This is a genomic window from Actinacidiphila paucisporea, assembly GCF_900142575.1.
In the GTDB taxonomy this organism is placed as follows: domain Bacteria; phylum Actinomycetota; class Actinomycetes; order Streptomycetales; family Streptomycetaceae; genus Actinacidiphila; species Actinacidiphila paucisporea.
Genome location: NZ_FRBI01000023.1, coordinates 1 through 54,990 on the forward strand (window position 1 = coordinate 1; position 54,990 = coordinate 54,990).

Sequence of the window (54,990 nt, forward strand, 5' to 3'; positions counted from 1 at the left end):
CTCCGTCAGCACCGTCTTGGCCCGCACACCGTTGCGGGAGTTGCCGCTGCCCGCACCGGCCGGGTCGTGTTTTTCGTAGCCGAGGCGGTCGGTAATCTCGCCCTCCAGGGCGGACTCCAGCACCCGCTTGGTCAGCTGCTGCAACAGCCCGCCCTCACCGGTCAACTGCAGCCCACCTGCACGGGCCCGGTCCACCAACTGGCCGATCAACTGCTCGTCCAGCACATCCGCCGGCAACTCGACCGGGCGTATATCCTCAGCCGCCTCGACAGAGGCGATCACGTCGCTCATCAGGTGCTTCCTTGATCAGGAGATACACCGGTCACCGTACAGACCCCTCTCGACAGCCAACACTTGGATCTTGGTTCGGTTGCTTCGTGGGTTGAGGGCACTTTCAGGCGGCTTACAGGCTCCCGAAAGGAAGCCGAGGCAGGACGGGGCGAACGTGAAGGGGGAGCGCAAGGGGAGCGCGGACGCCTCTGGACACCCCAGCATGAGACAACATGGTTGAGCCTTGCGCATGCCTTCTGATCAGGCAAAACGAGATTCGGCGGTACTGCCGGATATGGCTTGTCATGATCGCTCGCGTACTTGTAAAGCGTAGGTCGTCGGTTCGAACCCGACAGGGGGCTCTTTTTCTTGCCTGGCCAGGCACTCCTTGCCGGTGCCGGGTGGCGGGGCCGGGGCGCCCGGCACACATTCAGCACACATCGCGGAACAGGCACTGCTCGGCGGAGACCGACGTCAAGTGACTGGCGTCGACGACCACGCCGTCGATCCGACGTGCCGGAGGCAGAATCCCTAGACTGTGGATGTGCCGATGTTTTCAGGAGCGGGCGTGGAGGAGCGAGGCGCGCGATGACTGTCACTGAGGATCGGCCGCAGATGCAGGCGGAGGAGTTCGAACGCATCGCTGCCGCCGCCGAGCGCGAGGGCGTCCGGTTGGAGTTCGTCCATGGGAAACTGGGAGTCAAAGCGGTGCCGGACGGGGATCATGACGAGATCGTCCGCTGGGTCATGGAGCACTGCATGCAGCAGCGCCCGGACCTCTGGCTCTACCCGGAACGCGGCCTCAAGGTGGAGACCTATCGCAGTGGTCACGCGAAGCCGGACGGGGCCTTGGCGCCCAAGGGCAGCTTTGCCGGTCACGGGGAATGGGCGACCGCCGACCGGGTGGTGATGGTGGTCGAGGTGACGTCGTACGACACCGACACAGACAAGCGGGACCGCGAGGACAAGCCGCGCGCCTATGCGGAGACCGGCATCCCGGTGTATCTGCTGATCGACCGGGACGCGTGCGAAACGCTGGTGTACAGCGAGCCCGACGACGGCACGTACAGCATGATCACCCGACGCCCCTTCGGAAAGACGATCTCGTTGCCCGCTCCTGTGGGTATCACCCTGGAGACCGAGCCGCTGAAGGACTGGGTGCGCTGACGCACTGATCGGCCGACGGGGCGGGAGCCCGGTGTGAAACGGGCGGGCTGGGAACGCCGCCCTCGCACTGTGTGAGGGCGGCGTCCCTTTCAGGCGGCTGCGCTTTGCGGTCCAGCGCTCGGCCCCTTCTTCCCGCCCGGGGCTGGTGGCCTCGTGGCAGCCGAAGCCTGCGCTTTGGCGAGCAGCATGGTCCGACGTTCGTCCATCTTGTCGGAGACCTCGTCGAGGCGGTCGGGGAAGAGGTGTCCGTAGACGTCGAGGGTGAGGGTCGCGGACTTGTGGCCGAGCATCGTCTGGATGACGTTCACGTCGGCGCCGCTGGCGATGGCGAGTGAGGCGTGCAGAGGATACTGCCGCCATGCCGTCCCCCGAGCTGGCGCCCGAGGTCATCACCTTCTACACCCACGTCTTCAACGAAGGGAGCCGGCTGACCTCCTCCGCTGATGGGCGGCTGGAACTACTCCGTACGCAGGAGCTGTTGCGTCGCTTCCTGCCGAAGGCGCCCGCTCGCGTCCTCGACGTCGGCGGCGGTACGGGCGTGCACGCGGGCTGGTTGGTCGAGGACGGCTACGAGGTGGATCTCGTCGATCCCGTCGCCCGCCATGTCGAGCAGGCACGCCACGTGTGCGCGGCCTCCATCGGGGACGCCCGCAGCCTCGACGCGGAGGATTCGTCGTACGACGTCGTGACGCTGCTCGGCCCGCTCTACCACCTGCCCGAGCGCGACGACCGCCTGCAGGCCCTCCGCGAGGCGGTCCGCGTCGCCCGCCCCGGCGGGCTCGTCGCGGCGGCGGCCATCAACCGTTACGCCTCGGTCTTCGAACACACCGCACTGGCCCACCTGCACACCGAGCGTCTGCGGGAGTCGATCGCGGAGATCCTGGCCACCGCCACTTACGACGGCCGACGCGGCTTCACCGTCTCCTACTTCCACCGCGCGGAGGAACTGGCTGCCGAACTGCGCACCGTGGGACTGCGCGACGTCCACGTCTTCGGCGTCGAAGGCCCCACCTGGTCGCTCCTCAAAGCCGTCGAACAGAATACCGGCGCCCCACCCGCCGACGCCCTCTTCCAATCCGCCCTGACCGCCGCCCGCCTTGCCGAGCCCTACCCCGAACTACTCGCGGCCAACTCCCACTTCCTGGCTGTCGGCCATGTAGGTGGCTGACCAGACCGGCGCCCCGGCGTTACCCGAGGGCCATAACAGCCCCCACGCGGGCGCCCGCATGCCCGATCGTTGACCACGCGTCGGGTCAGGACTCCACCTACGGTGCGAACCCGTTCGGCACAGCGCCCGCCCTTGCTCTGATCTGGAACTCCGTCACCTACGCGGCAGCGCTGTTTCTGTCGCCGCTGGCCGGCATACGAACGGTGTGGTCGCCGAAGTCGGCCACGAGGTCGAGCCGTCCGCCGAGTGCTTCGACGTACCGCGCGATGACGTCGAGCGAGGCGACCTCGCCGTGTTCGATCTGGGAGACGCGGGCGATACTCACGCCCATCCGGGCGGCCACGTCCTTCTGTGCCATGGAGCACTGCTTGCGCGTCTCGGCGAGTTGGTGGCCGCGGGCCTCGGCCAGTAGACGACGGGCGCCGGTCCCCACCTCGGCGGGATCGACGCCAGCCGCGTAAAGCTCCTGTTCGAGGGTCTCCCAGTCCTGCGGGGTCTTTCCAGGCATCGTCACTCCTCGGTGTCACGGATGTAGTCGAGGTAGAGCTGCTCTGCGACCGGGATGTTGTCGCGGTACCAGCGTTCCCAGTTTCCTGCCTTGTCGCCGCCCAACAGGAGGAGGGCCGAACGCGTTGGGTCGAACGCGAAGATGATCCGGAGTTCGGAGCGCCCGCTCGATCCCGGCCGCAGTTCCTTGAGGTGGTGCAAGCCCCCTCCCTTCAGCCGGTCGACCAGAGGGCGCTCCAGTGTCGGTCCGGCCTCGCGTAAGGCCGCGACCGCCTGGGCCACCAGCGAAGCGGATTCCAGATCCTCCTTGATCAGAGTCCGGAACCAGACGGCGTAGTCATCGGTGACTTTGACGGCCCAGGGCAAAGCAGCTCCTCAATGATGACTGCTCTCAGTTTAAGTCATGCCTTGAATTGATGCCACGCGGCGACGTCCCTGGATGACGGGCCGTGCTGCCAGCCCTGGCCCTCCGGCGGCACGGATTCGGCACGCATCGCCCTGGAAAACGATGCGAACTGGCGGCAACCAGTGAATGGAGCTCAGCGGCCAGATCGCTGCATCCCCGCAGGTCAGCCGCCCGCCCCGAGGGATCTCGTCGGTTCGAACCCGACAGGGGGCTCTCAGTTTGTGCAGGTCAGCCGCACTCTCCCTGCCGTGAGGTGCCGGGCACGGGGCGCCCGGCACACATTCAGCTTCAGCACGTATCACGTGCGTTCGCGGCGCGACGGCTGGTCGCCGACCATGTCAGGTCGCTGCGCTGTCGCTGCCTGCGCCGGCAGAGAGCAGCAGCGTGTCCAGTGCGGCGCGGGTAAAAGCGCTGTCGTCAGGGGTCACCAGAGTGAAGAGATACAACCCTGCCCCCACGACCGTGATGTCGTAGGGCTCGTACCGGAAGCCGACGCGGCTGTATGGATCTTCCTGCGGGACCACCGGAAGCGACTGCCAGCCTGTCGGCTCGTAGTAGAGGGCCAGAGGGCCTTCGCCACGCTTGTCGAGAACGTAGCCGGACAGGTCCCAGTCCGCTTCCATGTGCTCGTCACGAGCGATGAGGACGCCGCCGCGATCAGCGGATGCCCCGACCTGGCCGGGAACCCAAGGAGAGAACATCCCATCGGTGTCCTCGTCACCGGAAGCACACCGGAGCATGGGCCAGCGGCTCAGCCACGACCCGAGAAAGCGCTCAACCACGGCGGGGGCTGACCCCTGCGCCAGGACGACGTGGTCCAACCCAGTGATCACGGTGATCTCAACCTCTCATTCCCATCGAGCGCCCCGGACCATGCCTGCGGCGAGAACGAGTCCCGGGCGCCGGAGGGAGTGCAGGTCATGAGGCATCGGGGTCGCATGCATATCCGGACCGAGTGAGTTAAGCATCGGACGCCGCCCGTCATGGTGCTGAGGGCGGCCGCGGACCTTTCGGTTCTGGCCGCCCTCAGGGTCACCGCCGCCATCTCCCGGGCGCGGCAACCGGCTTCCGGCTACGGGCGCTGCTTGGCCTTGTCGACGACGGCCCAACTGTCGAGGGAGGAGAGCTGGATGACCTCGGTCGCGTGCTTGCCGTTGCGCGAGGCGCTCTCGTCACGGAAGCCGAGGAACTGGTAGGTCTTCGGGTCGAAGATGAAGTAGTCCCCGTAGCCCCCGTCCGGAGACGTCGGGTCGTCATAGGTGATGGCCACGCCGGTACGGCCCTTGGCGTCTTTCTGGTTCGGCACCGACTTCACTCCGGGCACCATGCCGAGCGCCTCGTACGCTGCTGGGCGCAGCCCGTCGGGCATCACCGGGACCAGCTTGAGCAGTCCGGCGAGCTGGAAGTGGACCATCGACCACATCTGGTCGCTGATCCCGCTCAGCCGCTCGTCCATGTCGGGGGACCCCGCGCTGGGCGCCGTGCTGGGCTGTGCGCTGGGTCCTGCGCTGGGTCCTGTGCCGGGCGCGAGCGTAAGGATCAGCCTCTTGGGGTCGGTCGGAAGCTTCTTCAGCGTCGCCCAGTCCTGCGGCGGCCACGTGATCTCGCCCCCCTTCAGCGGCGGTGACCACCAGCCCTTGCCGACCTCCATGACCCAGGAGGGCTTCGAGTCGTCCACCGACCGCCAGTTCTCGTCGGTGAAGGTCTCGGTGGCGCCGGTCCCCGTGTCGGTCTGCCTGATGGTCTCCTTGGTGTAGATGAACTGGTCGTCCCGCGGCCTGGCCGCCTGCTCGTGATGCCGGGCGTAGGCGGCCGCACCCTTGAGCACGGTCTGCGCGCTCACGTTCTGCATGACCGGGGAAGTGGCCCCCGGCGGCGGCGCCGCCTGGCCCCCGCCGCTGCCGTTGTCCTGCTCGGCGACCAGCACGCCGCCGACGACCGCGGCAGCGACCGCGCCGGTCAGGGCGATGCGCAGGACGGGGCGGCGGTGGCGTACGGCCGGGGCGGGGCCGGTCTCCGCGTTCATCGCGGCGAACAGCCGTACCCTGACCCGTTCCCGGGTGGCGTCATCGAGCGGGGGAGCCCCCGCGTCGTACTCCCTCAGTTCTCGCAGGTCTTCGATGTCACGCATGGGCGTCTGCCTCTCGGAAAGCTGTCGGATCGGACCCGCCCAACGCTTCGCGCAACCTGCTGCGAGCCCGGTGCAGCCGGGATTTGACGGTGCCGACCGGCACTCCGAGGGCTCGGGCCGCTTCCTCGTAGTCGAGGTCGCCCCAGGCCACCAGCAGGACGACGTCCCGCTGCCGGGCGGACAGCTCGGCCAGCGCTGCCGCCAGCTCCCCGCGTACCCCCGTGGCGCCGACCCTGGCGACCGCGCGCTCCGCGACCGGCTCCTCGTGCTGTACCGGCTCCGGAACCTTCGCGAGCGCCTTGAAACGGCGTGCTTCGGCCCTGCGGTGCCGGCTCATGAGGTTGGTCGCGATGCCGAACAGCCACGGGCGGGCGTCGGCACGCGTGAGGTCGTAGCTGTGGCGCCGCTGGAAGGCGGTCGTGAACGTGTCCGCCACCAGATCCTCCGCCGTCTCGGGACCGATCCGCCTGGCCACGTAACGGTGCACGGCGTCGGCGTACCGGTCGAAGAGCGCGGCGAACTGCTCGGGCTCGTCCCGGGACCGCGCGATCACACGAGCGTCACTGTCCTCGCGATCCTCCTCGCGGGTGCGGACGCCCGGGGACTCGACGGCCATCGGGGCTCCTTTCGTTCGTTCGAACGCTGGGAAGACTTGGGCTTGTTCGGGTTGTTCACCTGTCTTTCGCCGATGGACGGTGTCGAGTTCCATTCCGGCCGGCGAGCCGGGCTCCCCGCCCAGCATGGGGCCGGCGGGTAGGTGGGGCGGGGGAGGGCAGTCGGGGAGGCAGGGAGTGGTTTGCTCCTCCGTGGGCCGGCGTGGCCTGCGTGGGCCGGCGTATTCGGTGGAAGAGGGGCAGTCGATGAGCGTGCAGAGGTGGGTCGCGGCAGGTGCCGTCGTTCTCGTGGTGGTGGCGGCAGTCGCCGTGACGGCGTGGTGGCGGCGGAGCCGGCGGGCGGAGTCCGCGGGGACCACTGCCCCGCGCCGGGGAGAAGTGTGGTGGGCCGACGTTCCCTACGAGGATGTCGTGGGGTCGAAGGACCGGCCGTGCCTGGTGGTGTCCGTGCGGAGCCGGACGGCGAGGGTCGTGAAGATCACCTCCCGCTTCCACGAGGAACTGCCCGGGATCGTCGCGCTGCCGGCGGGAACCGTCGACGACGCCGAGGGGCGGCGCAGCTACCTGGAGACCAGGGAGCTGCGCACCGTGCCGCTGTCGGCTTTCCGGCGCCGCGCGGGCAGCCTCGATCAGCGCGCGATGAAGAGCCTCGGCCTTCGCTGAGGGCTCCCCGCGCGACGGCAGGGCGCCTCAGCGAAGGCCGAGGCTGAGGAGAAGGCCTGAGGAGAAGGCTCAGGAGAAAGCTGCAGGAGAAAGCTCAGGAGAAGGTGTCGCACCGGGCGACGCTGCCGGAGCTGTAGCCGGTGGAGAACCACTTCTGGCGCTGGCTCGCGGAGCCGTGGGTCCAGGTCTCCGGGGTGACTTTGCCCTGGTAGCGCTGCTGGATGCGGTCGTCGCCGACGGCGGCGGCCGCGTCCAGGCCGAGGTTGATGTCGGCCTGGGTCAGGTCGGTGATCAGCGGCTTTCCGCTGCGGGGGTCGGGCGTGGTGGTGGCGTGGTGGGCCCAGACCCCGGCGTAGCAGTCCGCCTGGAGTTCCAGCTTCACCGAGCCGCTGTCGCGGCCCTCGCCGCTGCCCTGGGAGATCGTGCCGCTGAGGTCCTGGATGTGGTGCCCGTATTCGTGGGCGATGACGTAGGCCTCGGCGAAGGGGCCGCCCTTGGCGCCGAACTTGGCTGTCAGGTCGTTGAAGAAGCCGAGGTCGAGGTAGACCTTGTCATCGGCGGAGCAGTAGAAGGGGCCGACCTCGGAGGTGGCGTTCCCGCAGCCGGTGTTCACGCTGCCGGTGAAGAGGAAGGTCGGGGCCTGCTCGTACGGCTTGCCGGCGGCTGTCTCGGTCTGCTTCCAGAAGGCCTGGACGCTGTCGACGACGGCCACCACCCGGCACTCGTCCTTGCGGTTCGCGTCGGCCCCGGTCCGGCAGTTCGCCGCCAGGTCGCCGGCGGACGTGCCCGCTGCCGTGCCGGCGCCGGACGTGGCGGTGGTGCTGTTCGAGCTGAACACGCCCGGGTTCACGCCGAAGACCACCGAGGCGACCACCACCAGCAGGCCGACCAGTCCGCCGCCGACCGTCCTCCCGCCGCCGGGGATGCCGCCCAGCGCTCCACCGCGGTTGTCCTGTACCTCGGAGGTGTCCAGAGCAGCGTTGTCATCGAATTCCATTCGCTGACCTCCCCTTTGGTGCAGCGCGTCGGCCCGCCCCGCGTCGTGCCGCTCGCCTACCCCGCGAGCGGGTTCGCATCCGCCCTGCTGAGTGGGCGGGCCTCCTCGGGTCAGATCTCGAACGCGCTCTGGGTCGGATCGTGGTCCAGCTCCCCGACCTCGTACATGGGCGTCATCCAGTGGTAGAAGTTGTCGCCCCGCTCGCGCAGCAGCCGGTAGAGCCGTCGGATCAAGCGGATACGTACGGGCCGCATCTCGGGGTGGACATAGCGGTTGACCAGCTCGTGGGGGTCGGCGTCGAGGTCGTAGAGCTCGTTCACCGACTCCGGGTTGACGACGAGCTTGTAGCGGTCGTCGCGGATCATCCGCTGCGGGTACGGGAAGTGGTGGCCGTGGAATTCGGCGAGCAGTTCCTCGGGCCAGGGCGGGGAGTCGCCGTCGATCAGCGGCAGCAGGCTGCGGCTGTCGGTGGCCGGGGCGGTGTCGCAGCCGGCGAGTTCAAGGATGGTCGCCGTGCAGTCGGTGAGGGTGGCGAACTCCCGCCGCACCTGCGCAGGGCGGCCAGGTACCCGGACGATGCCGGGGATCCGGTAGATGTCCTCGTACATGGCCGGGCCCTTGTCGTGCAGCCGGTGGGCGCCGGTGAATTCGCCGTGGTCGGCGGTGAAGAACACCGACGTGTCCGCGCCGAGGCCGAGTTCGTCGAGCCGTTCGAGGATGCGGCCGATCTGCTCGTCGATCAGCGACACGTATCCCCAGTAGACGGCGATGAGTTTGCGGGTCGTCTCGATCGACTGGGTGTCGAAGGCCCAGTGGGCGCTGTAGTTGCGCTGCACCGGCGGCTTGCCCTCGAACGTCTCGGCGATCGAGGGCGGCAGTTCGACCAACTCGGGGTCGTAGCGGTCGTAGTACGCGTCGGGCAGCAGATACGGCAGGTGCGGGCCGAAGAAGTGCGTGGCGAGGAAGAACGGGCTGTCCCCGGCCGCGTACCGCTCCAGTTGCTCGATGGCCCGGTCGGCGAGGTAGTGCTCGAAGGTCGCCTCGACCGGCTGGTGCAGCCGGGCCGCCAGCAGATTCCCCGGGTTGCCGTTGGGGCTGACCCCGCGCACGAGGTCGCTGATGCGGTACGGCGGCAGGTCGCGTTCGGCCAGATAGGCCAGGTAGTCGGGATGGTCCACGGGGTTGTGCCAGCCGGCCAGGTCGGGGCCCTCGAAGCCGTACGAGGCGGCGTTGCGGTGGGTGCCGCCGTGCCACTTGCCGTACAGGCCCAGCCGGTAGCCGCGCTCGGCCAGCGCCTCGGGGAAGGTGAAGACGTCGTCCCGCAGGTCCTCCAGATAGCCGACGTTGCGCTCGTGGTTGGCCAGCAGCCGGTGGCGGAAGGGTGCCTGGCCGGTGAGCAGGCTGGCCCTGGCCGGGGTGCAGATCGCGGTGGGGGTGTAGAAGCGGTCGAAGCGGGTGCCGGTGGCGGCCAGCCGGTCCAGGTGGGGGGTCGCCACATGCGGGTTGCCGTAACAGCCCAGGGTGTCGACCCGGTGCTGGTCGGTCATCAGGAAGAGGAAGTTCACCGGGTGGTCGCCTTGCCCGCCGCCTGCGCGGCGGCCACGAACGCGGCGCCGTCGTAATACGTGCTCGGCGCCGGAGCCTTCGCCAACTGGCCGGTACCGACGAAGAATTCGGCCAGGCCGTTCAGCCAGCCGTCCACCGTCCCGTCCTTGGTCTTCGCCACCAGGTCGGCGGTGGTGAGGAGTTGGACGTTGGCGGCGTCGGACCCGGCCTGAGCGTCGGTGACCTGCAGCATCTTGGCGGCCAGGCTGATCGCCCGGTCCTTGTTCGCGGCCCGCCAGTCGTTGGCCTGCGCGAGCACCCCGACCACCTTGGCGGTGAGGGCCGGGTCGGTCTTCGGGCCGGAGACGAAGGCGGTGGGGAAGGAATGGTCGGGGAAGTCGGTGTCGGCCGCGAGCTCGACGAGCTTCGGCACCCGCTTCTTGATCGTCTCGACGAGCGGGTAGAAGAAGCCGGCCCCGTCGATCTGGCCGGAGGAGAAGGCGGCGACCAGCGTGGAGGGGTCCATCGGGACCTTCTTGATGTCCTTCTCGGTCATGCCGGCCTTCTTCAGCGCCAGGTTGAGGATCATCTCCCCCGATGTGCCCTCCGGCACCCCGACCTTGCGGCCTGCGAGCTGCTCGATGGAGGTGATGCCGGGCCGGGCGATCACCCGGTCGGCGTCGGTGAGGGTGTCGACGGCGATGACCTTGGCCTTGCCGCTGGCGGGCAGCCACATGGCGCCGGGACCGATGTAGCCGAAGTCCAGATCGCCGGCGCCCAGGGCCTGGATCTGGATCGGGCCGTTGGTGAAGACGCTGATGCTGGGGGAGAGGCCGGCCTTCTTCCACAGGTCCTGGTCGTCGGCGATCGCCAGCAGGCTGGAGCCGTTGAAGTCGGCGATGTAGCCGAAGCGGATCTTCCGGGTGCCGCCGGCGCCGCCTGCCTTGCCGGCGGCGCCCGAGCCGCCGGAGCCGCCCTTGCTGTCGCTGCCGTCCTTCGACGAGCAGCCGACCGCGGTGAGCGACAGGGTGGTTGCGGAGAGCGACGCGATGAGGGCGCGACGGGAGAGGGACATGGCGGGACTTCCTTTCGGGGCTGTGTGCGGGGACGCGCACACGGAAGGGCGGTGCGGGGGCGGGACGTCGGCGGCAGCGGTCGTGCAGCGGTCGGTGGCTGTGGTCGGGGCTGTGGTGGGTGTACGGGCCGGCAGCGCTCGGCAGCTGAGCGGCGGACGGCGGACGGGTGGGTCGACAGCTGGACGGGGGTACGGGGCCGGGGTCAGTCGGCGGGCGCCTCCACGGGGTTGTCCTGGTGGTGGACCGCGCTCCACACCTCGTTGCGCAGCGCGGCGAACTCCGGTGACAGGCGCGTGTGTTCGGTCCTCGGATACGGCAGGGGCACCTCGACGACCCGGTGCACCCGGCCGGGCCGCGCGGCCATCACGACCACCCGCCCGGCGAGGTACACCGCTTCCTCGACGTCGTGCGTGACGAAGACCACCGTGCGGGTCCGCCGGCTCCAGGTGTCCAGGAGCTGGTCCTGGAGCTGGACGCGGGTCAGCGAGTCGAGGGCGCCGAAGGGTTCGTCCATCAGCAGCACGTCGGGGTCGACGGCGTACGCCCTCGCGATCGCGCAGCGCTGCTTCATGCCGCCGGAGAGCGTCTTGGGCAGCGCGTCGGCGAAGTCGCCGAGCCCGACCAGCGCGATGGCCTCGTCGGCGCGACGTCTGCGCTCGGCGCCGCGGACACCGGCGACCCGCAGGCCGAACTCGACGTTGCGGCGCACGGTGAGCCACGGGAAGAGCGCGTACTGCTGGAAGATCACGCCGCGGTCGGGGCCGGGCCCGGTCACCGGCCGGCCGTCCACGACGACCTCGCCGGACGTCGGGGCGACGAGCCCCGCGGCCATGTTGAGCAGCGTGCTCTTGCCGCAGCCCGAAGGACCGACCACCGCGACGAACTCGCGCTCGCCGACGTGCAGCGAGACCCGGTCCACGGCCGTGAAGACACCGCCCTTGACGGGGAAGTGGCAACTCACGTCACGGAAGGAGATCTTGGCGGGCGCGCCGCTCGGTGACGCCTCGGGTCCGGTCGGGGCCGACGGCGAAGGGACGCTGCTCGGTGACCCCTCCGGCCCGGTGGGGGCCGACGGCTCGGACGCGGCGGGGGACGACGCCTCGGGGCTCGTACGGTGGGCGTTCATCGGCGCTCCTGCCAGCGGGTGAGCCGGTTCTCGGCCAGGAGCAGCAGCCGGTCCATGACCAGGCCGAGCACTCCGATGGCCACCAGCCCGACGAAGATGGTGTCGAGGTCGTAGTAGGTCTCGGCGTGCTGCATGCGGAAGCCGAGGCCCTCCTGTGCGGCGATCAGCTCCGCGGCGACCACCGTCGCCCACGCCGAGCCCAGCCCGATGCGCATGCCCACCAGGATGAACGGCGCCGCGGCCGGGATCACCACGCGCAGGAAGACGGCGAAGTCGCGGGCGCCCAGCACCCGGGCGGCGTTGATCAACGTGCGGTCCACGCCGACGACGCCCTGCAGGGTGGCCACCACCGTCGACAGGAAGGCGGCGAGGAAGATCACGAAGATCTTGGGCGTCTCGCCGATGCCCATGAGCACCACCGCCACCGGGATCAGGGCCAGCGGCGGGATCGTGCGGAAGAACTGCACGTACGGCTCGCAGAGCGCCCGCACCACCGGATACCAGCCCATCAGGAAGCCGACCACGACGGCGAGGACGCTGCCTAGGACGAAGCCGGCCAGCACCCTGCGCAGGCTGGCGAGCATGTCGCCCTCCAGAGTGCCGTCGCGCAGCATCTGCTCCGCTCGCCGGGCGACCGCGGCCGGGCCCGGCAGGCCGCCCACGCCGTGGGCCGCGAGCAGCGCCCACACGCCCACGCCGGCCGCCAGCGACACGGCGTTGAGCAGCGGCGCCGGGACCCGTCGCGCGGGGCGCGCGGGCCGTGCGGCCCGCGTGGCGGCGACCCCGGGCCGGTCGAGCGCGGCGGGGTCCGGCTTCGCGAGGGCGACCGCAGGGCCGCCGGACCCGGGTGCGTCCGCTGCGGCCGGCCCCCTCGGCGCGTCGCCGGGGATACGGCCGGCGTCGGCCACCGCCTTCCGCGGCTGCCCTGCCGTCATGACACGTCTCCGTCTTCTCTGTCTTCTCTGTTCGGGTAGCGGGACAGCAGCGGTGACCGGTGCAGGACCAGGGCGATGCCCCCCAGTGCCGCGCCGCCTTCGCCGAGCACGGCGGGCCGCAGGTCCAGCAACGGCCGTGCGACGGGCATCAGCCCCTCGGTCAGCGCCGCCCGCACCTGGTCGATCAACACTGCGCCCGCAGACGCCAGTTCGCCGCCGACCACGACCGTGCTCGGTCCGATCGCGTTGCACACCGCGGCCAGCGCGACGCCGACCCGGCGTCCGGCCGCGGCCACCGCAGTGACGGCCGCGGGTTCGCCCGCCCGCGCGGCGGCCGTGACCGCGGCGATGTCGTCGGCCGTGCCGCCCGCCGCGCGGTAGGCGTCCAGTACGGCGCCGGCCGAGGCGACGGTCTCCAGGCAGCCGGACCCGCCGCACTGGCAGCGCCGCCCCCCGGGCTCGACGCTGATGTGGCCGAACTCGCCGGACAGCCCCGACGCCCCGCGGTGCAGGGCGCCGTCGACCACCAGGCCGCCGCCGACGCCGTGCGAGAGCCGCACGTACAGCACGTCCCGGGCGTCGGTGGCCGCGCCCCACACCGACTCGGCGAGCGCGGCGAGGCGGGTGTTATTGTCGACCAGGACCGGAGCACCGAAGCGTTTCCGCAGCAGCTCGGCGATGGTGTCGCGCTCATCGCCCGCCCCGAGGGAGGCGCTTCCCCCGCCGGAGCCGGGGGCCGGCGCGGACGCGACCGGGCCGACCACGCCGACGCCGATCGCGCGCAGGGCCGCGAGCCGCAGCGAGTCGCCGGACAGCTCGTCGACCATCTCCTCCACCAGGGCGATCCGCCCGGCGAGGTCAAGGTCGGGGCCGTGCGCCCGGCTGGCGGTGCCGACCACCTCGTGCGCGACGTTCACCGCGGCGATGTGCACCGCCCGGCGCGCGAGGTCGATGCCGATGGCCTGCCCTGCCGCGGGGTTGAGCGCCAGCCGCTCCACCGGCCGGCCGCGCCGCCGCCGTCCGGCCTCCGGGACCGACGCCACGACGGTGCCGGTCGCCACCAGGACGCCCACGATGTCGTACAGGGTCGTCCTCGACAGCCCGCAGCGCGCGCCGAGTTCGGCCCGGCTGAGGGGTCCGTGGCGGCGCAGCAGGTCGAGTACCAGTTCCTCGTGGCCGCGCCTGAGGCGTGCGAGCGGGCCGTCGTGTTGCTGCATGCCGCCAAGGATGGAGAGCCGCGGATTTTTTCGTCAACGGTCCGGAAAAAAGACGCGGTGCCGGACTCCGGACCCCGGCTCCGGTCAAATGCGCAGCTCAGCCGCCTGGTTGGGCCCCAAACGGCGCCCCCGGCGCCGCTGCGGATTTATCGCCGGCTTCGTACTGCCGTAACAGGGATTCACGAAGGGCCGGCGTCGTAGGCGCAGCGGAAGCCCAGGTTGCCGGTCGTGGAGTCGGGGGTGTTCGAGGTGCGGGCGGCGACCCGGTAGCGGTTGCAGTACGACCGGTGGCACAGGTACGAGCCACCGCGCATGACCCGGGAGCTGCCCGTACGCGGCCCCGCCGGATTGCTGCGCCGCCCTGCCGGATGGTCCGTGGTCCACCAGTCCGCGCACCATTCCCAGACGTTCCCCGCCGTGTTGTACAGGCCGAAGCCGTTCGGTGCGAAGGCGTCCACGGGCGCGGTGCCCTCGTAGCCGTCCTCGGCGGTGTTGCGGGTCGGGAAGGCGCCCTGCCAGATGTTGCACCGGTGCTCGCCGTCCGGCGTCAGCTCGTCGCCCCACGGGTAACGCGCCTGCTCCAGGCCGCCGCGCGCCGCGAACTCCCACTCCGCCTCGGTCGGCAGCCGCCCCCCGTCCCACCGCGCGAAGGCGGCCGCGTCCGCCCACGACACGTGCACCACGGGGTGGCTCCCGATCCCCGCCAGGTCGCTGCCCGGCCCGAAAGGCGCCCGCCAGGACGCCCCCCGCACCCCGCACCACCACGGCGTCCCGTCCGGCCGCGGCGCACCCCGGCGGACGGCGGCGGGCAGGAACCGGGCGAAGACGTACGACCAGCCGTAGCGCTCGGCCTCGGTGACGTGTCCGGTGTCGGCGGCGAAGGCGGCGAACCGGTCGTTGCTGACGGCGTGGGCGTCGATCAGGAACGGCCGCAGCGTGACCGGCCGCACCGGTCCCTCGCCGTCGGCCGGGAAGCCCTCGGGATCGTCGGTGCCCATCAGGAAGGTGCCGCCGGGGAGGGCGACGGCGCCCGCGGCGGGGTCCTCGCGGGGCCGGCCGGGGCCGACCGCCGCCGGTGCGGCCACGGTGAGCGGCAGCAGCGCCACCTCGGGCGGGGCGGTGCGGGCCGGGCCGAACGGTTCCGCCGCGCGCCCGGGAGCGCAGCAGGAGGCCTGGCCGTGCGGCTCTGTCTCGCCCATCGGGATCGTTCCTTCCGTCGAGCCGTCGGATCGGACCGGTACGCGTACGGCGGGAGCGCACCGCGCCGCGCGCCGCCGCCGCCCCCCGCGCCCCGCGCCCGGGCGCCGCAGGGCAGCATTACACCTGGTCAGCGGCCCCGACAAGCGTGCCCGCCCCGGCCCCCGGCTCGGCCCCGGAGCGCGGCCTTCTCCGGGACGGCCGGACCCCGAACGCTGACGTCCCGTCAACACGGATGGCACGGCCCCCCATTGACGGCCTGCCTCCCTCGTGCGTACCTTCTGCTGCCGGGCGCTCCCTACCGGCGTTCGCACGCCGGCAGCCGTGCGGACGCGTACGATCCGCGCCCTTCGTGACGGCCGGTGCGCAGCGGACCGGCCCCGAGCACGTCCGCGGGCGCCCTTCGGCGGCGCCGCCCGCGATCTCGGCTTCCCGGCGCACCCGTACACCCTGCTCCGCGCTCCCGGCCGGGCACGTACCGGTCCGGCCACCCCATCACGGTGCCCGCGCCGACGCGCCACCGTCCGTACCGGCGCACAGGTCCCTACCACCCCCTGCCCAGAACCGCTCCCGCCGCGCTGCCCGGCTGCCGGCAGCGCCTCTCCCACTGTCAGGAGACACCTCGACATGACCCCCAGACGCCTCCGATCCGGCCCGTCCCTGCGGGCCGCCCGCCACCGGCTGGTGCTCGCCGCCGGCACCGTCCTCGCGCTGGTGCTGCTGTGCCTCGGCGCGCTGCCGGCCGGCTCGCAGGCCGCGGACTCGCGACCCTGCGACATCTACGCGGCGGCGGGAACGCCCTGCGTGGCGGCCCACAGCACCGTGCGGGCGCTGTTCGCCGGCTACAACGGCCCGCTCTACCAGGTGACCCGGGCCTCCGACGGCGCCACCCGCGACATCGGCCTGCTCGCGGCGGGCGGATACGCGGACGCCGCCGCCCAGGACTCCTTCTGCACGTCGACCGGTTGCACCATCACCCGGATCTACGACCAGTCCTCCCGCCACAACGACCTGACCGTGGAACCGGCCGGGACCGCGGGAGCCGCGGACCGCCCGGCGCAGGCCACGGCACTGCCGCTGGTGGCCGGCGGCCACAAGGTCTACGGCGTGCTGGTCACCCCCGGCATCGGCTACCGGCACACCGACGCCGCCGGCGTCGCGGTCGGCGGCCGGCCGGAGTCGATGTACATGGTCACCAGCGGCACGCATGTCAACGGCGGCTGCTGCTTCGACTACGGCAACGCCGAGCACACCGTCTCCGACACCGGCAACGGCCACATGGACGCCGTCTACATCGGCACCCGCTGCCACAACCCGCCCTGCACCGGTGCCGGCCCGTGGGTCGCGGCCGACCTGGAGAACGGCCTCTACCAGGGCAGCGGCAACAACCCCGCGAACCGCGGCAACGCCACCCCCTTCGTCACCGCCCTGCTGAAGAACAACGGCCAGACCGCCTTCGCCCTCAAGGGCGGCGACGCCCGCGCCGGCAACCTGAGCACCTGGTGGAACGGCGCCCTGCCCAGCGGCGGCTACACCCCCATGCAACTGGAGGGCTCCATCGTGATGGGCACCGGCGGGGACAACAGCAACGCCTCGGCGGGGTCGTTCTACGAGGGGGTGATGACGGCCGGCTACTCGACGGACGCCGCGGACGCCGCCGTCCAGGCCGACATCGTGGCCGCCGGCTACACCGGCGGCAGCGACGGCAGCTCCGGCCGCGTCATCGGCGCGCCCGGCGGCACCTGCGTCGACGTGGCAGGCGACGACGTCGGCGTCGACCACGCGGCCGTCCAGCTCTGGCAGTGCCAGCCCGCCGCCGTGGACCAGCACTGGACGCACTCCGCCGACAACTCCCTGCGCACCCTAGGCCGCTGCCTGGACATCATGGGCAACGCCACCGCCGCGGGCACGAAGGTCCAGCTCTGGGACTGCGACGGCGTCGGCGGCCAGAAATGGGTCCAGCAGCCCGACGGCTCCCTCCTCAACCCCCAGTCCGGCCGGTGCCTCGACGACCCCAGCGGCGCCACCGCGAACGGCACCCGCCTGCAGATCTGGGACTGCAACGGCTCCCCGGCCCAGCAGTTCACCCTGACCTGACCCCCGCGCCCCGAGCCCCCGCCCGGCCGCTCCACCCCGGCCGGGGGCCCGTGTCCCAGCAGGTAGTCGCGTAGGCGCGGGAGACGAGCGGCCGCCGGACCGGCGCACGCCCCGGGGTGACGGGTCCCCGTTAGTCTGGGGCGACCGGCCGGCTCGCTTCTGGGAGGCACGCAGCATGGAACCGCGGCACTTCGCACTCCTCGACGAGGCCCGCAGGAACCTGCCGGACGGCTTCAAGGCCGAGATCTCCGGCGACACCATCGTCATGATGGTCGGCCCGTCCGGCATCCACCAGCGCAATCTCCTGGTGGTCAGGCGCCAGTTCGACGCGCACAGCCCGAGCACCCTGGTGCCGAGCGAGAACACGGACCTCGTGTCCCCCGGTGTGGGCAAGAGCCGCAACCCCGACCTGACCTACCTGCCGGCCGGTGTCCTGGAGACCACGGACAACCAGGTCCCCGCCGAGGCCGCGGCCATCGCCGTCGAACTGGTCCCGCCGTCGAACCCCGAGAACGACTGGGTGGGCAAGGTCAGGGACTACCCCGTCATGGGCATCCCGCTGTACCTGGTGGTCGACGCGACGCTGAAGACCGCCACCCTCTTCAGCCGCCCCGACGGCGGGAAGTACCACCGCCGCGAGGACGCCGACTTCGGTGAAGGCCTGATCATCCCCGAGCCGTTCGGCTTCGACCTGGACACGTCCGCGCTGCTGCCCTACTCCTGAATCCTCCGACCGGCCGCGGGACGTACTGCGGCACCGGCGTGGACGGGGGGCGACACGCCGGGTGGTGTGCGCGGCCGCGGGGGCGGGCGGGGGAGGATCCGGGGATGGACACCGTTCGGAAAGTCGCCGTCGTCACCGGTGCCTCGCGGGGGATCGGCGCCGCCCTGGTCACGGCATACCGCGGGCTCGGCTACGCGGTCGTCGCGGCCGCCCGCTCCATCGCGGCGTCCGGCGATCCCGAGGTGCTCGCCGTGGCCGGCGACCTGGCGGAGCCCGGTGTCGGGGCGCGCGTCGTCGAAGCGGCCATGGAGCGGTTCGGGCGGATCGACACGCTGGTCAACAATGCCGGCGTCTTCGTCGCCAAGCCCTTCACCGACTACACCGACGAGGACTTCGACACGGTGGTCGGGGTCAACCTGCGCGGCTCCTTCGAGGTCACGCGCGGGGCGATCGCCGCGATGCTCTCCCGGGACGGGGGCGGCCATGTCGTGAACGTCTCCACCAGCCTGGTCGACCACGCCGAGGCCGAGTCCAACAGCGGGCTGGCGTCGCTGACCAAGGGCGGCCTGAACGCGGTCACCAAGGCGCTGGCCATCGAGTACGCCGCCCGCGGTATCCGGGTGAACACCGTCGCTCTCGGCATCATCAGGACCCCGATGCACCCCGACGACCCCGGCGGTGCCCTGGCCGCGCACCACCCGCTCAACCGGATGGGCGAGATCGAGGACGTCGTCCGGGCGATCCTCTACCTGGAGCAGGCCCCCTTCGTCACCGGCGAGATCGCACACGTCGACGGCGGCCAGAGCGCCGGGCACTGACCGGCCCGGCTCCGGGCACCCGGGGCGCGGCGACCGGGCCGCGCCCGTATTCCGAGTATCCGACCGACAGGAGAGCCCAGTGAGCACGACGACGGACGACGAAGCGATCCTGCGCGGTGTCCTGGACGCGTGGAAGGCGGCGGTCGACGCCCACGAACCGGAGCGGGTCGCCGCCGGTTTCACCGAGGACGCGATCTTCCAGGGGCTGCACCCCTACGGCGTCGGACGGCAGGGGATCGCCGCCTACTACGACTCGCAGCCGATGGGGATGACCGCGCGGTACCGGATCCTGGAGACGCGGCGGCTCGCCGACGACCTCGTCCTCGGCTACCAGAGCGTCGAATTCGCCTTCACCGACCGGCCCGCGCTGACCGTCAGCCTCAGCCTGCTGCTGAAGCGCCAGGAGGACGGCTGGAGAATCGCCCATTACCAGGTCTCCCTCCTGCCCTGACAGCCGCGCACATGCGCCCGGCAGATCGTGTCCCTAGGCTGGGAAGGGTGTGTTTTCTCGCATCACTCGGCGAATACGCGGAGGGCGATTCTGTTATGGCGAAAATTCTTTTCCTGGTCAGTGGAGCGACCTATCTCGTCCTGAAGGACGGTTCGAGATACGCCACCGGCTACTGGGCCGAGGAGTTCGCGGCCCCCTACAAGGCCTTCACCGAGGCCGGCCACCAGGTCGTGGTCGCCACACCCGGCGGGGTCACCCCGAACGTCGACATGATGAGCCTGCGCCCCGCGATGGCGGGCGGTGAGCAGGGGGCACTCGACCTGGAGGCCGTCATCCGCTCCGCGGAGGAGATGCGCCGGCCGCTCCAGCTCTCCGACGTGCGGGTCGAGGACTACGACGCGGTGTACCTGCCCGGCGGGCACGGGCCGATGCAGGACCTGTGCGTGGACGCCGACGCCGGCCGCATCCTGACCGCGCAACTCGCCTCGGGCAGGCCCCTGGTCATCGTCTGCCACGCTCCCGCCGCGATTCTGGCCACCAGGATCCGCGGCGAGTCGCCGTTCACGGGCTATCGCGTCACGTGCTTCACCAATGAGGAAGAAGAGGGCGTCGGGCTGGCCGACAAGGCCCAGTGGCTGCTCGAGGACGAGCTGAAGGACAAAATCGGCGTCGAATTCAGCCGCGGCGAGATATGGAAGCCGTACACGGTCGAGGACCGCAATCTGTTCACCGGGCAGAATCCGCATTCCGCCGCGGCGCTGGCTGAGCGGCTGCTGAAGGAACTGGCGTAGCGGCCGGCGCCGCCCCCGGCGGCCTTCAGGACGCGGTGGCGGGCGGCGGTGGCACGCGGGGCAGGAAGGTCCGCCGGGACAGGCCGAGCAGGGTCCGGGCCGCCAGTGCCGCCCACGCGCAGGTGGCGACGGCCAGCAGGGCGTAGGTGAGCGGCTGCCGGCCCCGGACGTGCTCGACTCCCAGCCAGAGCAGGCCGTTGGTGACGGCGGCGGCGTAGGAGAAGGCGAAGGCCCAGTGGCCGACCCCGAAGGGCACGCGGACGTACGTGGACGCCATGGAGAGCTGGACCAGGACCATCAAGGTGGCGTAGCCCGCCAGGAGTTCGGACCCGAGGCCGAGGCTGCCGCCGTTGATGGCGAACCAGGCGTTCCCCGCCACGACCGGGGGCGCGACCTCGATGGCGATCGTGGGGATGAGCGGCAGCGGGAGCATGGGCTGGGTGAACAGGCGGACCAGGATGATGGAGCCGAGGACCAGCCAGGACACCAGGCCGTAGCCGAACATCAGGCGGGCCGGCGTGTTCCAGCCGAGCGCGGCGCAGCCCGCGGCCGCGATGAGGCCGCCGGCGGCCGTCGGCAGGAAGTACGCCGGGTGCCACTGGGCCAGGCGGGAGTCGCTCCTGATCCACAGCCCGGTCAGCCAGCTCCCGAGGAGCACGGTGAGCACCAGCGCGACGGCGAAGACCGTCTCGCCGGCGCCCCGGGCGTGCCTGGCCAGGGCGATACCCAGCGGTATCGGCGTGATCAGCCCGAGTGCCGTGAAAGGTCCCATGACGGGATCGGGCAGCTCGGTGAGCAGCCGCCCCTGGGCGGTGATGTTGCGCAGATAGGCCGCCGCGATCAGCACCCAGAGGGCCCCGGCGGCGATCCACAGGACGTCCGCGGGCCACCGCGGGGCGTGCACGGTGTCGCCTGCCACGGCCCAGCACTGGGCGAGCCCCGCGGTGCCGAAGGCGACACCGAACAGATTCGCCGTCAAGCGGTAAGGGGACTCCCTGGCCGTCCGCATGCTGTCGGTGCCCACTTTCCCGGGATACGCGTCCCGCCGGACGAAGCCCGGCTGCCGGAATCGTAGGGCGGCCGGCCCCCTGCTCCCGCGACGGCGCACGGTGGGCCGGCCACGTGTCCGGGAAGGCACGGCGCTGCCCGGCTCTCATCGCCGCTGCCGGTGCCCCGAGGCGTGGACCAGCGAGTACCCGGCCACCGCCGCCCACGCGGCCACCAGCAGCCCGTAGAAACCCACGGCGGTCCACACGAACAGCAGCGAGCCGGTCCTGGCGGCCAGCGCGCTGGTGCCGGTGACGCAGGCGCCGAGCGGGAAGATGAACGACCACCAGGTGGGTGCGAAGGGCAGCCCCGCGCGGAACTCCCGTACGGTCAGCGCCGCGGCCAGCGCCAGCCACAGCAGGGCGAAGCCCCACAGCCCCACTCCGGGCAGCAGCGCGAGCACCGCCGCGCCCAGCGCGTAGGGGGGCGGCAGCACGCCCTTGGCGGCCGTCGCCAGCGCGCCCAGCGCCGTCACCGCCTGGCCCAGCGCGCCCAGGCCGATCCACACCGTCGGCACGACCGCTCCGGCAGGCGCGTCATGGTGCATCAGGCGGCTGTAGACCATGGCGAGTACGAGGAAGACGGCCACCAGGCCAAGGCCGAGCAGCGCGTAGCAGCCCAGCAGCAGGGCCAGCCGCGGCTGGCCGGCCGGTGCGTGCGGGACCAGCAGCGCGCCCGTCGCCGCCGAGACCAGCGGCGGCACCACCGGCATCAGCCAGCCGCCGGACGCCGCGTCGGGCGCGAAGCGGTGCCGGGTGACCATCAGGTACGGCACGGCGCACGCGGTGACCAGCCCGAAGCCGGTGCCGAGCGTCCACAGCGACCAGTCGGTGACCAGCGCCGCCCGCGTGCCCATCACCTTCCCGCCCAGCAGCAGCGCCCCGACGCCCACGGTCAGCAGCGCCATCGGCGGGGCGCCGAGGAAAGGGGCTGCCACCGGGTCCGCGGCGTGCAGCCGCAGCCTCCGCTGCCGGACGTAGCGGGCGGCAAGCACCGCGAGCAGCAGCACCGCGGCCAGCCAGACCACCGTGGCGGCGGTACGCAGCCCGTCGGAGCTCCGCGGCAGGTTGACCGCCGCGTTGGCGACGATGCCGGTGCCCATCACGGCCGCGAACCAGCCGGGCGCCAGTGCCGGGCGCCCCGCGGCCGCTGCCGCGGGCGCCCCCTGGCCGGCGGCCGCCGGGCCGGCCGGGACGGATCGATTGGTGCTGAGCTGGGGTGTCACGAGACGGAACGCTTCTTTCCTGGTTCGGGGAGCCGGGGGCGGTGGCCTTTCGACGGTAGGGCGGCGCTCCGCGACGGCCGTACGGTTGCGCACGCCACGAAGCCCTCACATCAGGACGCGCGGCCACGCGCGGTGCCCGTCGAGCGCGCCATCGCCGCGAGCCGCGCGACCTGCTCGCCCATGCCGCGCGTGCCGCTCAGCGGGGTGCGGGCGTAGGGCCACACGGCCTGGGCGAGGGCGACGTGGCGCGCGCCGCCGAGGACCACCACGGGGTCGAGTCGGTCGATGCCGCGCCGCGCCGCCTGCTCGCGGACGAGCCCGGCCGATACGGCGCCGGCCGCGCCGTGCGGTGTGTCGTACGGCTCGATCACGTCATCGAGGCCGAGCAGGCCGTAGCGGGCGGAGAGGATCAGCAGCCGCTCCGGGCGCAGCGCCTCCGCGGCCCTCCGGCAGGCACGGTGGTAGGAGCCGGTGTACATGTCCGCCGCCCGCGCGGCGACGTCCAGCTTGCGGGCGCCGCAGGGCACCACGACCAGCTCGGCCGCGAAGCAGTCCAGGTACTCGTTGGGGGGCATACGCGCTCTTTCCAGGGTCCGCGGTCCGGCCCGGTCCGAGGCCCGGCGCTGACCTGTACGTCCCGCACGGCGGCCTCGAACCGCTTCCGCCCCGCACAACGCCGCCACCGGCGGCGGACACGTCCCCGCCACCGGCCAGGAAACCCTCACATCCGGACGCGGTCCCCGACGTACCGGGGTGCGGACCCCGGGCCATCCGTGCGCGGGCACGGCCACGCCCCCGGCACCCCGGCGGCCTCCGCGCGTATCCGGGGCGCGCATCCCCGGGCCATCCGCACGCGCCCCCCCGCGTATCCGGACGCACGGGCCATCCGGGCGCTGCCCCCACCGCGCACCGGCACCCGGACCCCCGGACATCCGAGGCATCCGGGCGCGGGCACCGCCACCAGGACACCCGGCATCCGGACGCGGACTCTCGGCCCCCGGGCGCGAACCGCCGCGGTTCCGCACGCGGGGTCCCGGGCCTGTCCGGGCGCCCGCGTCTCCGGGCGCACCCCCGGCCCCCCGGCGGCCTCCGCCGCGGTACGGCGGGGGCCCGTCCGGCGCGGGCCCGTCCGGCGCGGGCCCGGGTGGTGCGGGGGCGGGCAGGAGCCCGATGTCCTCATCTGCGGCAGTCGTGGCGTTTTCGGCTCGCTGCCCGGCCGGCCAGGCCTCGTAGCCTCGGAGACGCCGACGCGGTCCCGCGTCACCGGCAGGGGGGAAGCCCCGGTGGCCGACCGGCGAGGGGCAGAGCGCCGGCGAAGGTTCCCGGAAACGGAAGAGGAAGAAGGCGGATTCCGCCGTGGCGTCATCAGCATCCCGTGCCCCCTCGGTCGCCCTTGGAGGCGACTTCGGCATCAACGAGTGGATCGTCGACGAGCGGCGGCAGGAGTACCTGCGCGACCCGGAGTCCGTCGACCCGGCCTGGCAGGAGTTCTTCCGCATCTCCCCGGCGAAGGGCGGGGAGCCCGCCGGGCCCGGTGACGGGGCCGCGCAGGAGCCCGGCCCCGAGGCGGCGGTCAAGGCGGTACGGGTCGCGGCGCTGATCCACTCCTACCGGGTCCGCGGGCACCTGGCCGCCGCCACCGACCCGGTCGGCGCCGAGCCGCCGGCCGGGCACCCGGAACTGGAGCTGTCGGGGCACGGCCTGGACGACGGGGACGCGGAGCGCAGCTTCCCCGTCGACGGCTTCGCGGGGCGCGCGTCCATGGTGCTGCGCGAGGTGGTGGGCACGCTCCGCGCGGCCTACTGCGGCACCACGGGGATCGAGTACATGCACATCCAGGACCCCCGTGAGCGGCTGTGGATCCAGCAGCGTGCCGAAGGTCCGCAGTCGCGCCCCGGCCGCGCCGAGCGCCTGCACATCCTGGAGCGGCTGGGCGCCGCCGAGTCGTTCGAGACGTTCCTGCACACCAAATACGTCGGGCACAAGCGGTACTCGCTGGAGGGCGGCGAGTCGGCGATCGTCCTGCTGGACGCGCTGCTGAGCCGCGCCGCCCGGCTGGGCGCCCCCGAGGCGGTCATCGGGATGGCCCACCGGGGCCGGCTGAACGTCCTCGCGAACATCGTCGGCAAGCCCTGCGCACAGATCTTCGGCGAGTTCGAGGACGCGGCCGACATCCGGTCGGCGCAGGGGTCGGGCGACGTGAAGTACCACCTCGGTGGGTCGGGCACCTTCCGCACGGACGACGGCCACGCCATCGCCGTCTCGGTGGTGGCCAACCCGTCGCACCTGGAGGTCTCGGGCCCGGTGGCGCAGGGCGTCGCGCGCGGGCGGCAGGAGCGGCTGCGGGGCGGCACGCGGGATTTCCCCGTGCTGCCCGTCGCGGTCCACGGCGACGCCGCCTTCGCGGGGCAGGGCGTGGTGGCCGAGACGCTGAACATGTCGCAGCTGCCGGGCTACCGCACCGGCGGCACGGTCCACGTGGTCGTCGACAACCAGCTGGGATTCACCACCGCGCCCGCCGGCGGCCGGTCGAGCACGTACGCCACCAACGTCGCGCGGACCGTGGAGGCGCCGGTTCTGCACGTCAACGGGGACGACCCCGAGGCGGTCGTCCGGGCGGCCGGATGGGCGCTGGACTACCGGGAGGCCTTCCACAAGGACGTCGTCGTCGATCTGGTCTGCTACCGGCGCCACGGGCACAGCGAGGTGGACGACCCGTCCATCACGCAGCCGGTCATGTACGACCGCATCGCGCGCCGGCCGTCCGTACGGACGCTGTACGCGCAGTCGCTGCTCGCCGCGGGCGACATCGACGAGCAGGAGGCCCTGCTGGCCCGGCAGCGCTACCGGGAGCAACTGGACCGCGCCTTCGCCGAGACCGCGGGGCCGCCCGCACCGGGCCCGGGGCCGCTTCCCGTACGCCCTGTCCCCGGTGCGCCCGGCGACGGGCCGGCCACGGCGGTGGCGGAGGACGTCCTGCGGCGCGTCCTGCGCACCCAGACCGACCTGCCGCCGGACTTCACCCCGCATCCGCGCGTCCTGCCGCAGTTGCGGCGCCGGGCGGACATGCTGGACGGCGGGAACGTCGACTGGGCCACCGCCGAGGCGCTCGCGGTCGGCACCCTCCTGCTGGAGGGCGTACCGGTACGGCTGTCCGGTCAGGACTCGCGGCGGGGGACCTTCGGCCAGCGGCACGCGGTCCTCACCGACCGCCGCACGGGCGGGTCGCACGTCCCGCTGAACTCGCTCGGCCCGCAGGCGGCGCCTTTCGCGCCGTACGACTCGCCGCTGTCGGAATTCGCGGTGCTGGCCTTCGAGTACGGCTACTCGCTGGCCCGGCCGGAGGCCCTGGTGATGTGGGAGGCACAGTTCGGGGACTTCGCCAACGGCGCGCAGACCGTCATCGACGAGTACGTCGCCTCGTCGGAGCAGAAGTGGGGGCAGCGCTCGGGCGTCGTCCTGCTGCTGCCGCACGGGCTGGAGGGGCAGGGCCCCGACCACTCCTCGGGGCGCGTCGAGCGTTTCCTGCAGCTGTGCGCGGACCGGAACATGACCGTCGCCGTGCCCTCGCTGCCGTCGAACTACTTCCACCTGCTCAGGCGACAGGCGCGGGAGACCGCCCCCAGGCCGCTGGTCGTCATGGCCCCCAAGTCCGTGCTGCGGCTGAAGGCCGCGACCTCCCGCCTGGAGGAATTCACCGGCGGCTCCTTCCGCCCGGTGATCCCCGACGCCACGGCCGACCCCTCCCGTGTCGCGCGCGTGCTGCTGTGCTCGGGCAAGATCGGCTACGACCTGGAGGCCTACCGGCGCGAGGCGGGGCAGGTGGGGACGGCCGTCGTCCGGCTGGAGCGCCTCTACCCCTTCCCGGCGGACGAGGTGCGGGCGGAGCTGTCCCGGTACCCCGCCGGGGTCGACGTGCGGTGGGTGCAGGAGGAGCCGGCCAACCAGGGCGCGTGGACCTTCGCCGGCCCCCGGCTGGACGGGCAGGTCCCCGGCGGCGTGTCGTGCGTGAGCCGGCCTGCCGCGTCGGCGCCGGCGGTGGGGTCGGCACACCGGCACTCGGCCGAGCAGGAGGACCTCGTACGGCGGGCGTTCTCCTGAGGTTCGAGGGGCCGGTCCGGGCGGCGCTCAGCTCAGCGCGTGGACCGCTCCGGTGGTGCGGAAGCCGGCCCGGTAGGCGCCGGGTGTGACGCCCAGGTGGCGGACGAAGGCGCGACGGAGCGACTCCGGCGAGCCGAAGCCGGTGCGGCGGGCGACCGCGGCGAGCGGGTCGTCGCCGCCCTCCAGCAGGGCGACCGCCGCCTCCAGCCGGACCTGCTCCACGTAGCGGGCCGGGGTCAGGCCGACCTCGTCGCAGAAGAGCCGGGTCACGTGGCGCGGGCTGATGCTGGCCCTGCGGGCCATGGCGGACAGCGTGTGGTCGGCGCCGGGGTCCGCCGCGACGGCGTCCAGCACCCGGCGCAGCGAGTCCCTGCGCGTGTGCGGGGGGCGGGTGCGGGCGCTGAACTGGGACTGCCCGCCCGGGCGTTGCATGAAGACGACCAGGTCCTTGGCCACGGACCTGGCGACCTCGCCCCCGTAGTCCTCTTCCACCAGGGCCAGCGACAGGTCGATACCCGCGCTGACCCCGGCCGAGGTCACCACCGTGCCGTCCTGGACGAAGATCGCGTCGGGCTCCACCTGGACGGCGGGATAGCGCAGGCCGAGCTCGCGGGTGTTGCGCCAGTGGGTGGTGGCGCGGCGGCCGTCCAGCAGGCCGGCGGCGGCCAGCAGGAAGGCCCCGGTGCAGACGGAGGCCGTACGGCGGGAGCGCGCGTGGAGCGTGCGTACGTGGTCCAGCAGCTCGTCGTCCTTGACCAACCGGTCCCACGCGGGGCCGCCGGGCACCACCAGGACGTCGATCGGCCCGTGCGCCTCGTCGGCGGCCGTGTCCACACCGAGCCGGGTGCCCGAGGCGGTGGTCACCTCGCCGCCGTCGGCGGAGACCAGGCTCAGCACGTAGTGGCCGCCGAATTCGTTCGCCGAGGTGAAGACCTCGATCGGGCCCGTCACGTCCAGCAGCCGGACGCCCGGGAAGACCAGGACGGTCACGTGGAGCGAGCCGGTTCTGCCCTGCCTGGTGGTCATCGGCTCCTCCGAACGTGGCGGTGCTGGCGTGGCCGAGGGTAACCCGGGTCAGTTGGTAAACCAAACCGACTATCCTGGGTGCCATGCCCGACACCAAGCCCCGCGCGTGCCCCATCGCGGGAACCCTCGACCTCGTCGGAGAGCGCTGGGCGCTCCTGGTGCTGCGCGAGGTGTTCATGGGGGTGCGGCGCTTCGCCGACATCCAGGCCAACACCGGCGCCCCGCGCGATGTCCTCACCAAGCGGCTCAGATCCCTGGAGGCCGGCGGCGTCCTGGAGCGCCACCGCTACCTGGAGCGCCCTCCCCGCTTCGAGTACCACCTGACAGCCGCCGGGCAGGCGCTGGAACCGGTGCTGATCGGCCTGCGGGAATGGGGCATGCGGTACCTGCCGGACCCGCCCCCGGCGCCCCGGTTCATCCACACCTGCGGCGCCGACGTCGTGACGCGGGTGGTGTGCGCCGAGTGCGGGCAGCCCCTCGAAGGGGGCGGGCTGGTGAGCGTGCTGGAGGAGGCCCACCCGGGGTGACCGCCGGGGCCGCGCGGGCTCAGACCAGGCCGAGCTGCCGCATCATGCCGAGTTCGTCGCTGCTGCCCCAGCGCTCGACGAGCTTGCCGTTCTCGAAGCGGCTGATCTGCATCCCGCGGAAGCGCACCGGCTTGCCGGTCGGCGCGTGCCCCGCCAGCTCGCCGCGGTGGGTGCCCGTGATCGTGTACGCGAAGGCCAGCTCGTCGTCGGTGGCCAGCAGGTGCTCGACCTCGACGCGCAGGTCGGGAAAGGCGCTCCGCAGCTCGCGGAACATGGCCTGGTATCCCTCCGGGCCAGGCCCCTGCCCGGGGGCGGCGTCGTGGTCGATCGAACCGGGAGCGACGACGTCCGCGAGTGCCGCGAGATTCCCGCTGTTGACGGCCTCGCCGAAGGCGGTCTGGGCGGCGATGTTCTCCTGCTGGGACATGGCACTCCTCGGTCCGTGAACGCGTACGCCCGGCCGGTCGCCCCCGCTGGAGCGGCCGCCCTTGGCACCGATCCTGGGCGCCCGGTCCCGGGGCGCCGTCCGACACGCCAGCGCCCACCCCCGTACGGGCCGCCCCCTCCGCCCATCCGCCCCAACGCCGGCGGTGCCCGGGGCCGAGGGGCGTGGCGTACGGGCGTCCGGTCCGGCAGCGGGCACAGTGGGGGATGGCGGGGACGGCGTGCCGGACCGGCTCGCCCGCCGGGTGGAAGGCGCGTCGGCCACGCCGCCGCCACCTGCCGCGAAACGGTTTCCGGTCGCTGTCGATCCGGCCGCGTCCCGTTCGACGCTCTTGCGTGGGGCGCTTCGCCGCACGAGGAAGCACCAGGATCTGGCGAGGAGAGCACATGGACCAGTTGCTGAGAGTCATGAACTTCTGCGTCTCGCGGGACGGGGTCGCCGCCGGTGAGGCCCAGAGCCTTGAGGAGCCGTTCGGCCTGCCCCACCCGGAGCGGCTGTTCGGCTGGGCCGGAGCCACGGCGAGCTGGCCCATGCGCGAGGACGGGGGAGGCAGCCGCGGCCTCGACGACTACTTCACGCGGGACTTCGCCCGCAATATCGGCGCCGAGATCATGGGCCGCAACAAGTTCGGGCCCCAGCGCGGGCCGTGGGAGGACCTCGACTGGACCGGGTGGTGGGGGGACGAGCCGCCGTTCCGAACCCCGGTGTTCGTCATGACCCACCACGGGCGTCCGTCGTTCTCGCTGTCCGACACCACCTTCCACTTCGTCGACGGCGACCCGGCCACCGTCCTGAAGCAGGCGCGGGAGGCGGCGCGGGGCCAGGACGTGAGGCTCGGCGGCGGGGTCACCACCATCCGGGAGTTCCTCGACGCCGACCTCGTCGACACCCTGCACGTGGCGGTCGCGCCGCTGGAGCTCGGCTCCGGGCTCCGGCTCTGGGAGTCGCCCGACGAGCTGCTCGACCGCTTCCATCGGGAGGTCGTGACCGGCGCGAGCGGCATCGCGCACCACCTCTTCTGGCGGAAGTGACCCTTCCGACCTGGTGACGGCGGTCCCCGCGGCTCCCGCCGCGGGGGCCGGGCGCCCGGGAGGGGGCGGGCGGGTCACCGGACTATTGTCAGGGCCTGGTCAAGAATCTAGAGTAGGGGCGCAGCACCCGGCACCTCCGCATCGTCCGGCACACCCCTCACTCCTGGACGTGACATGACGCGACGCCGCCGTACGCTCATCGCCGCCTGCCTGCTGGCCGTCCCCGCCGCGAGCGCCCTGCTGCCCTCCGCGGAGGCGGTCGTGCCGCCCGAGCACGCCGTCGTGGTCTGCCAGAGCGCCAGCTTCTACGCCAACTACGACAGCGCGAACGGCCCGTCCGGGCTGCTGCGCACGCTGGCCTACGGCAACAAGATCGGCCACACCCCCGGTTCGCACCCCGTCTACAACGGCTGGGCCGCCAGCTTCGACTTCGGGCCCAACGACTGGGGCTACCTGCGGATCGAGTGCATCGGCGGCTACGACTCCTGGTGAGAGCAGGCTCCCCCCCCGCTCGCCCTCCGACCCCCCTCAGCCCTTACGAACAGCGGGAGTTCACCGTGCTGCGAACCGTATCGATGGGCGCCGGCGCCGCCGTGCTGGCCGCCGCCGCCCTGCTGACCGCCGCCGATCCGGCGGGCGCCGCCAACGGCACGGTCGGTGTCCGGGAGACCGTCTGCGCGCAGGACCTCTACGTCAGGACCGCACCCGTCGGCGCCTGGATGGGCACGCTCTACCAGGGCCAGACCTTCCTGGTCGAGCAGGTCGACGGCTCCTGGGTGTACGGCTTCGCGTACGGCGACATCAACCGGCACGGGTGGGTCCAGAACGGCTGGTTCTGCTGACGCGGCGCTCAGCGCCGCTCGTCCAGGCAGCAGGCGACGAAGTCCCGCACGACGGGGTCGGCGTCGTCGTCGGGCGCCCAGGCGACGCCGACCCGGCTCGGGCTCACGCCGCTGACCGGGCGGTAGGTGATGCCCGGCCGGGCATAGAAACGGCCGGCGGACGCGGGCGCCAGGGCGACGCCGTAACCGTTGGCGACCGCGCTCAGCCAGTCGTCCGGATGGTCGGCGACGGTGCCGATCCGCACGGGCCGGCCGCCGCGCTCGTCCGCGGCCAGCCAGTAGTCCCGCCACGCGCCCGTCCCGGCCTCTGCGGCCACGAACGGCTCGTCCCACAGCTCGCTGAAAGCGATCACCTCGCGCGCCGCCAGCCGGTGCGTCGAGGGCAGGACGACCCATCGCGGCTCGGTGAACAGCACCTCGACGCGCAGCGCGTCCTGGCCGGGGAAGGGCAGCCGCAGCAGGGCGGCGTCCACCTCCCCGCCGGCCAGGCCCGCGCTCGGGTTCGACCACGCCGCCTGCCGCATGTCGACGCGCCAGCCCGGCCGGCGCCGGGTGAACGCGGCGACGACGCGCGGAGTGGACTCGCCGGCGGCGTTGGCCAGGAAGCCGACCCGCAGCACCCGGGCCGCTCGGGCGGCGGCGCCCCTGGTCTCGCGCAGCACCCGGTCCCAGTCGGCCAGCAGGCCCGGCACCCGTTCGGCCAGCGCCCGGCCCGGCTCCGTCAGCGCCATGCCCGCCCGCGACCGGGTGAACAGCGGTGTGCCGAGCAGCGCCTCCAGCTGCCTGACCTGCTTCGTCAGTGCGGGCTGCGACACGAACAGCCGCTCGGCTGCCCGCGTCAGGCTGCCCTCCTGCGCGACGGCGGCGAAGTAGCGCAGGAGCCGGGTGTCGACATCCATGCCGCCAGGTTATAGGCGCAGGTATTGGACGGGTCGCGGTGGGCGGGACGACGCTGGTGGCACTCCGGGAAGCACCCGGAGGCCACTGCGAGGAGAACCGTGTTCACCGCATACGTCGTCGTCACCGCGGTCACCGCCGCGGCCAACGCCGGTATGGCCGCGGCCGACTTCGCCAGGGCGGACTTCGTGCTGGCCAACGCGGCGGACGTCGGCCTCCCGGCATGGTCGGTGCGCTACCTCGGCGCCCTGAAGGCCGCCGGCGCCGCCGGACTGCTGCTCGGCCTGCTGGGCGCCCGCCCGCTCGGCACCGCAGCGGCGGCCGGCCTCGTGCTCTTCTTCGTCGGCGCGATCGTCGCCCACCTGCGCGCCCGCGTCCTGTCCACCCTGGCCTTCCCCGGCACCTTCCTGGTCCTTGCGGCCGGCTGCCTGGCCCTGGCCCTGGCGCCGGCGCGCTGACGCGGGGCCTAGCGTCCGGCGGGGAGTGACGTGCCGGCGGGGAGTGACGTGCCGGCGGGGAAAGGGCCGTCGGGGGCGAAGGCCAGCGCCGCGAAGCGGCTGGCGATGTGGGCGTGGGTCGCGGTGTCGGGGTGGAGGTTGTCGGGGAGCGGGAGGGCGGCGGCGTCGGAGGCGCCGTAGAGGGCGCGGCCGTCGAGGTAGTGCAGGTGGGGGTCCTCCGGGCGGCGCTCGCCGACGACCCGCGACAGCTCCTCGCGGATGACGGTCAGGGTCAGCTTGCCGTTCGCGCGGTCGGCGGGGTCGCCGGCCGCGCGCATGGACACCTTGCCGGCGCCGAGGGCGTCGAGGTCGAAGGCGGTGGGGCCGGGCGTGTCCTCGTGGATGGGGCACAGCAGCGGGGAGATGACCAGCAGGGGGGTGCGGGGGTGCCCCTCGCGGATGGTGTCGAGGAAGCCGTGGACGGCCGGGCCGAAGGCGCGCAGGCGCATCAGGTCGGCGTTGACGAGGTTGATGCCGATCTTGACGCTGATCAGGTCGGCGGGGGTGTCGCGCAGCGCGCGGGCGGTGAAGGGGTCGAGCAGCGCGTTGCCGCCCAGGCCCAGGTTGATCAGCTCCACGCCGGCGAGGGAGGCCGCGCGGGCGGGCCAGGTGGCGGTGGGGCTGGTGGCCTCGGAGCCGTGGCTGATGGAACTGCCGTGGTGCAGCCACACCTTGCGGCCGTGCCGTGCCGCGGGCTCGACGGGGGCGTCGGTGCGCAGCGCGACCAGCTCGGTCATCTCGTTGTGCGGCAGCCAGATCTCGACGTCCTTGTCGCCGTCGGGCAGCCCGGTGAAGCGCAGGGTGCCGACCGGTCCCGGCGTCAACTCGGTGGCCAGGGTGGCCATGTCGACGGTCAGGGTGGTGCCGCCTGACACGCTGCCCTGTCCGGCCAGCCGCCCGTCGACGACCAGGTCGTAGACGCCGTCCGGGCGGGCCGGGGCGCCGGTGTAGACGCGCTTGGTGGGCAGCGTGTCCAACTCGACGGCGGTGGCGGCGGTACGGAACGCGACCCGTACGCCGGAGGGCTGCGACTCGGCCAGCGCGAGCTGCGGGTCGGCGCACTGGGCCCGCGCCCAGGCCGGCAGCCGGTGCGGCAGCAGGCCGCGCTCGGTCCGCTCCAACTCAAGGGCGCCGCGTACGAGGTCGGCGGTGAGGGGGGTGGTGGTCCAGTGGCGCTCGGGGGTGCTCATGGTTCTCGACCTGTTGCTCGGGTGCGGGAGGATACGGAGGGACGCAGACGTGAGGGGGCGGGCCTAACGGTTCGGGGAGGCGGACGAGTAGTCGGGGTGGAGCTTGGCGGAGAGCGGGGGCAGCGCGGCGCACATCGCGGTCGGGAAGGCGGGGGCCACGCGGTGGACGGCCCGGCAGCCGCCGGTCGCGCCGGAGGTGAGCGGGACCCAGCCGGCGGGCGCCGCGCGGAAGAACCAGCGGTCGCCCAGCCTGGACGCGCAGGCGGCGGATTCGCTCGCATCGTCGCAGGCGGGGCCGGTGCGCCAGGAGAAGTCCAGCACCAGCCACTCGCCGTCGCAGTTCTGGGAGTCCCGGTAGGTGTGGGCGGGCGCGTCGGCCGCGAGCAGGGCCTGGTCGTAGGACGCGGGCGTGCAGCCGGTGGCCGGCGGGCGGCAGCCCAGCCTGCCGCACAGGCGGAGGGCGGGCGGCGTGGCGCCCTGGGCGGTGTAGACCTGGTCGATGTCGACGACCAGGTCCTGTCCGCCCAGCGGCTCGGGCAGTTGGACGGCGGTGGTGGCCCGGCTCTCCTTGGTGCAGCCGGCGGCGACCTCCAACGACGGCGAGGAATAGGTGACCTGGACCCGCACGACGTTGTTCGACGCTTCCCCGAGGACGGCCTTCAGGTCGCGCATGCACGGTTTCTTCCCGGCCGGGACCTGGACGTCGATGGTCAAGGTGCGGCCGTCCGAGCCGAGTTGGACGCCGTTGACCCGGGACGGCTCAAGCGTCGTCCACGCGACCGGCGTGGACGCGGGGGGCACGTTCACCCCCTGACCGGCCACCTGCGTCCCGCACGCGCCGAGCAGCAGCGCGGCGAACGCCCCGGCTGCGGCCGTGACGGCCGCCCTCACCCGTGATCGCACAGTCCTCAGTCCCCCCACGCGGCACCGGCGTTGCCCCCGGCCCCATCGTAGGGGGTCAGGGTGCGGCGGGCCGCGTGCGGCGGGCGTAGGCGCGGGCCGCGCGGGCGCGGTCGCCGCAGCGGGTCGAGCACCAGTGGCGGCGGCCGTGCCGCAGGAGGTAGCGGGTGCAGGGGGCGGAGCCGCACGCGGTGAGGCGGTCGGCGTCGGGGCCGGTGAGCAGGTCGGCGACGTCGGCGGCGAGGGCGGCCAGGGCGTGCTCGGTGATCTGCGTGACCGGGTGGGACGCCTCGCGGTGCAGGCCGCGCTCGGCGTCCCAGCGCAGCAGGCGGGCGGCGGGCGCCCGGGTGAGCGCGTCGTTGACGGCGGCCAGCGCCGCCACGGGGGCGGGCCGTTCGCCGACGCGGGCGGCGATCAGGGCGCGCACCTGGTCGCGCAGGCCGCGCAGCCGGGCCGCGCACACCTCCTGCAGCCCGGCGCCGGCCGGCGCGAGGCCGTGGCCGGCCAGCCACTCCTCGGCCGCGGCCGGTGTCGCGAGCAGGTCGATGACCTGGCCACTGGGCACGGCGATGGCGCTGTTGGCGAAGTCCAGCGCCGCGTAGAGGTCCGCTCCCGGCGCGGGGGGCGGTACGTGCGGCTGCCCGTGCGGGGCCGCGGCGGGCTCCGGTGGCACGTCGCCCGGCCGTACGCGCGGCGCTCCGGCGGCCGCGTCCGCCGCTGCGCGCACTGCCGTCGCGGTCACGTTCTCCGTCATGGATCTCATGGTACGTCTTGCCCTCATCCGTGAGAAGCGCCTAGTCTTCCTCACGGAAACACTGGCTCTCATCCGTGAGGAAGCTCCTGATGCCCGCTGCCCAGAACCCCAGCGCAGACCCGCGGCCTTTCACCGTCAGCGTCCTCGGCGGGCCGACCACCGTCTTCGACTACGGCGGCCTGCGGTTCCTGACCGACCCGACCTTCGACGAGCCCGGCGACTACCGGCGCCCCGGGCGTCCGGTGCTGACCAAGACCGCGCCGTCCACCGCCGACCCCGCCGACCTCGGGCCGATCGACGTCGTCCTGCTCTCGCACGACGAGCACGCCGACAACCTCGACACCTCCGGGCGCGCCCTGCTCGCCGGCGTACCGCTGACGCTGACCACGCCCGACGCCGGCCGGCGGCTGGGGGAGGGGGCCAGGGGGCTGGCCGACTGGGAGGCAGTCGAGCTGGACCGGCCCGGCGGCGGCACCGTCACCGTGACGGCCGTGCCCGCGATCCACGGGCCGGGGGCGCGCGCGGACGTCGAGCCGATCAGCGGGCAGGTCGTCGGCTTCGTGCTCACCGGGGAGGGCCTGCCCACCGTCTACGTCAGCGGCGACAACGCCTCGCTCGACGCGGTCCGGGAGATCGCCGGGCGGTTCGGCCCGGTCGACACCGCCGTGCTCTTCGCCGGCGCCCCGCGCTTCCCGGTCCTCTTCGACGGCGGGGCGCTCGTACTCGACAGCGCCCAGGCCGCGCAGGCCGCCGCGATCCTCGGCGCCCGCCGGGTCGTCGCCGCGCACTGCGACAGCTGGGCCCACTTCACCGAGAGCCGCGCCGACGTGGTGGCCGCCTTCACCGCCGCGGGCCTGGCCGACCGCCTCCAGCCGGCCGGGTCAGTCGTGTGACGGGCTGTGGTGGCTGGCCCACAGCGGAAAGACCAGCCAGCACAGCGTGAACCAGCAGACCATCCCGCCCGCGAGCCAGGCCGCGACCGTGTCGTGGACGGCCAGCCGCAGCACCAGCAGCAGCGAGCAGGCCATCGTGCACAGCAGCAGGAACAGGCCGAGCAGGGTCATCCGGGACGCCCACACCACCGTCTCGGGCTTGAGGCGGCGGCCGGTGAGCAGCCGGTGCATGGCCACCGGGCCGACGAGGGCCCCGGTGGTCGCCGCGCCGAGGACGACGGTGGCCACATAGAGGTGCCGGTCGGTGTCGGACAGCTGGCTGAAGCGCTGCTGGAAGACGACGGTCAGCAGGAAGCCGAAGAGGATCTGCACGCCGGTCTGGGCGACCCGCAACTCCTGGAGGAGGTCGCCCCAGCGGCGGTCGGCCCGTTCCTCTTCGGTCTCGTGCCTGCCGGGGTCGTACGGCCGGCCAGGCGGCCCCGGCTTCCCTTCCGGCTGCCCGCCCGGGGTCTGTGGTCCCGCCATCCCTCAGCGCCCCGGCGTCCTGCTCGGCTCGGGCCCCGTCATCGCCGAGCGGCCCATGACGCCGCGCTGCCCGCGTTCGTACCGGCGCTCACGCTCGGCGCTGGAACCTCTGGGCATGTGCCCCACCCTTCCCGTCACGTGCTCCCGACGACCGGCCCGCCAGGGCCTTGACCTCCGGTTACCCGGCATCACCGCCCTTGCACGCGAAAGCGCGAATTCCGTCCGGATGGTCCCGCCGCCCCCGCCTCCCCGCCCGGCCTTCCCCCGCGGGCTGTGCGCTCCGTTCCTTCCGTACGCAGCCCCGGGCCGGTACCGAGCCGGGGCCCGGCCGGGAGCCACCCTGAGTACGACGACTCATGTGCCCGGGGCGGCACGGGTGTTGAGTGGTGCCATGAGCTACTTACTGCCGGATTACGCGCCGATGGCCCGGGTCCCCAGGGCGTGGGTGTCGCCGCTCGTGTCCTCCCTGGTCACCCTGCCGCTGGCCTCGGTCGCCTTCCTCTACGGCTCGCTGTCCGCGATGGCCTGCGACTCCTGCGACAGCGCGGAGTCCGACCACTTCGACGCGTCCTTCATGGTCGGCTACGACGTGCTGCGGGTCGTGCTCGGCCTCTCGCTCGGCGCGCTGGTCCTGAGCTGGGCGCTGCCCTGGCGGCAGCGCAACACCTCGGTCCGGTGGGTGCTGGCCGTCCTCGCCCCCTGCCTGACGGTCATCGGCTTCGTGCTCTTCCTGGGCCTGGTCGACCGGCCCTCGGGCATGTGAGACCCCGGGTGGTCCCGGGTGGGGTGGACCGAGGGTGCGTGCCCTCTTCCGAACGCGCGTAGACAGGCGCATCATGGGGGCTTGCTCCACCCTGCACTGCCGACTCACCAGACGCATACGGCACAGCAGGAGGCCCGCCCGAGGCAGCTCCGCACGCGCGTACCGCCAGGCAAGGCAAGGCGCCACCCCCCGTAGCACCGCACCGCCGAGCGTGGCGGCACCGCAAAGGCGCGGACCACGGACCACCCCGGCTCGACGGTCGTCATGGACGACGCAATCCCCTGGGCACCTCCCGTTCAGCGCGCCGCGGCCCCCCGTTCTGCGGCGCGGCGCACCCGTATCCGTATGCGCTGATTGTCATGCACGGGTCACATCTGCGACCTGTGTCCAACGCGAAGGGATTCGACATGGCCTGCGGATCGACCTCCCTGTGGGCGGGCGAAGCCACCTGGTTCTGCTGCGGCAACGCCTGGGGCTCCTGCGGCAGCGCCGGCACGGGCGCCTGCGGCACCTGCCAGTCCGCCAAGAACATGGCCGCCTGGCCCAACCTCTCGGCCGCCTGCTGGGACATCACCCGGCCCGACCTGTGCGGTGAGAACATGCCGCGCCGCACCTGCGGCGCCGTCATGAACGTCCGCCACCAGTGCTCCGGCGCCACCGTCTGCGTGACGCTCGCCGACTGCGGACCGCGGACCAAGAGCTTCTGCGGCGAGGCCGCCTGCTGCAACGGCGCCTGTCGCACCAACCGGGTCATCGACCTGACCCCCTCGGCCTTCACCGCGATCGGCAGCCTCAGCTCCGGCAAGCTGCCCGTCTACATCTACGAATGACCTCCGTCCCGCACACCCCCTCGAAGCAGGAAGGAAGGACGACATGAGCCACAGCCAGGAATCCGGCGGGCGTCGCCTGGACCGGAGGCGCTTTCTGACCACGGCCGCCGTCGGCGGCGCCACCATCGTGGGCGCGTCCGCGCTCGGCGGGCTCGACGCCGAGGCCGCCTTCGCCGACCCGATGCCGTCGCTCGACGCGGCGATCCCCTCCGCCTTCGCCGAGGGCCGGATCGTCGCGATGAACCGCAACGTCCTGGACGTCGCCGGCTCCCACGGCGAGCGCCACCTCATCCAGCTGACCAACGCCACCAGCATCTGGAAGCTGCGCACCACCACCGCCGAGTCCATCGAGGTCGGCGACGGCCTCTACGCGCGCGGCGCCGCCATGCCCGACGGGACGATCGCGGCCGACGCGGTGTGGGTCAACATCGTGAACGTCTACGTCACCATCCGCGGCATCGCCAAGGACCGGCTGCACCTCACCCACGGCAGCGACGAGCTGGTCGGCCACATCGTGCCCGACACGACCACCGCCTCCTACCTCGGCGGCGCGCTGACCGCCGACCTGTCGCGCACCAGGATCGGGCAGGAGGCACAGGTGCTCGGCGCCTGGCGGCCCGCGGACGGCGCCATCGACATCGCCCGCGTCTCGCTCGGGCACTGAGGGGGGCGGTGCGATGATTCCGCTGGTCTCCAACCTCGCGCCGCTGGTCTGCGCGGCGCTGCTCGCCACGACCGGCGCGGCCAAGCTCTTCGGGCGGCAGACCGCCCGGCTGGCCGCGAACACCGTGCTGGTGCGGGTGTTCAACGACGGCCGCCGCGCCACCCTGGCGCTGCGGGTGCTCGGCGGGGTCGAACTGTCCCTGGGCGCGGCCCTGCTGGCGTCACCGGTGGCGCTGCTGCCGGGTGCCGGCACGGCGTTGCTGGGCGTCGGCTTCACCGGCTACCTGGCGTACGCGAAGGCGACCGCCCCCGAGTCGTCCTGCGGGTGCAGTGCCCGCGCGGAGGGCCCGATCGGGGCGCGCTCCTTCACCAGGGCCGGGCTCGTCGTGGCCGGCGGCCTGGCGGCGGCGGGCGGCGACGCGGCCTGGTGGTCCGAGGTCTCCCGGCGGCCCGGCGGCTCCGCGCTGGTCCTGGCGGCCGCGGCGGCGATGCTGCTGGGGCTGACCGCCGACCTGGACCGGGTGTGGCTGGTGCCGCTGCGCAAGGCCAGGATCCGCGTCTTCGGCCATCCGCTGCCGCCGGCGTCCGGCGAGCGGGTGCCGGTGGCCGCCACCGTGCAGCTGCTGGAGAACTCGCTGGCCTGGCAGACCGCGATGCCGGTGGTGCGCTCGGCGCTGCTCGACCACTGGGACGACGAGGGCTGGCGGGTGCTGCGGTATGCCGGCAGCTACCGGGACGCCCGCGGTACGCACCCGGTCAGCGTGCTCTTCGCGCTCGATGTCACGCTCACCGTCGACACCGCGCCCAACCCGGCGGTGCGGGTCTCGCTGATCGACGAGGAGACCGAGGAGGTGGTCCCCTCCTCGGTGCTCGCGCCGGTCCCGGTGCGCACACCGCTGCCGCTGGCCACCTGACGGCGGCGATCCCCGGCCGGACACGCGTCCGGCCGGGGATCGCGCCGGGTTGTCAGGAGCCGATGGCCTGCGGGAAGCGGAAGAGCCGGTCCGGGTCGACCCGCCGCTTGATCTCCACCAGCCGCGGGTAGTTGTCCCCGTAGTAGGCGGTGCGCCAGTCCGCGAGGTCGGGGTCGGTGAAGTTCACGTACGCCCCCGCCGCCGTGTGGGGCGCCACCGAGTCGCGCAACTCGGCCAGCCACCGCAGATGCGCGGGCACGGCCTCGGGCCCGTCCTGCTCGCCCCACGAGGTGTCCATGCTCACCAGGTAGTTGGCGTGCCGGTGCGGGAAGGCGGTGTCGGCGGGGGCGACCTTGTTGACCGCGCCGCCCCAGCCGAAGAGGGCGAAGCCGCCGCCGTCCGGGTTGCTGCCGCCGGGCCAGCGGCCCAGCCGGGCCAGCACGTCGGCGACGGCCTCGGGCGGCAGCGGGTCCACGGCGAAATGCGTGGTGGCCGCGAAGGCGCCCTCCGACGTCTCGTGCGCGAGGTAGTCCTTGGCCTCCCAGAAGGTGCGGTCGGCGATGTCCGCGCGCAGCGGCGCCGCCGCCGCGAGCACCGGGGCGAGCAGTTCCCGCAGTTCGGCCGCGGTGCCCAGGTGCATGCCGACGGCGGAGACCGTGACGCCGGAGCCGGTGGTGCTCAGGCCGAGCCGCAGTGAGCACTCCTCGGGCGCCTGGCGCATCACCTCCTGGAGCACCGCGAAGACCTCGGGCGCGTCGGCGCCGTCCCACAGCAGCAGGCAGGTGGCGGCGCCGGAGACCGGGAAGGCCCGGTAGGTGAAGGACACGTTGACGCCGAAGTTGCCGCCGCCGCCGCCCCGGCAGGCCCAGAAGAGGTCGGCGTGGTGCTCGGCGTCGCAGGTCAGCAGGTCGCCGTCGGCGGTCACCAGGGTGGTGGCGACCAGCGCGTCCGCGGTGAGCCCGAAGGCGCGCGAGGTGGCCGCGGAGCCGCCGCCGAGGGTGAGCCCGGCGATGCCCACCGAGGCGCCGTTGCCGAGCGCGAAGGCGATCCGCTCGGGCTCCAGCGCCGCGTAGACGGCGGCCATCGAGGCGCCGCCCGCGGCGGTGACCAGGCCGCTGGAGCCGTCCGCGGTGACCGCGTCCAGCGCCCTGAGGTCCAGCACCAGGCCGGAGTTGACCGAGAAGCCGGCATAGGAGTGCCCGCCGCCGCGCGGCACGATCGGCACGCCCGTCCGCCTGGCCCACTCCACCGCCCGCCGCACGTCGGACACATCGGCGACGGCGAGCACGCCGGCGGGTGTCGTACGGGTGTGGCGCTTGTTGAACGGGGCGCTGGAGGAGTGGAATCCGGCGTCGCCGGGCCGCAGTACGCGACCCGTCACGCTCCTCTCCAGCCCCCGCCAGTCCGCCTCGGACGCCGCCGTCGCCGGTGCCACGGTCAGGCCACCTCCTCGATGTAGGAGATGCCGGTCGCCGCGTGCGGGCCGTACCTCTCCCACGCCTCGTGCAGCCGCACCCGGCCGTCCTCGGTCAGTTCGGGGGTGTTCACGCTGCGGCCGCAGACCACCTCGCCCGAGGCGAAGACCAGCGTGTAGCCCATCGACAGCGTCCCGTCGGGCCTGCGGGTGCCTGCGGTCCAGCCGCGCCGGATCGCGCCGCCGGCGACCTCCCCCCAGACGAAGTCGTCCTGCTGGTGGTAGACGGCCTCGGTCGCCGTGTCGCCGTCCGGCGCGCGGAAGCGCCGCCCGTCGTAGTCGATCATGAGGCCACCGCCTCCACACCGGCGCCGGCGGTCTCCTGCGGGAGGCCGAGGAATTCCGCGGACATCGCCCGGTCCCACCAGATCGCGTAGTAGGCGAAGTCCTCGTCGTGCTCGTTGACGACGCTGTGCTCCACGTCGGGCCTGATGTACGCCAGGTCGCCCGCCGCGACCTCCTGGCGGCGCCCGCCCGCGACGACCGTGCCGCGGCCGGACATGACGATGAAGATCTCCCGGTCGTGGTGCGCGTGCAGCTCCGAGACGTCGCCCGGGCGCAGCACGCACCAGGCGCCGCGGAAGGGCGAGTCCAGCCCCGCCCAGGGGTGGAGGAGCTTCAGGTCGAGCCCGTGGGCTCTTTCGAGGTGGTCCGGCTCCATGGCGCGGATGGTCACGTCGGCGTGCTCGTGGTCGGTCAACGTCCCGCTCCGATCGGCTTTCTTCGACTGGGTGGCCGTGCGACAGCCCTCAGGCTAGAATTCGGCGACTCCCGGTCGACAGGGGAAGTCTTCCCTTTCCCACGGGAATCTGCGACGGGGAAGCGGAAATACGTGCACCGGGCGGGTTCCCCGGTGCACGGGGCGGGATAAAAGGCGTTCAGCCATGTCCGAGGCCCGCATCCCTGGCTAATACAATCGCTTGTGCGCGATCGGCCACACCGAGCTTGCCGAAGATCGTGGAGACCCGATTGCTGATGGTCTTGGAGGCCAGTGCCAACTCCCGGGCAATGGCGGTGTTGGACTTGCCGGCCGCGATGCGGTCGAGCACGTCCCGCTCCCTGTTCGTGAGCTGCGGGAACGGGTAGTAATACTGCCCGGTGGCCGGGCGTATGAGGACGCTGAGCCGGTCGGCTATCGATTTGTCCACGATGGCCTCGCCGGCCGCGACGGCCTGGATGCCGCGCAGGATCTGGTCCGCGTTGGCCCGCTTGATGAGGTAGCCGCGGGCGCCGGCGTGCAGCGCCGAGGTGATCGACTTGTCGTCGTCGTCCGAGCTGAAGACCAGGACACCGACGTCGGGCGTCATGCGCAGCACCCGGCTGATGACGTGCGTGCCGGTCGGCTCGTCCATCAGCGGGTCGACCACCAGCACGTCGGGCCGGCAGCGCGAGGTCTCGGCGAGCACCTCGTCGGCGGTGGCGGCCTCGCCGACCACCGATATCCCGCTGATGCGTTCGAGTACGGATCTCACGCCGTGCCGGATCGCGGGCTGGGCGTCGGCGAGCAGGACGGTGAGCGGAGCAGGAGCCCGTTGGTGCGAGTACGGCGACGGCGGCACTTCCCCTTCCGGCCGGTGGCCCGAATCCCCCTGCGGTCCCTCCGCGTGGGACGGGAGTTGCCGTTGTAATCTCGTGGTGTTTTCCTGCTGGCTCATTTGCCCCTCTAAATTGGATTTCCCCCAACGTGCTGTTCATGTGGTTCAGGTCGAGCGGTACCAGGATGGGGCAGGAAACAGCGGACCGCAAGAGCCGCAGGGGCCCCCTGGTATAACGTCGGCAATTAAACTTCCTACGTTTCGGAGGAATATGCACGGGCCCATTACATCGGGGCGGGCTCGGCCATGCCGCTGTCCTTGACCTGGCGCATGATCTCCTCGCGTTCGCGCCAGTGGGACCAGAAGGCGCCGGTGTAGCCGAGGCCGACGAGGCTGGTGAGGAAAGGGTTGTCGGCGTAGTTGTTGTCGTTCTCGCTGGTGCCGCCGAGGGTCGGGAGCATCACGCGGTGGTGGTCCGCGGGGTCGACCATGTCCCACAGCAGGTCGACCGAGGGGCTCCAGCGCGCGGTCGGGTCGCCGGGGGGCGCGGTGGGGTCGGCTGGCAGGTCGGGGGAGAAGTAGCAGACGAGCCGGAAGTCGCCGTGCTCGTCGAACATGAACTGCCGTTCGTATTCGGTCGGGCCGGTGCACTTCGCGAGCGGTTTGAGGATGATCGGTCCGGTGGCGGTGTTGGACTGGAGGCCGGGCAGGGTGCGCACGCCGTCGCAGGCGGCGGCCATGGCGATGCCCATCGGGGTGTAGGGGAAGAGCCGCAGGCCCAGCGAGAAGCCGGTCACGGTGGCGTCCAGGGCCATGAAGGCCTCGACGCAGGCGCGCATGGTCTGCGGTGTCTCGCCGGGCATGCCGAACAGCGCCTCGACCATGGTGAGGATGCCGTGCTGCGTGCACAGCCGCACCAGGCGCTCGGTGTCGGCGAAGTCGTAGTAGGTGGTGCCCTTGGCGGTGACCTTCCAGCCGGTCAGCATGTCGGGCCTGACGTGGTCGGAGCCGACGTTGACCCCGCGGCAGCCGGCCGCGGCCAGCAGTTCGGCGAATTCCTCGTCGAAGGGGCTGGGTTGGCAGTAGACCCACAGCCGCAGGTCGCGCAGCGGGCTCGGTGTGGGTGCGTGGCGGCGGCGGACGATCTCGCGCAGCACGTTCTTGGCGTGCGCGACCGACAGGTTGAACTCGCTGTCGGTGGTGTGCTGGTCCAGGACGCCCTGGGCGGCCAGTGCTTCCATCTCGTCGACGACGGCGGTCACCGAACGCTGCCCGAAGGAGGTGCCCTTCGCGTCCGGCTCGACGCAGTGCGAGCAGCGGTAGGTGCAGCCGTTCTTGGTGAGGATGCCGCCGAGGCCGCCGCGTCGGTAGTAGAGGAGGTTGTCCACCTTCAGGGCGGCGCCGGACCTGCGGACATAGGTCGCGGTGGTGTCGACCTGCCAGACCCGGGGCTCGAACTGGCCGGCGGGGGCAGGGATCAGGGCCTGGCCGTGGCGTGCGGTGAGCACGGCGGGCGGGACCCGGACGACTCCGGTGTCGGTGGCGCGCAGCAGGCCGGGCACGGTGTCGGGGTCGCGGCCGGTGAGCAGCGCGTCGGCCAGGTCGACGATGATCCGCTCGCCGGGGCCCTTCACCCCGAAGTCGATGCCGAAGTAGTCGACCAGGGCGAAGGGCATGGTCGAGAAGCCGATGCCGCCGGCCACGACGGGTGCGTCGGTGAGCCGCTTGACCTCGGTGATGATCTCCTTGTGCTCGCCGACGAAGGGGCGCTGCTCGAAGGCGTAGACGGTGTCGGTGTTGCGGATCGTGACGCCGACCAGGAAGGGGTCGCGCTCGGCGAAGTATTCGGCCAGGCAGGACTTCCAGTCCTCCCGGTGGAAGGTGAGGTCCAGCACCTCGACCTCGAAGTCGGCGGCCTCCAGCGAGGTGGTGAGCACGTCGAGCGCGTAGGGCGCGATCGGCGGATGCACCTTGTTGGGGTTGACCAGAAGCACCAGGCCTCTGCTCATCGGATCTCCTCCCGTGCGGTGGACGGACCGGGCGGCCCGGACGGACCCTGCGGCCCGGACGGGCCGACAGGCCTGACGGATGGGACAGGCGGCCTGACGGATGGGATGGGCCGGACGGATGGGATGGGACGGCCCGGCGGGGCTGGACGACGGCTAGACGATGCCGAGGCTGATGCCGAACTCCGGTTGGCCGCCCACCAGGTAGGCGCCGGCCGACTGGAGGATGCGGTCCTGGGCGATCAGGTGCTGGCACATGGTCGTGGTGTCGCGCAGCCAGCGGTCCATCGGCGAGGACTTGTTGATCGACCACGTCTGGAGCAGGTCGTAGAGCCGGTTGACGATCGCGCGGGCGGTGCGGAAGGCGTGCAGCCAGGACAGCGGCGAGGCGGCGCGCTCGTCGGGGGTGAGGTCGTCCAGGGTGCCGCCGGCTTCGAGCACCTCCCACTGCCGGGTCATCGCGGTGTAGACCCCGGCCCGTGCGGCGTTGAAGTCGGCCTCGCACTCGGCGAGCGTGACCTGGGCACGGAAGCTGTCGGCCCAGGCGACGCCGGTCATCCGGTCGATCCTGGAGGTCGCGATCTCCCGGGCGTGGTCCAGCGCCGCGCGCGCCACCCCCAGCGGCACCCCGCACATGGCGCGGGTGAAGGCGTCGGGCTGCGCGAGCGGCGAGGGCCGGCCGTGGACGACGCCGAAGCTGTACGTGTGCTCCTGCGGCACGAAGACGTCGGTGATCGTGTAGTCGCAACTGCCGCTGCCGCACAGGCCCGTGGTGTGCCAGTTGTCGATCAGCTCGACCTGCTCGCGCGGCACCATGAACTGCCGCGACTCGTGCGGGTTGCTGCCGTCGGGGCTGGCGTAGGGCTTGCCGTCCTCGAAGACGAAGCCGCCCGAGGTCACCCAGTCGGCGTGGTCGATGCCGCTGCCGAACGGCCAGCGCCCGGTGAGCCGGTAGCCGCCCGGCACCCGCTCGGCCCGGCCGGACGGCTGGAGCAGCCCGGCGGTGATCATGTCGGTGCGGGGGAACATCTCCTTGGCGGTCGCCTGGTCGATGAAGTTGCTGTAGATCCCGGTGTTGGCGCCGATCACCGCGCACCAGGCCGCCGACGCGTCGCCGTACGCCAGCGCCTCGACGACGCGCGTCTGCTCGGCGGAGGTCAGCTCCAGGCCGCCCCACTCGCGGCCCCAGCACATCCGGAAGACGCCGGTGCCGCGCAGCAGTTCGACCACGTCGGCGGGCAGCTTGCGGTGCTGCTCGATCTCGGCGGCCCGCTCCCGCAGCACCGGGGCCAGTGCCTCGGCCCGCGCCAGGGTCTCGGCCGCGGTCCCTGGCGCCTGCGCCTGCGCGGTCAACGTCATGTCGTCATCGCCCCTCAGCTGGTTGGTCATGCGGATTCCTCCCTCGGCCCCGGTGACTGCGGTACGCGTCAGGTGGTGATGCCGAGGCTGATGCGGAACTTGGGTGTCCCGCCGAGCAGATAGGCGCCGACGGACTCCAGGACCACGTCCTGCGCCGGGAGGTTCTGGCACATGGTCGTGGTGTCGCGCAGCCAGCGGTCCATGGGCGAGGACTTGTTGATCGACCACGTCTGGAGCAGGTCGTAGAGCCGGTTGACGATGGAGCGGGCGCTCCGGTAGGCGTGCAGCCAGGACAGCGGCGAGGCCGCGCGCTCCTCCGGGGTGGGCTCGCCGCCGGCTTCGAGCACCTCCCACAGCCGGGTCATGCCGCCGTAGACGCCGCTGCGGGTGGCGTGGAAGGCGGCCTCGCACTCGGCGAGGGCGACCTGCACCCGGAAGCTGTCGGACCAGGCGGTGCCCGTCATCCGGTCGATCCTGGTGGTGGCGATCTCGCGGGCGTGGTCCAGGGCGGCCCGGGTCACCCCCAGCGCGACCCCGCACAGCATCCGCATGAAGGCGTCCGGCGTCGAGAGCGGGCTGAGCCGGCCGCGCGGCTCGTAGAAGGTGTAGGTGCGGTTCTCGGGCACGAAGACGTCGGTGATGGTGTAGTCGCAACTGCCGGTGCCGCACAGGCCGGTGGTGTGCCAGTTGTCGATCAGCTCGACCTGCTCGCGGGGGACCAGGAACTGGCGTGACTCATGCGGGTTGCTGCCGTCGGGGCTGGCGTAGGGCTCGCCGTCCTGGAAGACGAAGGCGCCCGACGTCACCCAGTCGCTGTGGTCGACGCCGCTGCCGAAGGACCAGCGGCCGGTCAGCAGGAAGCCGCCCGGCACCCGCTCGGCGTGGCCCGCCGGGACCAGCACCCCCGCGGTGATCATGTCCTGCCGCGGGAAGACCTCCTTGACGACGTCGGCGTCGAGGAATTCGGCGATCGGCCCGGTCAGCGAGCCGATCGCCCCGCACCAGGCGGCCGACGCGTCGCCGTAGGCCAGCGCCTCCACCACCCGCGTCTGGTCCATGGAGGTCAGCTCGGGGCCGCCCCACTCGCGGGCCGAGCCCATCCGGAAGACGCCGGTGCCGCGCAGCAGTTCCACCACGTCGGCCGGCAGCTTCCGGTTCCGCTCGATCTCGTCCGCGCGCTCCCGCAGCACCGGGGCGAGCGCTCGGGCCCGGGCCAGGATCTCGGCCGCGGTGTCCGGCTCCCCGCGGTGTGCCGCGGTCGCCTCGGGTGTCGTCGTCATCGGTTCGTCCCTCGTCCCCTCGCTCACGCCGCTCACTCGTCCACGTCCAGCAGGCCGGCCGGCATCGCGAACGGCGCCCGCGGGTCGGCCGGTCCGACCGGTTCGGTGTCCAGCTCCACCAGCGCCGCCGCGGCCGTCAGCCGGTCCTGGCAGCCGTCCACGTCGTCGGCCTCGCACACCACGAAGGAGTGCCGCCCCAGGTAGCCGCCCGGCGGCAGCCGCAGCGTGGTGCCCGGCTCGGCCATCGGGGCGGCGGCCACCAGGCCCGGCGCCTGGCCGGGCGCCGGCAGCCGCACGGACTTCAGCAGGCAGTCCGCGTCGGGGATGCCGAACCTGATGCCGGCCACCGCCCGCCGGGTGTGCGTGATGTCGGGGCGCTGCCCGGTGGCCACGTCGAAGAGCACCTCGCCCGGCTCGATGCCGGTGGCGATCCGGCCGAGGAAGGGGATCAGGTCGCCGCCGAGCCGCCCGTTGACCTCGATGATCAGCGGCCCGCGGTCGGTCAGCCGCACCTCGCTGTGGGTGATGCCGTCCTCGATGCCGAGCGCCTGGTGCGCCCGCGCCAGGGTGCCGATCAGCTCCTTGTCGTCCAGCAGCGGGTCGGCCGCGTCCACGCTGTGGCCGATCTCCTCGAAGTACGGGTGGTCGCTGCTGTACTTGCGCGCCACGAACAGCGGCAGGTACTCGCCCTTGTGGATGGCGCCGTCGATGCTGATCTCCGGCCCCGGCGCGTACTCCTCCACGATCGCGCTGGCCCGGTAGGGGCCCGGGTCGACCTCGCTCGCCGCCAGCGCGACACCGAAGGCCGCGTCCAGCTCCGCCTCGTCGGCCGCGAAGACCACGCCGATGCTCGCGCCCATCGCCCGCGGCTTGAGCACCACCGGGTAGCCGATCCGCGCGGCCACCGCCCTGGCCTCCTCGACCGTGGCGGTCAGCCCGAAACCCGGCTGGTGCAGGCCCGCTTCGGTCAGCACGGCCCGGGTCAGCTCCTTGTCGCGGCAGCCGCGCACCCCGCGCGCGGACAGGCCCGGCACCCCGAACTCGGCGGCCAGCAGCCCCGCGTCCAGCACCAGCGGCTCGTCCCAGCACATCAGGCTGACCACCTCGCGGCGGGCGGCCACCTCACGGGCGGCCCGGCCCATCACCTCGGAGTCGAAGACGTTGGCGACGACGACCTCGTCGAAGTACGCCTGCTGCCACGTCGGCCTGAGGTTGTTCAGCAGCACCATGTCCAGGCCCGCCTCGCGGGCCCGCCTGCTGATCGGCGCGACCAGGTACTCGCGGTAGACCTTCAGCCCGCTGCCGATCACCAGCAGAGTGCCGCGGCTCATCGGGCGGCCCCCGCCTCTGCGGTGCTGCGGCGGGTCAGCAGGTCGGTGACGATGTCGTGGCTGCGGTGCGCGAGGACGCTGATCAGGGAGTCGGCGATGCCGTGGGTGGCCTCGTTGACACCCTGGAGGTAGACCGCGCCCGGGCTGGACGCGCCGAGGTCCACCCGGTAGTTGCGGCTGACACTGACGCTGTCCAGCCCGGCGTGCTCGGCCAGATCCCGCACGAGGGCCGGCATCCGGGTGTCGTATCCGGTGCCGAGCAGGACCAGGTCGCAGCGCAGCGGCGATTCCTTTCCGGTCTTGCGGTCCCTGAGGTCGAGAACGACGTCGTTGTCCTCGATCCGCGCACCGGTCACCTCGGTCATGGCGCGTACTTCCGAGCGCTGGGCGCCGAGCATCCGATTGCGGTAGAGCATCGTGTACAGCTCGTCGAGGAAGGGCGGCGCGAGTCCCGCGTAATTCGTGAACCGCATTTCGTCGAGCACCTGCGAGCGCACTTCCTGCGGGGTGTCGTAGAAATCGTCCACGAAGGACGGGAAGAACAACTCGTTGACGAATTTGCTGGTCTGGTAGTTCTGCAGGCCTATGGAGCGGACCACCATCGTGATCTGGCTCTGCGGCAGGTTCTCGTGCAGCGCGTAGAACATCTCCGCCGCGCTCTGCGCGCCGCCGACGACGACCGCGCGCAGCGGCTGGTCCTTGGGGATCTCCGCGATACGGCCGCGGTAGGTGGAGCTGTGGATGACCCGGTCCGGCGGCAGGTCGGCGAAGGGCTCGGGGATACGGGCGTCGCGGCCGCCGCCGATGACCAGGTCGCGGCAGTGGATGGTGTCGCCGTCGGTGAGGGTCACCGTCCAGCCGGTGATGGCGTCGTTGCTGTCGCGGTCCGCGGTGATGCCGGCGGCCCTGGCGCTGTAGCGGATCTGCACCCGCTCCAGCGACGTCGCCACCCACTGCAGATAGTCGGAGAACTCCCACCGGTAGGGGTGGAAGGTGCCCAGGTTCACGAAGTGGTCGAGCCTGCCGTGGTCGTGCAGAAAACTCAGGAACGAGAATTTGCTGCGTGGATTGCGCAGGGTCACCAGGTCCTTCAGGAAGGACACCTGGCTGCGCGCCCACGGCATCAGCAGATCGCGCTGCCATTTGATGTCGGGAGCCTGTTCGAGCAGCAGTGTGCTCTCGGCCAGTTCAGTGGATCCGCACTCCTCGATCGCCGCGGCCAGGGCCAGATTGGCCGGGCCCGCACCGATCGCCAGAACATCAACCTCGCGGTGAGTCATAATGCCCCCTCGATGTCAGTGATGCCTTTTCAAGATTAGGGAGCCGGTATTCCCGCGCCATAGGGGAGAAATTCCCCCGGGGCCGGGAATCCTTTTCCCTTGTTACGGCTTTTCCGCCGCGGGGCTGTCGCCGGGCGGCCGCGTCTCGATGCGGACCATGGCGGCCGCGGCACCGGCCAGCCGGTGCGCGTGCGCCGGGCTGTCCCCGCGGGCCATGACGATGCCGCCGCGGTCCCAGGAGTTGCGCAGCCCGCCGAAGGACGCGCCGGGCACCGTGCAGTGGACGAGCAGCACGCCCTCGGCCTTCTCGGCGTCCTCCACGCCGGTCACGCTCACGACCGTGCCGGCCCCGGGCGCCAGGAAGCGCACGGCAGCACCGCCCTTGGCCCGCTCCGGCAGCTCCATGGGCGGCTCCTCGCCCTTGAGCACGGCGAAGTAGCTGCGCATGAACTCCAGCGGGTAGGCGGCCTCGATCAGGTCGAGGATCGCGTCGCCGGGCATCCGGCCGGCGCACTCCACCAGGTACGGGACGCCGTCGGAGACGATCCACTCGCAGTGCACCACCCCGTCCCCGAACCCGATCGCCGCCAGCAGCCGCGCGGTCTGCGCGCCCAGCAGGGCGGACAGTTCCGCGGGGATGTCGGCCGGCACGATGTGCGCCTGCTCCACCGGATAGGGGCCGGGGTAGAGGACCTTGCCGGTGACGTTGGTGAACAGCGGCTCGCCGCGGCGCACCAGCATCTCGACGCTGTATTCGTCGCCGGCGACGAACTGCTCGGCGAGCATCACCACGTCCATCGGCCGGTCGGGCACGAGGATGCCCTCGTCCTGGACCAGGCACTCCTCCCACGCGGAGGCCACCTCCGCCGGGTCGTGGACCACCCGGACGCCCAGCGACGCCTGGCGATTGGCCGGCTTGAGCACGGCGGGGCCGCCGTGGTCGCGCAGGAAGTCCCGCACGTCCTGCGGGCCGTGCACCCGCACGCTCGCCGGGTTGGCGATCCCGGCGGCCGCGCTGACCTGCCGCAGCAGCGCCTTGTCCCGCAGGATCAGGGCGGCGCCCAGGCTCGCGCCCGGCAGTCCGTAGCGCTCGGCGAGCCGGGCGGCGAAGGGCACGGCGTACTCGATCGCGGGGATGATCGCGACCGGGGCGAGACCGGGGTGGGCGGCGTGGAATTCGTCGGCCTTGCCGGGCAGGTGGTATTCCCACTCGATCAGGTCGCGGACGTAGCCGACGGCGGCGAGCTTGTCGCGCGCCTCCCGCTTGCGTACGACGTCGGGCTCCTCGACGTACACCACGGAGCCGTCCGGCTGGAAGGACTCGATGATGGGGATGGTGACCCCCACGAAGCCGACGATCACCACCGGTCCGCGCGGTGCCGCCGTGCTGCCGGGCTGCTCGGTCATGCGGTGCCTCCGACGGTTTCCTCGGCCTTGCCCTCAGCGGTCTCCTCGTGCGCCGCGGCCCTGCCCCGCTCCTCGTCGCGGTTCGTCCCCGCCATGGCGAGCACGCCGGTGACGGCCGCCGCCAGGGCGCACAGCATCCAGAAGCCGTGGTCGAGCCGGGTCCAGACGTAGACCGTGATCAGCGGCCCGAGCGCCGCCGCCAGACCGGTGGCCGCCTGCATGACGCCGATGTAGCGGGCCTTCAGCGCGGCCGGGAAGGTCGCCGGGTGGGCGTACATGCTCGGGCCCGCGATCATCACGCCGGCCACTTCCAGGACCGCGCCCGCCACCAGGTAGACCGGCGAGTGCGCCGACAGCGCGTAGCCCACGAAGCCCAGGGCGTTGACCAGGTGGCCGACCAGCACCGCGGTGTGGGTGGGGATGCGCAGGATGTACGTGGTGACCTTCAGCTCGCAGGTGATCAGCACCACGGAGGAGACGGTCAGCACCACGCTGTACAGCGCGGTCGGGTAGGCGTCGGCCCTGATCTGCAGGGGCAGCGCCACCACCGACTGCATGTAGGCGAGCGTGCCGAGCATGACGGAGCCGAGGAACAGCAGGTACTTGCGGTCCCGCAGGATCGCGGCGTACGCGGCCCGCCCGGTGATCGGCGCCGGTGCGTCGGCGTCCTCCTCCCCGGCGTCCGCCGCCTCGGTCGCGGCGGCCGGCGCCGCCTGCCGGGGCAGCAGCGCGAACGCCAGGCCGGCGTAGGCCAGCGCGGTCGCGCCGTCCAGCCAGAACAGCGCGTCCCAGTCGAGGAGGATCAGCCCCGCGGCGATCAGCGGCGCCACCGCGGCGCCGGTGTTCAGCGCGATGCGGAACATCGAGAAGCCCATGACCTGGTGCCGCTCGGGCAGCAGGTCGCTGAGCAGCACCGAGGCGGCGGGGCGGTACGCCTGCCCGAGCAGGCCCGCGAGGCCGACCACGAGCAGCAGCGGCACCAGCAGCCCCGAGCGGCTGAACGCCGGTATCACCGCGACCAGCGGCCCGGAGCCCGCCATCGCGGCCACGATGGTGAACCGCGGCCCGAACCGCTGGGTGATCTCGCTGCCCAGCATGGTTCCCAGGATCGTGCCCGCGCTGTACGCGACCAGGCTCAGGCCCGCTGCCTGCACCGACATGTGCCGGTGCGTCAGGTACAGCACCAGGAAGGTCTGGACGAACGCGCCCAGCTGGTTGATCAGTACGCCGCCGAGCAGGTAACGCACCGCCGTCGGGGTCGACTTCAGCGTGTCGAACACGCCGATCTTGCCCTCGTCGGTCATATCGCAGCCTCCTTAGCCGCCGCCGCCAGCGTCGCGGCGACCAGCGGGGCCGACGCGAACCCGGAACCCCCGCAGGCCGTACGCGCCCAGACGGCGGGGCTCATCCGGGCCAGCCGGGCACCGCCGGCGGCCGTATCGGTCGTGTAGTGGCACGCGCGGACCGCGACCACCTGGTAGCCGGCCGGGTCGCGGAGGATCCCGGCGTCCGCCAGCCGCTCCGCCCACGGCGCCTGGTCCTCGGCGCCGGCGTCGGTGTCCGCCGCCTCCCGGCAGACCGCGTCCGAGCTGACCTTGAGCAGCGTGCCGGCGACCGGCGGCACCACCCAGGCCCGCCCGTCCGCGCCGAGCCCGCCCACCGCGGGCGCGTGCCGCCAGCGCCTGGCCTGCCCGCGGCCGGGCCGCAGGTAGACCATCGTCTGGCGGTGCAGCACCGCGGGCAGGTCGACCAGTTCCCTGGTCCACGGACCCGCCGCGACCAGCACCACGTCACCGCCGACGACCTCGCCGCCGGCCAGCGTGACCTTCCCCGCGTCGGCGTCGACCGCCGCCACCGGGCTGTACGGGCGCAGCGCCGCCGCGGGCCTGGCCGCCAGCCATCTGGCCGCGGCCCGCAGCACCCGCCCGGCCAGCAGCACGCCGGCCCGCGACTCCCGCACGCCCGCGGTGCCGGCCGGGAAGCCGAGCTGCGGCAGCGTGCCGGGGCCGACCGTCTCGACCGGTACGCCCGCCGCGGCCGCGAAGCGCGTCACCTCGGCGAGCCGCTCGCGCGGCCACGCGGTGACGACGCCCACCTGCCGGTAGCAGCCCGCTCCGAGCACCGGCTCCAGCTCCAGCCAGCGGCGGTGGGCCGCGCCCATCCGCCGGGTGGCCTCGACGTCGCCCACCGCGAGGGTGCGTAAAGTGCGGTGCTGGTCGTGGGAGGTCGCCGCCGGGTCGGGGATCGCGCCCCGGTCGAGCACGGTGACCCGGTGCCCGGCGAGCACGCACTCCACGGCGGTCAGCAGCCCGGTGACGCCCGCTCCGACCACGACGACCCGCGCGCCGCCCGTCCCGACCCCTGTACCCGGCCTGCCGGTCACTGCCCGGCGCCGGTCAGCCGGGGCAGCGCGCGCGGCGTGACCTCGGTGGCCGATGACGACGCGGGGACGGCCAGGTCGGGCAGCGCCCGCTCGGCCAGGTCGATCAGCAGCGGGGCGGCGCAGCGCAGGAAGACGTCCACCTCGTGGCAGAAGTCCCCGGCGTCGTCCGCCGTCACCTCCCACCGGTCGAGGCGGCCCAGCTGCTCGGTGAGCGTGAAGGCGGCGCCGGTCAGGCTGAAGCGGCGGGCGTCGTAGGAGGCGCCGAAGCGGTCCGCCATCCGCGCCGCGGCCTCCCGGGAGCGCGCGGAGACCGGCAGCGGCCCGCCGCCGGCGAACTTCCCGGCCTTGTCGGCCACCCGGTTCCACGGCTCCACCAGCCGGGACGCGGTCACCTGGTCCATCGCGCCGCGGGTGAAGTTGGTGCGCTGGAAGTCCGGCCCGGTGGCGGCGAGGTAGAAGCGGATCAGGTCCCTGGGCACCTCGGCGGCGAGCTCCCGGCCGGTGACCACATGGCCGCGGCTGCTGGAGAACTTGTCGTTGTCCAGCTCGTAGAACTCGTTGGTCACGAAGTGCTCGGGCAGCGCGTAGCCGCCCAGCGCCATCAGCATGGCCACCCCGACCACCCCGAAGGCGAAGCCCGCGTCGGAGCCGAAGAAGTAGACGACCTTCGCGCCCGACTCGGCGAACCACAGTGCGTCCTCACCGGCCGGCTCCTCGCCGCGCGCCTCGGCGGCCAGCGCCGAGCTGTGCATGCTCCAGGCGATGACCTCGGCGTCGGCGTAGATCACCTGGCCCTCGACCTCGGGGAAGGGCGCGGGGATGCCCCAGGAGATCGGCAGGGTGACCGGGTAGTCGGGCAGCGGGCGCGCCAGCAGCTCCTCGATCAGCCGGGCCAGCCGCGGCCGCATGGTGGGGGCGAGCCCCGCGAAGTAGGCGGTCAGCGCCGCCCGGTGCTCCTCGAGGGGCAGGACGAGCACCTGGACCTCGCGCAGTTCGACCTCGTCGTCCGGGTGCAGCGTCGACCGCGGGTCGATCAGGTCGCCCGAGCCGATCCAGTGCCCGCACCCCTCGCACAGCCCGGCGCACCCCTGCGACAGGCAGACCGGGCACGAGCCGCGCACGTACGCGTCGGTGAGGAAGTCCCCGGTGCGCGCCACGTAGGGCAGCGGCACCGAACGCAGCGCGAGGCGGCCCGCGCCGTGCAGCCGCTGGAAGAAGTGCTGGACCCCGGTGACGTACCGCTCGTCGAAGCGCACGAAGCCGTCGGGCTCGATGCCCACCGCCTCCAGCGTCCGCTCGACCTGCGCACCGGACCTGACCCGCAGCTCCTCCGGCGGCACCCCGAGGCGCCTGGCGGTGGTCACGATGTAGTTCTGGGTGAAGTGCACGCCGGTGCCGAAGAGCACGTCGCGTCCCGCGGCCCTGGCGTACCTGGCGCAGACGTCGGCGCTCAGGAACGGCCCCGCCAGGTGGCCGAGGTGAAGATCGCCGTTCGCGGTCGGGCCGGGGGCGATCACCATCGTGCGTTCCATCGATCGATCCTTTGTTCGGCAGCGGTGGGGACGTCTTGTGGGGTGCCGTGGAAAGCGTCGGGAGGAATTGATCCCACTCACACAGAGAAAAACCCGTTGCGGTGCGCGATTCATCGATGGTGCGGCCACCGGTCGGTTAGTCCGGCGATGGACGTCATGAGGCTAGATTTCGGTTGTTCCCGATCGATAGGGGAGATCTTCCCGAGGACTGGGGAATCTGGACCGCCGCTTCCCGGCACGGCGGGGAAGCCCGGGACGCGGCTCCGTGCCCGCGCAACCGCCCAGCAGGCCCCGTACGGACCCGTCGTCGGGGGTGCGGGCCGGGCGGCGGCCGGGCAGTCGTCCGGACCTGCCAGGACCCGATGCCTTTCCTGCCGGGATCGGCATCGGGTTACCGGTGAGGCATTAGGGGCGCACGTGACGGAGGGAAAGG

Annotated in this window: 56 protein-coding genes; 19 read left to right on the forward strand and 37 right to left on the reverse strand. The window is 72.6% G+C overall.

Features of this window, described 5'->3' with window-relative positions; translation table 11 throughout:
- Positions 1-291, reverse strand: a 291-nt coding sequence (locus tag BUE44_RS27040) for a transposase (RefSeq protein WP_200804537.1), incomplete at its 3' end; no start/stop codon positions are given.
- A 567-nt stretch (positions 292-858) separates the two neighbouring features.
- On the opposite strand from BUE44_RS27040, the gene BUE44_RS27045 reads away from it, so the two are divergent.
- Positions 859-1,437: a Uma2 family endonuclease gene (locus tag BUE44_RS27045; RefSeq protein ID WP_073501622.1), complete on the forward strand. Its 579-nt coding sequence runs from the start codon at positions 859-861 to the stop codon at positions 1,435-1,437.
- Positions 1,438-1,526: 89 nt separating this feature from the next.
- Here BUE44_RS27045 and BUE44_RS36720 read toward each other — a convergent pair whose 3' ends face one another.
- A complete protein-coding gene (locus BUE44_RS36720; protein WP_073501623.1) occupies positions 1,527-1,745 on the reverse strand; it encodes a hypothetical protein in 219 nt (72 codons plus the stop codon).
- 50 nt (positions 1,746-1,795) lie between these two features.
- On the opposite strand from BUE44_RS36720, the gene BUE44_RS27055 reads away from it, so the two are divergent.
- Positions 1,796-2,605 (forward strand): class I SAM-dependent methyltransferase, encoded by an 810-nt coding sequence (locus BUE44_RS27055; protein ID WP_073501624.1) that lies wholly within the window; start codon positions 1,796-1,798, stop codon positions 2,603-2,605.
- A 157-nt stretch (positions 2,606-2,762) separates the two neighbouring features.
- Here the strand turns inward: BUE44_RS27055 and BUE44_RS27060 are convergent, their stop codons facing one another.
- The 5 genes from BUE44_RS27060 to BUE44_RS27080 all read right to left on the reverse strand — a co-directional run bounded on the left by BUE44_RS27060 (position 2,763) and on the right by BUE44_RS27080 (position 6,265).
- A complete protein-coding gene (locus BUE44_RS27060) occupies positions 2,763-3,113 on the reverse strand; it encodes a helix-turn-helix domain-containing protein (RefSeq protein WP_073501625.1) in 351 nt (116 codons plus the stop codon).
- 2 nt (positions 3,114-3,115) lie between these two features.
- Positions 3,116-3,478, reverse strand: a complete 363-nt coding sequence (locus BUE44_RS27065) for a type II toxin-antitoxin system RelE/ParE family toxin (RefSeq protein ID WP_073501626.1) — start codon at positions 3,476-3,478, stop codon at positions 3,116-3,118.
- A 378-nt stretch (positions 3,479-3,856) separates the two neighbouring features.
- The gene (locus BUE44_RS27070; protein ID WP_073501627.1) at positions 3,857-4,351 is read right to left on the reverse strand and encodes a hypothetical protein; all 495 of its coding nucleotides are present in this window, start codon (positions 4,349-4,351) and stop codon (positions 3,857-3,859) included.
- 239 nt (positions 4,352-4,590) lie between these two features.
- On the reverse strand, positions 4,591-5,649 hold the full coding sequence (locus tag BUE44_RS27075; RefSeq protein ID WP_073501628.1) for a CU044_5270 family protein: 1,059 nt from the start codon (positions 5,647-5,649) through the stop codon (positions 4,591-4,593).
- On the reverse strand, positions 5,642-6,265 hold the full coding sequence (locus tag BUE44_RS27080; protein ID WP_073501629.1) for an RNA polymerase sigma factor: 624 nt from the start codon (positions 6,263-6,265) through the stop codon (positions 5,642-5,644). Before BUE44_RS27080 ends, BUE44_RS27075 begins: the two co-directional genes overlap by 8 nt.
- A gap of 244 nt (positions 6,266-6,509) precedes the next feature.
- Between BUE44_RS27080 and BUE44_RS27085 the strand changes: the two genes are divergently transcribed.
- On the forward strand, positions 6,510-6,926 hold the full coding sequence (locus tag BUE44_RS27085; protein WP_073501725.1) for a type II toxin-antitoxin system PemK/MazF family toxin: 417 nt from the start codon (positions 6,510-6,512) through the stop codon (positions 6,924-6,926).
- Positions 6,927-7,020: 94 nt separating this feature from the next.
- Here BUE44_RS27085 and ypfJ read toward each other — a convergent pair whose 3' ends face one another.
- From ypfJ to BUE44_RS27120, 7 genes are all read right to left on the reverse strand, one after another.
- On the reverse strand, positions 7,021-7,923 hold the full coding sequence (gene ypfJ / locus BUE44_RS27090) for a KPN_02809 family neutral zinc metallopeptidase (RefSeq protein WP_073501630.1): 903 nt from the start codon (positions 7,921-7,923) through the stop codon (positions 7,021-7,023).
- Positions 7,924-8,033: 110 nt separating this feature from the next.
- Entirely contained in the window at positions 8,034-9,488 is a 1,455-nt protein-coding gene (locus BUE44_RS27095) for a sulfatase-like hydrolase/transferase (RefSeq protein ID WP_073501631.1), read from the reverse strand.
- Positions 9,485-10,543: an aliphatic sulfonate ABC transporter substrate-binding protein gene (locus BUE44_RS27100; RefSeq protein ID WP_073501632.1), complete on the reverse strand. Its 1,059-nt coding sequence runs from the start codon at positions 10,541-10,543 to the stop codon at positions 9,485-9,487. Before BUE44_RS27100 ends, BUE44_RS27095 begins: the two co-directional genes overlap by 4 nt.
- A gap of 203 nt (positions 10,544-10,746) precedes the next feature.
- On the reverse strand, positions 10,747-11,670 hold the full coding sequence (locus BUE44_RS27105) for an ABC transporter ATP-binding protein (protein ID WP_079190120.1): 924 nt from the start codon (positions 11,668-11,670) through the stop codon (positions 10,747-10,749).
- A complete protein-coding gene (locus BUE44_RS27110) occupies positions 11,667-12,605 on the reverse strand; it encodes an ABC transporter permease (RefSeq protein ID WP_079190121.1) in 939 nt (312 codons plus the stop codon). The genes BUE44_RS27105 and BUE44_RS27110 overlap by 4 nt, the downstream gene beginning before the upstream one ends.
- A complete protein-coding gene (locus BUE44_RS27115) occupies positions 12,602-13,822 on the reverse strand; it encodes an ROK family protein (RefSeq protein WP_073501633.1) in 1,221 nt (406 codons plus the stop codon). Before BUE44_RS27115 ends, BUE44_RS27110 begins: the two co-directional genes overlap by 4 nt.
- Positions 13,823-14,001: 179 nt before the next feature.
- Positions 14,002-15,021: a formylglycine-generating enzyme family protein gene (locus BUE44_RS27120; RefSeq protein ID WP_079190122.1), complete on the reverse strand. Its 1,020-nt coding sequence runs from the start codon at positions 15,019-15,021 to the stop codon at positions 14,002-14,004.
- Positions 15,022-15,646: 625 nt separating this feature from the next.
- Here BUE44_RS27120 and BUE44_RS27125 point away from each other — a divergent pair.
- From BUE44_RS27125 to BUE44_RS27145, 5 genes are all read left to right on the forward strand, one after another.
- Positions 15,647-17,116 carry an arabinofuranosidase catalytic domain-containing protein gene (locus BUE44_RS27125; protein ID WP_073501634.1) on the forward strand — a complete coding sequence of 490 codons (1,470 nt, stop codon included), beginning with the start codon at positions 15,647-15,649 and terminating at the stop codon, positions 17,114-17,116.
- A 175-nt stretch (positions 17,117-17,291) separates the two neighbouring features.
- Entirely contained in the window at positions 17,292-17,840 is a 549-nt protein-coding gene (locus BUE44_RS27130; RefSeq protein ID WP_073501635.1) for a Uma2 family endonuclease, read from the forward strand.
- 104 nt (positions 17,841-17,944) lie between these two features.
- Positions 17,945-18,658 (forward strand): SDR family NAD(P)-dependent oxidoreductase, encoded by a 714-nt coding sequence (locus BUE44_RS27135; protein ID WP_073501636.1) that lies wholly within the window; start codon positions 17,945-17,947, stop codon positions 18,656-18,658.
- Positions 18,659-18,737: 79 nt separating this feature from the next.
- Entirely contained in the window at positions 18,738-19,109 is a 372-nt protein-coding gene (locus tag BUE44_RS27140) for a YybH family protein (protein WP_073501637.1), read from the forward strand.
- Between the two features lie 95 nt (positions 19,110-19,204).
- Positions 19,205-19,900 (forward strand): type 1 glutamine amidotransferase domain-containing protein, encoded by a 696-nt coding sequence (locus BUE44_RS27145; protein WP_073501638.1) that lies wholly within the window; start codon positions 19,205-19,207, stop codon positions 19,898-19,900.
- A 25-nt stretch (positions 19,901-19,925) separates the two neighbouring features.
- Here BUE44_RS27145 and BUE44_RS27150 read toward each other — a convergent pair whose 3' ends face one another.
- The 3 genes from BUE44_RS27150 to BUE44_RS27160 form a co-directional block, all read right to left on the reverse strand.
- On the reverse strand, positions 19,926-20,924 hold the full coding sequence (locus BUE44_RS27150) for an SLAC1 family transporter (protein WP_079190123.1): 999 nt from the start codon (positions 20,922-20,924) through the stop codon (positions 19,926-19,928).
- 129 nt (positions 20,925-21,053) lie between these two features.
- The gene (locus tag BUE44_RS27155; RefSeq protein WP_235002488.1) at positions 21,054-22,172 is read right to left on the reverse strand and encodes an SLAC1 family transporter; all 1,119 of its coding nucleotides are present in this window, start codon (positions 22,170-22,172) and stop codon (positions 21,054-21,056) included.
- A 110-nt stretch (positions 22,173-22,282) separates the two neighbouring features.
- Entirely contained in the window at positions 22,283-22,747 is a 465-nt protein-coding gene (locus BUE44_RS27160; RefSeq protein WP_073501639.1) for a DUF6884 domain-containing protein, read from the reverse strand.
- A 781-nt stretch (positions 22,748-23,528) separates the two neighbouring features.
- Here BUE44_RS27160 and BUE44_RS27165 point away from each other — a divergent pair.
- On the forward strand, positions 23,529-26,273 hold the full coding sequence (locus tag BUE44_RS27165; protein ID WP_079190124.1) for a multifunctional oxoglutarate decarboxylase/oxoglutarate dehydrogenase thiamine pyrophosphate-binding subunit/dihydrolipoyllysine-residue succinyltransferase subunit: 2,745 nt from the start codon (positions 23,529-23,531) through the stop codon (positions 26,271-26,273).
- A 27-nt stretch (positions 26,274-26,300) separates the two neighbouring features.
- Here BUE44_RS27165 and BUE44_RS27170 read toward each other — a convergent pair whose 3' ends face one another.
- Positions 26,301-27,299, reverse strand: a complete 999-nt coding sequence (locus BUE44_RS27170) for a GlxA family transcriptional regulator (RefSeq protein WP_200804538.1) — start codon at positions 27,297-27,299, stop codon at positions 26,301-26,303.
- A gap of 83 nt (positions 27,300-27,382) precedes the next feature.
- On the opposite strand from BUE44_RS27170, the gene BUE44_RS27175 reads away from it, so the two are divergent.
- Positions 27,383-27,826, forward strand: a complete 444-nt coding sequence (locus tag BUE44_RS27175) for a winged helix-turn-helix transcriptional regulator (protein ID WP_073501640.1) — start codon at positions 27,383-27,385, stop codon at positions 27,824-27,826.
- Between the two features lie 19 nt (positions 27,827-27,845).
- Here BUE44_RS27175 and BUE44_RS27180 read toward each other — a convergent pair whose 3' ends face one another.
- A complete protein-coding gene (locus tag BUE44_RS27180) occupies positions 27,846-28,253 on the reverse strand; it encodes an ester cyclase (RefSeq protein WP_073501641.1) in 408 nt (135 codons plus the stop codon).
- A 404-nt stretch (positions 28,254-28,657) separates the two neighbouring features.
- Here BUE44_RS27180 and BUE44_RS27185 point away from each other — a divergent pair, with 404 nt between their 5' ends.
- The 3 genes from BUE44_RS27185 to BUE44_RS27195 all read left to right on the forward strand — a co-directional run bounded on the left by BUE44_RS27185 (position 28,658) and on the right by BUE44_RS27195 (position 30,144).
- The gene (locus BUE44_RS27185; protein WP_073501642.1) at positions 28,658-29,302 is read left to right on the forward strand and encodes a dihydrofolate reductase family protein; all 645 of its coding nucleotides are present in this window, start codon (positions 28,658-28,660) and stop codon (positions 29,300-29,302) included.
- Positions 29,303-29,476: 174 nt separating this feature from the next.
- Positions 29,477-29,794, forward strand: a complete 318-nt coding sequence (locus BUE44_RS27190) for a hypothetical protein (RefSeq protein WP_073501643.1) — start codon at positions 29,477-29,479, stop codon at positions 29,792-29,794.
- Positions 29,795-29,859: 65 nt separating this feature from the next.
- The gene (locus BUE44_RS27195; RefSeq protein ID WP_200804539.1) at positions 29,860-30,144 is read left to right on the forward strand and encodes a hypothetical protein; all 285 of its coding nucleotides are present in this window, start codon (positions 29,860-29,862) and stop codon (positions 30,142-30,144) included.
- Between the two features lie 8 nt (positions 30,145-30,152).
- Here BUE44_RS27195 and BUE44_RS27200 read toward each other — a convergent pair whose 3' ends face one another.
- On the reverse strand, positions 30,153-31,043 hold the full coding sequence (locus BUE44_RS27200) for a LysR family transcriptional regulator (RefSeq protein ID WP_073501645.1): 891 nt from the start codon (positions 31,041-31,043) through the stop codon (positions 30,153-30,155).
- Positions 31,044-31,142: 99 nt separating this feature from the next.
- Here BUE44_RS27200 and BUE44_RS27205 point away from each other — a divergent pair, with 99 nt between their 5' ends.
- The gene (locus BUE44_RS27205) at positions 31,143-31,499 is read left to right on the forward strand and encodes a DoxX family protein (protein WP_073501646.1); all 357 of its coding nucleotides are present in this window, start codon (positions 31,143-31,145) and stop codon (positions 31,497-31,499) included.
- Between the two features lie 8 nt (positions 31,500-31,507).
- On the opposite strand, the gene BUE44_RS27210 is transcribed toward BUE44_RS27205, so the two are convergent.
- The 3 genes from BUE44_RS27210 to BUE44_RS27220 all read right to left on the reverse strand — a co-directional run bounded on the left by BUE44_RS27210 (position 31,508) and on the right by BUE44_RS27220 (position 34,382).
- Positions 31,508-32,728: an SGNH/GDSL hydrolase family protein gene (locus tag BUE44_RS27210; protein WP_073501647.1), complete on the reverse strand. Its 1,221-nt coding sequence runs from the start codon at positions 32,726-32,728 to the stop codon at positions 31,508-31,510.
- A 63-nt stretch (positions 32,729-32,791) separates the two neighbouring features.
- Positions 32,792-33,631 carry a hypothetical protein gene (locus BUE44_RS27215; RefSeq protein WP_235002489.1) on the reverse strand — a complete coding sequence of 280 codons (840 nt, stop codon included), beginning with the start codon at positions 33,629-33,631 and terminating at the stop codon, positions 32,792-32,794.
- A 55-nt stretch (positions 33,632-33,686) separates the two neighbouring features.
- Positions 33,687-34,382 (reverse strand): ABATE domain-containing protein, encoded by a 696-nt coding sequence (locus tag BUE44_RS27220; protein WP_079190125.1) that lies wholly within the window; start codon positions 34,380-34,382, stop codon positions 33,687-33,689.
- A gap of 89 nt (positions 34,383-34,471) precedes the next feature.
- Here BUE44_RS27220 and BUE44_RS27225 point away from each other — a divergent pair, with 89 nt between their 5' ends.
- Entirely contained in the window at positions 34,472-35,275 is an 804-nt protein-coding gene (locus BUE44_RS27225; protein ID WP_073501648.1) for an MBL fold metallo-hydrolase, read from the forward strand.
- On the opposite strand, the gene BUE44_RS27230 is transcribed toward BUE44_RS27225, so the two are convergent.
- Positions 35,264-35,800, reverse strand: coding sequence for a DUF6328 family protein (locus BUE44_RS27230; RefSeq protein ID WP_235002491.1), 537 nt, complete (start codon positions 35,798-35,800; stop codon positions 35,264-35,266). The two genes, BUE44_RS27225 and BUE44_RS27230, sit on opposite strands and share 12 nt — an antisense overlap.
- Positions 35,801-36,191: 391 nt before the next feature.
- On the opposite strand from BUE44_RS27230, the gene BUE44_RS27235 reads away from it, so the two are divergent.
- The 4 genes from BUE44_RS27235 (at position 36,192) to BUE44_RS27250 (ending at position 38,970) form a co-directional block, all read left to right on the forward strand.
- A complete protein-coding gene (locus BUE44_RS27235; protein ID WP_235002493.1) occupies positions 36,192-36,563 on the forward strand; it encodes a hypothetical protein in 372 nt (123 codons plus the stop codon).
- A gap of 407 nt (positions 36,564-36,970) precedes the next feature.
- Complete coding sequence (locus tag BUE44_RS27240) at positions 36,971-37,393, forward strand: RlpA-like double-psi beta-barrel domain-containing protein (protein ID WP_073501650.1); 423 nt, start codon at positions 36,971-36,973, stop codon at positions 37,391-37,393.
- Positions 37,394-37,436: 43 nt separating this feature from the next.
- A complete protein-coding gene (locus BUE44_RS27245) occupies positions 37,437-38,057 on the forward strand; it encodes a twin-arginine translocation signal domain-containing protein (protein ID WP_073501651.1) in 621 nt (206 codons plus the stop codon).
- A 13-nt stretch (positions 38,058-38,070) separates the two neighbouring features.
- Complete coding sequence (locus BUE44_RS27250; protein WP_073501652.1) at positions 38,071-38,970, forward strand: MauE/DoxX family redox-associated membrane protein; 900 nt, start codon at positions 38,071-38,073, stop codon at positions 38,968-38,970.
- Positions 38,971-39,022: 52 nt separating this feature from the next.
- Here the strand turns inward: BUE44_RS27250 and BUE44_RS27255 are convergent, their stop codons facing one another.
- From BUE44_RS27255 to BUE44_RS27315, 13 genes are all read right to left on the reverse strand, one after another.
- Positions 39,023-40,351 (reverse strand): FAD-binding oxidoreductase, encoded by a 1,329-nt coding sequence (locus BUE44_RS27255; RefSeq protein ID WP_235002495.1) that lies wholly within the window; start codon positions 40,349-40,351, stop codon positions 39,023-39,025.
- Between the two features lie 56 nt (positions 40,352-40,407).
- A complete protein-coding gene (locus BUE44_RS27260) occupies positions 40,408-40,731 on the reverse strand; it encodes a hypothetical protein (RefSeq protein ID WP_073501654.1) in 324 nt (107 codons plus the stop codon).
- Entirely contained in the window at positions 40,728-41,144 is a 417-nt protein-coding gene (locus BUE44_RS27265) for a cupin domain-containing protein (RefSeq protein ID WP_235002497.1), read from the reverse strand. The genes BUE44_RS27260 and BUE44_RS27265 overlap by 4 nt, the downstream gene beginning before the upstream one ends.
- 178 nt (positions 41,145-41,322) lie before the next feature.
- On the reverse strand, positions 41,323-42,099 hold the full coding sequence (locus BUE44_RS27270) for a response regulator (RefSeq protein ID WP_079190126.1): 777 nt from the start codon (positions 42,097-42,099) through the stop codon (positions 41,323-41,325).
- A gap of 164 nt (positions 42,100-42,263) precedes the next feature.
- Complete coding sequence (tsrT, locus tag BUE44_RS27275; protein WP_073501656.1) at positions 42,264-43,988, reverse strand: tryptophan 2-C-methyltransferase; 1,725 nt, start codon at positions 43,986-43,988, stop codon at positions 42,264-42,266.
- A 153-nt stretch (positions 43,989-44,141) separates the two neighbouring features.
- Entirely contained in the window at positions 44,142-45,338 is a 1,197-nt protein-coding gene (locus BUE44_RS27280) for an acyl-CoA dehydrogenase family protein (protein WP_407640063.1), read from the reverse strand.
- Between the two features lie 74 nt (positions 45,339-45,412).
- Positions 45,413-46,624 (reverse strand): acyl-CoA dehydrogenase family protein, encoded by a 1,212-nt coding sequence (locus tag BUE44_RS27285; RefSeq protein ID WP_073501657.1) that lies wholly within the window; start codon positions 46,622-46,624, stop codon positions 45,413-45,415.
- A 32-nt stretch (positions 46,625-46,656) separates the two neighbouring features.
- Entirely contained in the window at positions 46,657-47,955 is a 1,299-nt protein-coding gene (locus BUE44_RS27290; protein ID WP_073501658.1) for an ATP-grasp domain-containing protein, read from the reverse strand.
- Positions 47,952-49,235, reverse strand: a complete 1,284-nt coding sequence (locus BUE44_RS27295) for a lysine N(6)-hydroxylase/L-ornithine N(5)-oxygenase family protein (RefSeq protein WP_073501659.1) — start codon at positions 49,233-49,235, stop codon at positions 47,952-47,954. Before BUE44_RS27295 ends, BUE44_RS27290 begins: the two co-directional genes overlap by 4 nt.
- Before the next feature lie 102 nt (positions 49,236-49,337).
- Positions 49,338-50,642: an ATP-grasp domain-containing protein gene (locus tag BUE44_RS27300; protein ID WP_073501660.1), complete on the reverse strand. Its 1,305-nt coding sequence runs from the start codon at positions 50,640-50,642 to the stop codon at positions 49,338-49,340.
- Complete coding sequence (locus BUE44_RS27305) at positions 50,639-51,946, reverse strand: MFS transporter (RefSeq protein ID WP_073501661.1); 1,308 nt, start codon at positions 51,944-51,946, stop codon at positions 50,639-50,641. Before BUE44_RS27305 ends, BUE44_RS27300 begins: the two co-directional genes overlap by 4 nt.
- Complete coding sequence (locus BUE44_RS27310; RefSeq protein WP_073501662.1) at positions 51,943-53,025, reverse strand: FAD-dependent oxidoreductase; 1,083 nt, start codon at positions 53,023-53,025, stop codon at positions 51,943-51,945. Before BUE44_RS27310 ends, BUE44_RS27305 begins: the two co-directional genes overlap by 4 nt.
- On the reverse strand, positions 53,022-54,557 hold the full coding sequence (locus BUE44_RS27315) for a class I tRNA ligase family protein (RefSeq protein ID WP_073501663.1): 1,536 nt from the start codon (positions 54,555-54,557) through the stop codon (positions 53,022-53,024). Before BUE44_RS27315 ends, BUE44_RS27310 begins: the two co-directional genes overlap by 4 nt.
- Positions 54,558-54,990: the final 433 nt, after the last annotated feature.

Bases quoted from the DNA above. Each gene is read 5' to 3' on its own strand.
- BUE44_RS27160 (WP_073501639.1), bottom strand. From the start codon at position 22,747: ATGCCCCCCAACGAGTACCTGGACTGCTTCGCGGCCGAGCTGGTCGTG.
- BUE44_RS27075 (WP_073501628.1), bottom strand. From the start codon at position 5,649: ATGCGTGACATCGAAGACCTGCGAGAACTGAGGGAGTACGACGCGGGG.
- BUE44_RS27285 (WP_073501657.1), bottom strand. From the start codon at position 46,624: ATGACGACGACACCCGAGGCGACCGCGGCACACCGCGGGGAGCCGGAC.
- BUE44_RS27210 (WP_073501647.1), bottom strand. From the start codon at position 32,728: ATGAGCACCCCCGAGCGCCACTGGACCACCACCCCCCTCACCGCCGAC.
- BUE44_RS27185 (WP_073501642.1), top strand. From the start codon at position 28,658: ATGGACCAGTTGCTGAGAGTCATGAACTTCTGCGTCTCGCGGGACGGG.
- BUE44_RS27240 (WP_073501650.1), top strand. From the start codon at position 36,971: ATGGCCTGCGGATCGACCTCCCTGTGGGCGGGCGAAGCCACCTGGTTC.
- BUE44_RS27300 (WP_073501660.1), bottom strand. From the start codon at position 50,642: ATGACCGAGCAGCCCGGCAGCACGGCGGCACCGCGCGGACCGGTGGTG.
- ypfJ (WP_073501630.1), bottom strand. From the start codon at position 7,923: ATGGAATTCGATGACAACGCTGCTCTGGACACCTCCGAGGTACAGGAC.
- BUE44_RS27290 (WP_073501658.1), bottom strand. From the start codon at position 47,955: ATGAGCCGCGGCACTCTGCTGGTGATCGGCAGCGGGCTGAAGGTCTAC.
- BUE44_RS27250 (WP_073501652.1), top strand. From the start codon at position 38,071: ATGATTCCGCTGGTCTCCAACCTCGCGCCGCTGGTCTGCGCGGCGCTG.
- BUE44_RS27270 (WP_079190126.1), bottom strand. From the start codon at position 42,099: ATGAGCCAGCAGGAAAACACCACGAGATTACAACGGCAACTCCCGTCC.
- BUE44_RS27190 (WP_073501643.1), top strand. From the start codon at position 29,477: ATGACGCGACGCCGCCGTACGCTCATCGCCGCCTGCCTGCTGGCCGTC.
- BUE44_RS27080 (WP_073501629.1), bottom strand. From the start codon at position 6,265: ATGGCCGTCGAGTCCCCGGGCGTCCGCACCCGCGAGGAGGATCGCGAG.
- BUE44_RS27170 (WP_200804538.1), bottom strand. From the start codon at position 27,299: ATGACCACCAGGCAGGGCAGAACCGGCTCGCTCCACGTGACCGTCCTG.
- BUE44_RS27230 (WP_235002491.1), bottom strand. From the start codon at position 35,800: ATGGCGGGACCACAGACCCCGGGCGGGCAGCCGGAAGGGAAGCCGGGG.
- BUE44_RS27260 (WP_073501654.1), bottom strand. From the start codon at position 40,731: ATGATCGACTACGACGGGCGGCGCTTCCGCGCGCCGGACGGCGACACG.
- BUE44_RS27315 (WP_073501663.1), bottom strand. From the start codon at position 54,557: ATGGAACGCACGATGGTGATCGCCCCCGGCCCGACCGCGAACGGCGAT.
- BUE44_RS27220 (WP_079190125.1), bottom strand. From the start codon at position 34,382: ATGACGGAGAACGTGACCGCGACGGCAGTGCGCGCAGCGGCGGACGCG.
- BUE44_RS27130 (WP_073501635.1), top strand. From the start codon at position 17,292: ATGGAACCGCGGCACTTCGCACTCCTCGACGAGGCCCGCAGGAACCTG.
- BUE44_RS27175 (WP_073501640.1), top strand. From the start codon at position 27,383: ATGCCCGACACCAAGCCCCGCGCGTGCCCCATCGCGGGAACCCTCGAC.
- BUE44_RS27235 (WP_235002493.1), top strand. From the start codon at position 36,192: ATGAGCTACTTACTGCCGGATTACGCGCCGATGGCCCGGGTCCCCAGG.
- BUE44_RS27110 (WP_079190121.1), bottom strand. From the start codon at position 12,605: ATGACGGCAGGGCAGCCGCGGAAGGCGGTGGCCGACGCCGGCCGTATC.
- BUE44_RS27060 (WP_073501625.1), bottom strand. From the start codon at position 3,113: ATGCCTGGAAAGACCCCGCAGGACTGGGAGACCCTCGAACAGGAGCTT.
- BUE44_RS27125 (WP_073501634.1), top strand. From the start codon at position 15,647: ATGACCCCCAGACGCCTCCGATCCGGCCCGTCCCTGCGGGCCGCCCGC.
- BUE44_RS27055 (WP_073501624.1), top strand. From the start codon at position 1,796: ATGCCGTCCCCCGAGCTGGCGCCCGAGGTCATCACCTTCTACACCCAC.
- BUE44_RS27045 (WP_073501622.1), top strand. From the start codon at position 859: ATGACTGTCACTGAGGATCGGCCGCAGATGCAGGCGGAGGAGTTCGAA.
- BUE44_RS27145 (WP_073501638.1), top strand. From the start codon at position 19,205: ATGGCGAAAATTCTTTTCCTGGTCAGTGGAGCGACCTATCTCGTCCTG.
- BUE44_RS27100 (WP_073501632.1), bottom strand. From the start codon at position 10,543: ATGTCCCTCTCCCGTCGCGCCCTCATCGCGTCGCTCTCCGCAACCACC.
- tsrT (WP_073501656.1), bottom strand. From the start codon at position 43,988: ATGAGCAGAGGCCTGGTGCTTCTGGTCAACCCCAACAAGGTGCATCCG.
- BUE44_RS27180 (WP_073501641.1), bottom strand. From the start codon at position 28,253: ATGTCCCAGCAGGAGAACATCGCCGCCCAGACCGCCTTCGGCGAGGCC.
- BUE44_RS27225 (WP_073501648.1), top strand. From the start codon at position 34,472: ATGCCCGCTGCCCAGAACCCCAGCGCAGACCCGCGGCCTTTCACCGTC.
- BUE44_RS27135 (WP_073501636.1), top strand. From the start codon at position 17,945: ATGGACACCGTTCGGAAAGTCGCCGTCGTCACCGGTGCCTCGCGGGGG.
- BUE44_RS27305 (WP_073501661.1), bottom strand. From the start codon at position 51,946: ATGACCGACGAGGGCAAGATCGGCGTGTTCGACACGCTGAAGTCGACC.
- BUE44_RS27120 (WP_079190122.1), bottom strand. From the start codon at position 15,021: ATGGGCGAGACAGAGCCGCACGGCCAGGCCTCCTGCTGCGCTCCCGGG.
- BUE44_RS27245 (WP_073501651.1), top strand. From the start codon at position 37,437: ATGAGCCACAGCCAGGAATCCGGCGGGCGTCGCCTGGACCGGAGGCGC.
- BUE44_RS27105 (WP_079190120.1), bottom strand. From the start codon at position 11,670: ATGAACGCCCACCGTACGAGCCCCGAGGCGTCGTCCCCCGCCGCGTCC.
- BUE44_RS27295 (WP_073501659.1), bottom strand. From the start codon at position 49,235: ATGACTCACCGCGAGGTTGATGTTCTGGCGATCGGTGCGGGCCCGGCC.
- BUE44_RS27085 (WP_073501725.1), top strand. From the start codon at position 6,510: ATGAGCGTGCAGAGGTGGGTCGCGGCAGGTGCCGTCGTTCTCGTGGTG.
- BUE44_RS27115 (WP_073501633.1), bottom strand. From the start codon at position 13,822: ATGCAGCAACACGACGGCCCGCTCGCACGCCTCAGGCGCGGCCACGAG.
- BUE44_RS27200 (WP_073501645.1), bottom strand. From the start codon at position 31,043: ATGGATGTCGACACCCGGCTCCTGCGCTACTTCGCCGCCGTCGCGCAG.